Below are 46,756 nucleotides of genomic sequence, written 5' to 3'. Positions count from 1 at the left end.
GTAACAAAGGACATACAGGTCAGGCTTGGCTTTAACCGAGAAACCGACACCCTGAGGTTGCCGGACCCGGAGCCGCCGCCCACATGTCCCTTCATCTAAACCAACAATGTCAAAGAGCGACAAAAACCGACGCCTCGACCTACCCCATCTTACCGGGGCGACCATGGCGCCTTGTTTTCGCTAACCACTCCAGCAGCCCGTCCAGGCCACCGCTGCGGTGAAACCCATCTAGGGAACACTCACCCAACCGTCAAACACTTTTTGCAACTTTCTTACACACACCCCAAAAAACTACGCTTTCCCGCCAATCCCGCCTTGCCCACTCGTCACACACATGTAGCGAATCAGACCGCCCGGCCGAGTACTTCACCAGCAGAAGCACTCTTTTAGAAGCCTACTTGATCAGTTGGTCGCGAGGGTGGGCATGGTCGACTAGAACGGCTCAGCGCCCTTGCGGACCAACGTGGCTGTAAGGCCGGCGAAGCTGTCACAGTTGACGTTTGGTGCCCGGCCGCCTTCCCGTTGCATTTCGCACATCGGTCAGACAACGTGCCGGACCACTATTGGTCCTCGCGCCCCAAGAAAGGAGTCAGTCCCCGTAGGATCCCGTGCCGCTAGATCCAGCTCATCAGAGAGAGCAATTGCAGCGCAACACTGATCCAGAACAGGGCGACGAGAGCGAGCGCTCCAGCGAAACCGGGATGAAGGCCGGTACCCGTCGTGACGCGGGTTGCGCGCGCGCTTGCTGAATAGTGGTCCTGCACCAAGCCATCCTCTCAATCGCGCGAAGCGCAGAGAAGGTATGTACCGATGTGCCATTATGATCAAAACGTAGGGATTATACTACATGGTACATTCGAGGGGCGCGGGGGACTGCGATACCACTCCAGCGTACCGGAGATGCCGCGCAAACCATTCATGCGGACGCCCCGGTCCATCAGGTCGCATGCCGTCGCGCTATCATGCCGTTCACGGCCGAGTTGCCGACGCCAATCAGCACTCTGTGCGTCCTGAGTTGCACCAGACGAGATCGTACTGATCGTGCCACCCTTGCCGTCGCTCGCCGGCTTAGGCTCGATCCGCCACACGCCGACAAGGACGCGAGGGGATGGCTAGTGATCAGAATGCCGTCGGTAACCAAGGCAACATTGCACGCTGGAGAAGCGGGCTAGCTCGCTCGGCGGCTTGTTGCGGCCGACTCCATTCGAACACGCGCATCGCGGAACGACACCAAACGACCGGCCGCTTCATCCCACAAGACGAGCCTGATCGACCGCAAGCTTTGGCGGAACGTCAAGCGGTTGATCTCTGCAAGCTCGGGTCGGGCATCAAGCGCTGCAGGAAGGCGGTAGAAGGGGATGTTGCTGCACAGGTGGTGGATGTGATGCATGCCAATATTTGCGGTGAACCAGCGTAGCACGCCGGGCAGTACGTAGTGCGAGCTTCCGAGTAGCGCGGCTTCGTGAAAGGCCCAATCCTTACCTTTGCTCCAGTGCGTCTGCTCGAACTGATGCTGCACGTAGAACAGCCATACGCCCGCGGAGCTTGCTATCAAGATAATCGGTAGTTGGATCAGCAAGAAAGCTCGCCAGCCAACCAGCGCGATCAGACCTGCGGAGATCACCGCGATCGCGCAGTTCGTTCCCATGGCACTAAGCCATGGCCCCCGCCCCTCACGCATGTGACCGAGCGGGAGTCGGTACCGCAGGAAGAATAGCCACGCGGGGCCAAGCCCGAACATTACGGCGGGATTGCGATACAGGCGGTAGCGGAGACGGCCCCAAAAGCTAAGTTCTCTAAACTCACGCACAGTGAGTGTATCGACATCGCCCGTGCCGCGCCGGTCGAGGTTGCCCGTGCCAGCATGGTGCGCCGCGTGCCCTCGGCGCCAAAGGTCATAAGGGCTTAGCGTCAGCACACCGATGCAGCGCCCTACCCAGTCGTTTGCGCGGCGGCCTTTGAAAAAGGCGCCGTGCCCGCAATCGTGCTGAATCAAGAACAAGCGCAGGAGAAAGCCGGCCGCGGGAAGCGCCAGGAGCAGCGTGATCGCGTAATGCACGTCCAGCGAGAGCCACATCAGAAACCAGAGCAGTGCCAGCGGGGCGGCACTTACCGCGAGCTCAATGAAACCGCGCACATTGCTCGGCTGACGAAAAGTGGCGAGATGACGTGCGATCTCCCGGAGGTCGCGCGGCTCGCTCCCGGGGATGCGACTTGTTCCTGATGACTTCGCGGCATTCGATGACATGATTCGAACTGGACCTGACTTCGTCAAAGCGCGTGCGCGTAGGGTGGAACCCGCCGTGCCATTGTCGCCATGACGCTGATGGAGAAGAAGGTAACGATCAGTGTGCCCATTAAGATGCTTCGGCTCGGCTCATGTTACCGGTCGGTTCAACAACTTAGCCGCTGGTGGACGCCTAGCAGCCCTCAGCGACGATCGTGTTACGAGACGAAGATCCAGTCGCGGAGGTTCACAGGTCCGTCAAGGGTCTGCGATCGGGCCAAGCAGACGTGACGGCGTGGTGGCTCACGAGGTAAGAGCGGCATCCCCGAGGCAAAGCAGGAAGCAGCATGTCCGACGACGATTATGTCTATGACGAAGATACCGGTGAGTGGGTTTCGGCAGCCGAGTTGTTCGCCAAGCGTGAGCTCGCCGGGCAAGTCGAGGTACGCGATGCGGTCGGCAATCTGCTCGCCGACGGCGATCAGGTCACGCTCATCAAGGATCTCGACGTAAAAGGCGCCGGGCAGACGCTGAAGCGCGGCACGCTTATCAAGTCGATCCGGTTGACGGGCGACCCGCAGGAGATCGACTGCCGCTACGAAGGGATCAAAGGCCTCGTGCTCCGCGCCGAGTTCGTCCGCAAACGCTGACAAACGCCGAAATCGGCCACGTCGCTCGGAGCAGCGATCATCGCGCCGAACGATGCGCCTCACGGATCACGCGCCAGAGTCGTCCAGCACGTTGCCTGCTGCGATCTGCTACCGCTGTTGCAAGGCACACTTGCCGTAGAGGCCATTGCGCCGCGCGACTCGCCCCTCCGGCCATGCCGCGAGGCGGCGCATCGCTTTATCCGAACCCCAAATCGGAGCGATCTTGCGCTCGCGACGGGCCCGGATGGCGTCAACGCACGTTCCTGCAGCGACCATCACCAGCTGGCACGCGCCGGCGAAGCGGCTGGTCTCAGCATTGGAAGGATTGCGCATGTCGACTCCCGAGGATCTCCAGGAAATCTACACGGACGAGTTGAAGGACCTGTGGTCGGCCAACGACCAGATGCAGAAGGTGCTCAAGAAAATCGCCGGCAAGGCAAGCGATCCGGCGCTGAAGGAAATGCTGGGCAAGTCTCTCGAGGGCATCGCCAAGCACACCGATGTCGTGAAAGAGCTGATCGCCGGGCAGGACGAGAAGGTCTCCAAGGAGCATTGCAAGGGCATGGAGGGTCTGGTGGCCGAAGCCACCAAGCACGTGCTTGAGGAAGGACCCAAGAAGGGCCCGCTCCTCGACGTTCTGATCATCGCGCAATACCAGCGGATGACCCATTACGGCATCGCCGGCTTCGGCACGGCCGCGGCCTACGCCGAGGCTCTTTCCTTGAAGGACGACAGCAAGAAGCTGAACCAGGCCACCAAGGAGATCTACGGCGGCGACGAGTATATGACCAAGCTCGCCGAAACGTCGGTCAATCTGCAGGCAGAAGACGCCTGAGGGACGTTGCTCGCTCGGCTGAACCCGAGCGAGCACCAACCCCGTACGACCATGGATTTTTGTTCCGTCGTTCAATGGGACGGACAATTAGTGGTTGCGAAAAGGTGTGAAACAGCGGCTTACCGCCAGACAGGCGCGGGCGCCTGCTTGATTCCTCACGGAGGTGAGCGCCTCCTGCCGCATTGAAAGCGTGGAAAGCCGAGAGAAGATGCAAATCATTGTTCGTGACAACAACGTCGACCAGGCACTCCGCGCGCTGAAGAAGAAGCTGCAGCGTGAGGGCGTTTACCGCGAAATGAAGCTTCGCCGGCATTATGAGAAGCCCTCGGAAAAGCGTGCGCGCGAGCATGCGGCCGCTGTCAGCCGCGCCCGCAAAGCCGATCGCAAGCGCGCCGAACGGGATAGCTGACACTTCCCCCGGGGACCGGGTTGCCGGTTTCAGGGCGGCGCCAAGGTCTCTTCGGCACCGGACAATTGCTCATCCAAGCACGGCGCCGTGCCGTGATGTCGGCCGTTCGCTCTGGAGCATGCAGCGGCGACTGAGTGGACGAGAATCTGTCCACTTCGAAGCGCGGCTGACGGGAAAGCAGCCGTTACGAGAACCGTTTGCGCAGGAAGAATCGCTTCTGCCCGACGGGATGGTCGTCGAGCGTGCCGAAGACCTCATAGCCCAGCTTTTCATAGAAGCCGCGCGCTTGGAACTCGAAGGTGTCGAGCCAGACGCCGATACAACCGTTGGCACGGGCGATGCTCTCGGCTTGCTCCAAGAGCGCCCTTCCGTGGTTTGCACCGCGGTGTTCCTCGGTCACCGCAAGCAGCTCCACGAAGAGCCAGTCAAAAGCGCATCTGCCCCACAGGCCGCCGACGTGCGCGCCGCCTTTGTCGGTCAACAACACGACCACGGGCTGGATGCGCGGATCGCTCGCTTGGCTTTGATTATAGGCGCGCAGCGGAGCGAGAACCGCCTCTCGGTGCGCCGCGGATGGCTCGTCGGGTATCGAGATGCGCAGCGTCATTGCGCGAGCCTATCTGAAACCGATCGGCGTTCAACGGCCGCTATCGGGTGTGGCGTGGCACTGGGTTACCGAAGCGGTCGCTCGTTCATCATCGGCAGGCCCAGTTGCTATGGCTGAGCCGCCCATTCTGCGGGGTTCTCCTGCCCGCCGATGAGGGCGAGCCCATGCGCGATGGAGGTCAGCTCGCCGCCAGTAGCGATCCGGTCGAGCCCGAACCGCCGCTCGAACATGGCACGGACAGAGGGGATCAACGAGGATCCGCCGGTCAGGAACACGCGGTCGATGTCATGTTCTGCAACACTCCCGCGGGCGAGCGCGACATCCAGGGCGGCCTCGATCCGCTGAAGATCTTCTGCAATCCATTCCTCGAAGTCGGCCCGGCGCACCTCGGCGGCGATGTGGACGCCCTCGCCCATGAACCGGAACTCCGCATGCTCGGCACTCGACAATTCGCGCTTGAGCCGTCCCACCGCGTCGTAGAGCGGAAAGCCCTGCTCATGCTCGATCAGCGCAATCATGCGGCCGATAGGCTCGGGCTCGATCGCATAGCGCTGAAGCCGGCGCAGTTCTTCCAGCGTCCGCCGGTTGCGCATCATGGCAAGACGTGACCAGTCCGCGAACTCGGCGAAGTAGCCGCCGGGTATGTCCAGCACCTTACCCATCGAGCGATATTGCCCGCCCCGGCCGAGCAGCGGCAGGACGAGCCGCTCCACGATGCGCCGGTCGAACCGATCGCCGGCGATGCCGACGCCCGACGATGCCAGCGGCACGCAGCGCCGGGAGACTCCGGGCTCCCCGACGTGCACGAGCGAGAAGTCGGTCGTGCCGCCGCCGAAATCAGCCACCAGGATCGTGGCGGGCTCGGTAAGCCGGGCGGCATAGCTGAACGCCGCGCCCAGCGGCTCGTGAACATAGACGATCTCTGCGCCGAACGCGCGAAACATCAGATCGTAGCGCTGGCGGGCGAGCGCCGGGTCAGCGCGGGCACCCGCATACTCGACCGGGCGCCCCACGACCACGCGGGCAGGCCGGCGGTCCAGCTGTCCCCCCGCATGGGCGACCAGTTTCTGGAGGAACAGCCTTCCCAGGTCCTCGAACCGGAGCGGCCGGTTGAAAATCATCGCCCTGTCGAAGAGCGGGCTCGCCGCCACCGTTTTGAACGATTGAACAAAGCGGCTGTCGAGCGGCGATTGGAGGTATTCGGCGGTCGCCCAAGGCCCCGCCTCATGCGCCACGCCGTTCCAGCCGGTTTCTTCCTCCCAGAAGCATAAGGCCGAGCGAAACACCGCGCCGGTTGCGTCCGCACCCGCAAACTCGAGGAGCCGTGAGTTCTCCACCCCGTCTGCGAGCGCCACGACCGTGTTGGTGGTGCCAAAGTCCAGCCCAAGGGCAGCGGCACCCCCGGAGTTGTCCACGATGTGCCTCCCCTAACCGAATAATCGCCAAAGGCGGGTTACGGCTCTTACGCCCGCCGGATCAAACCGCAACTGCTGCCGAGCCAAGGCCTCGCAACTCTAGCCCTAGGCGGGCGAAAAGCGGTTTGATGTTTCGTGTTCGCGTAGGCCATTCGGACAAAGCCGTTGATCATGGTAGCTCAACAAACTCAAAGTTCGTCGTCCTCCCGCGGCCATCATTCAGCAACTTCAGTTCGCACGCCCCGCCTGCACTGACTCAAACCACACCATATCCGTCCGCCAGCCGCGTTCTCCCGCGAGCGTTGCGATGCGATTTCGCCACTCGCTGCCGCGGGCGCCCAAGTCTGGTGCGAGCGCGGCGGTGTCGAACGGACCCTTGCCGGTTACCAGCAGCAACCCGGACCAGCCGGCATGATCAAGATCGATCTGGAGGCGGTAACGGTCGCGGCCGAGGTCAGTGATCGGCACGCCGTTGCGTGAGGCGCGCACCTGATCGAGGAAGGCGGCACGGCTGGGAATCACCATGTCGATGCGGCCGGATGGCTCGAGGCCCAGCAGCGCGAAGTCGAGCGACGGATCGGCAATGGCGATGCCGACGATAGCGTTGGCGGCAACCCGCCCGGCATAAGCCGAATCGGCCGGCTGCGGACGCATTGCGAAGCGACGCTGCGGCACTGACAGACGGCTCGCGCCCGTCGCCCGGATCTGGCGAAACGCGTCGAGCGCGGCGCAGCCAGCCGGGGTGATCAGCGATACGTCGGCGAAATCGATGGCACGTGCATCGCTGCCCGCGCCGCGCAGCGCCGCGGCGATCTCGCCCTGCGCCTGCGCTGGATTACCTGCCACGCCAGCCAGCGCCACGTCGATCCCGCCCGCGCGCTCGGCGATATTGGTGATGCTCAGCCACGTGCACCCGACTGAGGGCAGCGCCGCGTCGATCGCCGAACGCGCGCGCTGCATCGTATCGGACGCCGGCGCAGCGTTGGTGGCGGGCTGCTCGCCCGGGCGCAACGCGAACAAGGCCACAACAACGAGCAGCACCGCCACAACTGCGCCGACCGCGATCCAGCGCACTGGCAGCGGCTGCGGCGAAAGCGCATCTACGTCGCGCAACGCCGCAAGCACCGCTTCCATGTCGCGGAAGCGATCGGCCGGATCGACCTTCACCATCCGCGCCACGATGGGACGCAGCGCGGCGGGTAGTGCGGAGAGGTCGAACCCCGCCCGTCTCTTGTCCACCGCATCGACCAGCGTACCGCCCAGCCCGAGATCGGCGCCGCGCGCCACCGCCAGTATCACCAGCCCGAGGCTGTACACGTCGGTCCATGGACCCAGCGAGCGGTCGTAATCGCCCAACTGCTCGGGCGCGACATAGCCCAGCTTGCCCGCAAACCCGTCGCCGACAATCGTCTTGCTGCCGGGGTCGAGATCCTTGGCGATACCGAAGTCGATCAGCTTCGCGCGCGTCAGATCGTCGCCGGCAAGCAGCACATTATCCGGAGACACGTCGCGGTGGATCGCGCCGAGCCGGTGCGCCGCTGCTAGCCCTGAGGCGAGCCGGCGGAGCAGGCCCGTAAGCGCCGCGGGATCGGGCCGCAGTGTACCAAGTCGGTCCGACAGCGCCGTTCCGTCGATATATTCGGTAACGATGTAGAAGACGCCCAGCTCAGGATCAGTCGCCGCGCCGCGATAGTGCACCACCGCCTCATGGTGCAGCCGTGTCAGCGTCTGCGCCTCGCGACGGAACAACGCGATCACATTGGGGTCCGCCGCCAGCGCGGGGAGCATCACCTTGATCGCGACGCGCTCGTCGGTGGCGAGGCTGGTGCCTTCGAACACCTCGCCCATCCCACCGCGCGCAATGAAGCGGCGTACCGAGAACATGTGGTTGAGCGTGTCGCCGGCCTTGATCCCGCCGCTGCCTGGTGGCGGCGCGCCGGGAGCACGCGGGGAGTTGAAGACGGTACGCTCGCCCTCCGACTCGTCCGGCAGGCGCGGGTGATAGACGGTGCGATCGTCTTCCTCCCCATTTGCGTCCCGATTATCGGCCCCTGTATTCATCGCACTACACTATCGAGCGCTGCGCGGGTCGTCTCCTGCACAGTCACCAGAATGGCCGTGACATTATCGGGCGCGCCGGCCGCAAGCGCGGCGGCGATCAGCGCGTCCAACCCCGCCTGCCGATCAGGCAGCGCCATCAGCCGCCCGATCTCGGCTTCGTCCACGGTTCCCGTCAGCCCGTCGCTGCACAGCAAGAACACGTCGCCCTCCTGCGCCTCGTCCGATACCACGTCCACGGCCAGCCGGGCGCCGACCCCAACGGCGCGCGCCAGCACATGCCCGCGGGGATGGTGGCGCGCCGCCTCCTCCGAGATCAACCCGCGATCGACCATCTCCTGCACCTGGGTATGATCGCGCGTCAGCGGGTGAAGCAGCCCCTCGCGCAGCACATAGACGCGGCTGTCTCCTACCCAGAGCGCTGCGAAACTATAATCGCGCACCAACAGCGCGACCACGGTCGATCCCATCTGTTGCGTACGTCGTTGCGCTTCGGCCCAGATGCGGCGGTTGGCGCTGTGCACCGCATCCGCCACCGCCTGCGTCGCAGCGGGGAAGCCCTCTGGCAAGGTGAGGCTTTCCAGCGCCTGCACCACTGCATTCGAGGCCCAATCGCCATGCGCGTGTCCGCCCATACCGTCCGCCACCGCCCATAGCCCGATATCGCCACGATCGCAGAAGCGATCCTCGTTGACGGCACGCTTCAGCCCCGGATGCGTCGCAGCAACCGCGCGGGCGCGCAGACCGCCGGTCATGCCAGCATCGCCGTCAGGAGATCGGCAGGCCGCTCCCCTGCGCGCTCGGCCGCGTGACCGAACCATCGCGCGACCGGCCTCGCCGGCGCGGTCCCCGCCTCCTTGGCCAGACGATCGGCGCTCCAGCCCTCCGTGATCGCGGCGTAGAGCAGATCCTCCGCATCTTCAGCGTCGGACGACAGCAGCAGCACGGGATAGCGCCGACCGGCAGAATCCTGCGACGGCGCCAGCGCGCCCGTCACGCCATTGCCCTCCGCTCGCCACGGCTGCGCAACGTCGAACCGCTCCTCGAAATCCGCGCCATAAACATCGCGTGCGGCGAGCAGGGCGGCGGAGAGCCAGTCATCAAGCGCCACCCGCTCCACCGCCGCCATCCCGCGCGCGACGAAGTCGCCGTGCGCGGGCAGCTTGCCGAACACCCAGGCGCTCATAGGCTTCCCGGACAGCGGAACGACCATAGCCCCGCGCGGCTGAACGGGTTGCGCTTGCTAGGCAACGCGATGGCAAGCGTCACCGCGGCATTGCCCTCACCGAAGGTCGCGCGCACCATCTGCTCGCCAGCGTTGCGCTTCTCCGCCTTGTCCATCAACCGGAACAATGCCCATGGCCCCTCAGCCTCGATCCGCTCCATCTCCGGCCCAAGCGGCACATCATTGGTGTTCCCCGCCACGCCCGCCGGGCCGTAGATAACCAGCGACGCCTCGGGCAGGCCGCCAGTGGCTGACCACAGCAGCGGTTTCGGCTGGTTGCTCCCCGGCGTGAAGCGATAGCGCGTACCGCCGCTCGACAGCTCAACCGTGCCTACGCCGGCACCGAAGCTCGCCACCTGCACCTTGATCGGCAGGCCGCCGGCAAGCAGATCACGCAACTCCACCGTGCGCGCGAATGCCTCGGGCGAGGACGGGTTAAGTGCGCCGGCCACCGGATCATCCTCGCGCCAACGCCACACCGGGCCTTCCGTGTCGATCATCGACGCCAGCCGCGTTCGCACGAATTGATCGACCACGCCGCCCATGCCGAACACGCGCAGCGTCTCAGCCATCGGCGCGTCCGGCGCATCGCCCGCGAAGAAAGGGTAGTGCTCCTGGGCAACCTCCTTGCACGCCGGAAGGACAGTCTTGGCGTAAGCGTCAGTCACTGCGCCGCTCGCCGCGCCGATCTGCGCCGCCGCGCCGCCGCCCGCCGCCTCGTTTACGAACGACTGAAGCTGCGGCGGCGCGCCCGCGGCAGACGCCTTCACGGTGGCCAGCGCCGCCGCCATTGACGCCTGCGTCGCCTCCGACCCGCCGCCGCCGCCCACCGACTGCGCCGCGATTACCGCCTGCCCCGCCGCCTTGATCCCTGCGACGAACTCATCGATCGGCGCCGACCCGCGCCCGTCGCCAACATATTCGTGGACGCTCTCGAAATAGGCGGTGATCTCGTCCCCTGCATCGAGTCCGCGCGCCCGATCGCGCCCGATCTCGTCGGCGACACGGCCTAGGCGCGATCGGTTCATGCCATAGCGCCCCGCCTTCTTGAGCCCCGCCTGCACCCCGCCAGCGAACACGGTATTCTTGCGCAGCTCCAGCAACACGCGCTTCATCGGCGATGGGCTCTTGGTGAAGGCGCCGAACGCCGCCGGGTTCTGGAAATAAGCCCCCGGCTTCATCACCGCGATCACCCCATCCCACGCCGCGATATAATCCTTGGCGTAGAGCCCGGCGACACCCGGCCGCACGTTGGAGAGTTCCTCGCCCACGCCAGCCTCCTCGGCCCCGCCGAGCACCCACAGGTCGCGCTTGAGATCCTGCTGCACCGTGGCAAGGCCGGGCAGATACGCCTTCTCGTATCCAGCCCGCGTAAAGAAATAGGGGATGCGATAGTCCGCAACCGCATCGGGCGCGGCAAAGGCGAGCACATCGCCCTGCGACAGGATGTTTGCCGCCTCCCAAGCCGGCCCGGCGGCCGCCGCCTTCTGCCGCATCACGGCATAGGCACGGTCCGCGAGGCTTAGCGTCTGCACCGCGGCGCGTGCCGAGGCGACAAGATTAGCGTCGAGCGGCGGCTTGCGGTTCGGCCATACCGAGGCGAGGTCGCGGTCCTCCAGCAGGGCATCGAGGTGCCGTGTCAGCGCGGTGCGCTCGGCTTGGCTGTCTGCACCCGGATACAGCTCGTCCGCCCAGTCGCCCGTCACCCAGGCTTTCACGGCCTTGGCATCCATCGGGCCCCGCTGGCCCAACATCAGATAGACCTTGAGCGGTTCGTACAGCCGCATCGGATCGTTGCCGTATGCCGTCATCACCGCTTCCAGCCGCAGCAACAGGCGCGGCAGCATGATCCGCCGCAAGGCAGCGCGATACGTCTCCTCCGCCTGGTTGCTGAGGCTGCGCTGGTAGAGGCCAAAGGTCATCATGAGCGGCGGACCACCCGCGCGCCGTTCGGCATAACCGCGCGGCAGATTGCGCAACGTGTCCAGCGCTGGCAGTGCCGCCCGCAGATCGGCGTCGTCCTCGCGCACTTGCACCAGATCGACCCCCGCCTCGCGCAGCTGCCGCTCGGCCACTGCCGCTCGCTCGGCGACATCGTTCTGGAACGCCCGGTTGCGCCCGTAGCTGATCCCCCAAGCCGCCAGCACCAAAGCGGTTGCGACGCCAATCGCCGCCAGCGCGCCGATCAACTGTGCGCGCCGCCGCGTCTTCGCCTTGAGATCGGTCGAAACGAGCCCCGCCTCGGGGAACATCACCTCGGTCAGCAGCCGATTGAGGAAATAAGCGCGGCTGCGCGTCTCCACCGCGCCGCCGCCGACCGGCGCTTCATAAACCTCGCCCATCGCGGCGAGGATCCGGTCCAGCGGCGCACCTTCCTGCACCCCGCTGGTCAGATAGAAGCCGCGCAGCTGCGCCGGCGCCTCATCACCCGCGACGAACGCGCCCTCCGCGAAGCGCATCAGCCGCGCACGTAGGGATCGCAGCTGCGCCGGGAAGCCGAGCATCATGCCGCGGCGACGCTGGTCGACTTCCTCGAACAGCCGGCGCGCCTGGCGATCGTGGATCGCCTGAGCGGACGTATCAAAGGCCTGCGCCAGCGCCTCGGCACTCGGCCGACCTTCGCCGTAGGGCAATGTCGCGCCGAGTACCGCGCGGCGGCCCTCGACGTCGAGATCGTCGAAATAGGCGTCGAAGCCGGCGAGCAGATCGGCCTTGGTGACGATGAGGTACACCGGCACCGCCGTCTCCAGCGTGCGGCGGAGCTCCACCAGCCGCCGGCGCACCGCGCTCGCATGCGCGTCGATCGCGGCGCAATCGCTGCCGACCAGCAGGTCGACGCCCACCGCCACGATGATTCCGTTGATCGGCTGCGCCGGGCGGCTCTTCTTCAGCAGCGACAGGAAGGAGGCCCAGCCCGCGGCATCAACCGTCGCATCGGAGTCCTGCGTCGTATATCGGCCCGCGGTATCGACAAGCACCGCCTCGTCGGCGAACCAGAAATCGAGATTGCGCGTGCCGCCGACGCCCTTCACCGCCTGCTCAACGAACGGGAAGCGAAGGCCGGAATGCAGCAGCGCGGTCGTCTTGCCAGCACCCGGCGGCCCAATGATCACATACCACGGCCGGCTGTAGAGATAATCGCGCTTGTTGCCCGAGGCGGCGCGCAGCTTGGTCAGCGCCTCGCCCATCCGGGTGCCGAGCGCGCGCCCTTCCTCCTCTGCCGCGTTCGGCCCGGCAAGTTCCATGGCGATCGCATCGGCGCGCTTCTTCGCCTGCCGGCGCCGCAATCCCCACCACAGCCCCCATAGCAGGACAATGATCACCACGCCGGTGATCCGCACGCTCCACGGCCGCCAGAATGCGAAAAACCACGGCAGCGCGAAGACGACGATCAGCGCCAGGATTAGCGCCGTCGTCAGCGTGACGGTGTACCAATTGGACAGGAACCGCCCGAGCGCGAAGAAGAACCGCCGCATCAGTAGCGCCTCGGCACGATGATCTCGACCCGCCGGTTCTGCGATTTGCCCGCGGGTGTGTCGTTCGATGCGATGGGCACGCTTTCCCCCAGCCCCTTGGTCGAGACGCGCGACGGATCGGTCAGGTCGCTGCGGATTAGTTTTCCGACCGTCTCGGCGCGCGCTTCGGAGAGCGCCATGTTATCCGGGAAGCGCACCGTCGCGACGCGATCGTTGTCGGCATGGCCCTCGATCAGCACAGATCCGCGCTCCGCCTCGATCGCGCGGCCGATGCGGTGAAACAGGGTTTCGCGCCCCGCTTCCAGTTCGTCCGACCCGGACTCGAACAATTGCCCCACGGTGGTGCGCACGCGCACCGTCTGCGCATCCTCCTCCACCGTCACCAGCCCCTCGCGAATCTCCGGCTCCAGGAAGCGGGCGATGCGCGAGGCCTGCTCGCTTTGCTGAGCCGCCATTTCCGCGGCCGGTCGCGACAGCGTCAGCCGCGTATCGGGGTTGAGCGCTGCGAGCCGATCGGTCGGCAGGTCACCGCTCGACGCCAGCATCAGCCGCAGGACGGCATAGACCAGAACCAGCAGCGCCAGTGCGCCCGCCGCGGCCAGCGCCAGCACGTTCAGCCCGATCCGCGCCGCCGGCGCCTTCTCGCCGCGCCAGTTGGGCACCAATTCGATCTGCGAGAGCGAGCGCACGTGCGGCAGCGCGCCGTGCAGCCGCGTCATGATCTCCTGCAAGCGCCGCCGCCCGTCCGGCATCACGCGGAAGCGGCCCTCGAACCCGGCAGCGAGACAAGCGTGAAAAAGCTCGATCAGATCAAGATTGTCGCTCGGCACGCGCAGCATGTCGTCGACCAGCTGCCAGAAGCGGTCGCCGCCGATATTTTCATGAAAGAATTGCACCACCATCGATCGGCGTGCCCATTCGGCGCCATCGGTGCCGATGCCGGGCAGGTTCTGCGCCACGTCGTCGGCCGTCGCGCAGACGGCATATTTGGCGCGCTGTCGCTTTTCCTCGGGATAATGCAGCCCGATCGCCCGCTCAAAGGTCGCGATCGCCTTCGAGCATTCGCGGTGGAACTCCGGCATTGGCATCCGCACACGCCCGGCGCGCACGGCGGCGAGCAAGGCGAGCACCGGCTCCGCCTCGGCCAGCATGACGTTGCGGATACGCGGCGGCGTCGCCGGCAGCGGCACGTCATCGTCGCTCAGCCGCGTCGGCGCAACAGGCGCATGGCCGGTCCGCGACAGCGGCGGCGGCGCGCCATAGCCACCCTCGCCTGGCGATCCCGCGCCGCGCTTCAGCCCCTGCAGCGGAGAGGGGCGGAACACCGTCTTGTCGCCGTCATCCCCCCCGTTGCTCATCTGGCGCTCCGCTTCACGCACCAATACTCCAGCTTCAGCCCCGGCCAGTCACCCGCGACATGCAGGCCAAGCGCCGTGGCCGTGGCGAAATCCTGCCAGTCGGGCGCGCCGCGATCGAGCTCGAAATAGACGAATCCCGGCAGCACGCGGAGCTGCGGCGGCGGCGTTGGCGTGTGGCGCAGCGGCACGCCGGGAAGCGCCGAATCGACGATCTGCCGCATCTTCTGCACCGACCCGATCTTGGCGACCGAGGGGAACAGGCTGCGGATCTCCTCCACCGGCGCAGCGGCGGCGACCGCCAGGTAGAAATACCCGGTTTGATACAGATTGTTGTCGGTGATGCGCGAAACGTAGGCGCCCGGCCCCGCCTGATCGAGCGGCAACTGGATCGCATTCCGCTCGAACACCGCGGACAGCATCGATTGCAGCAAATCGAACACCGGCTCGAAACAGGTCTGCGGATCGACATGGTCGTAGCGCGGCAGCGGCGGTGCGCGCCGCTCGGGGCGGATCAGCGTCGCCAGTTCGCCCGCCATTGAAATCAATGTCTCGTACAGGCGCTCGGGATGAACCATCGGGAGATGCTGCAGATGATCCAGCACTGGCATCCAGCGATTGAGCGCCTGAAGCAGCAGGAAGCCGGTGAACGTGTCCTGCCCGCCGTCGGTGGCCTCCACCGCGCGTAGTGCCAATTCTCCCGCGCGCTGCGCCGCGCGCCCGATGATGTCCGAAAGCCCCGCACGCAGCCGCGTCGCCGCAGCGAAGTCCAGCGTCGACGGGATGTAGCGATCGTCGAGCATAAGTTTCTTGTTGTCGACCTCGCGCACCCGTGCGAGGCCCAGCGTCACGCGGCCATAGGTCTGGTCACGCGTCACGCCAAAGCGCAGGTTCGGGCGGGCTAGCCCGATCGGCTCGCTTGTCCGGTCGCTTGAATAGGCGTCGATCACCTCGGCATCGTCGACCAGAAAGCGCGCATCCAGACTGTCGGTCTCGGCATCGCGAAACTGCACCGCGCCCGCCTGCCGCGCGGGCAGCGTCAGCGAGACGAGCGCATCGCGCGCATCATCGGGCACATCGAGCGGCGGCGGCGGCGGCATGTCCTCGGGGATGGCGAAGGGCGTGCCATCGGGCATGACGCCGACCGCACGTGCGATCGCGAACTTGCCCAAGGCGGCGAGATCGTCGTCGAGCACCAGCTCGGTCAGCCCCCAGGGCCACGGCCGCACGCCGCCCACGCGCGCGTTGAGCTGCGCCTCGATGTGCCGGTCCTGCGCCTGGAAATGCTGCGGCCGCAGGAACATTCCCTCGGACCACGCGACCCTGTTCTTGTCCACGTCTCGTCAGCCCCCCAAACCCGACACCGCACCGCGGCCAGTTGTCAAAACGCGCCGCCCCGGCAATAGCTTTCCTGCCGGCACCGCGCTGGTGCAAGACCAGAACGGAACCGGCGTGTACGACCGCAACGATCCGGAGCCATCCTTCGATCCCCGCTCGTGGGGCACCGCACCGCCGGCTGCACCGGCGACGGCCGCACCGATGTCGTCGCCTACCAAGGTCTCGAAGCCGCGAACCTTACCCACAGGCGTGGCCCTCGCGATCGCCGCCGCGGGCGCAATCGCCGCGTACACCGCGCGCGCGCCGCAGCAGCCTCAACCCACGCCGACGGCCACCGCCAGCCCGGCTCAAGCGATCGATCAGCGCACGCTCAACGTGCCCGGGCCGGCCAGCATCGCCGCGAGCCTCACCGCCCTGGGCGTGACGCAGACTGATGCTGACACGGCCGGCACGCTCGCCATCGAAGAGCTCGCCGACACAACCGGCCCGTTGCGCCTGGAAGTATCGATCGCGCATACCCGCCTGCACGCGCTCACGGCGACGCATGCTGATGGCGGTGGCGTCGTCATCGAGCGCGACGCGAACGGCACGCTCGCCGCCAAGTCGCTGTCGGCGAAGCTCACCCGCCGCCTCACCTTCATACGCGGCGAGCTCGATGGCGAAAGCTTCTACAGCTCCGCTGTTGCCGCCGGCGTGCAGGACGTGCTGGTCGGCGCCTTTGCCAACGCCTTCCGTTACGATTTCGACATGCAGCGCGAAGTTTCCGCCGGTGACGTCTTCGAGGCGGGCTTCGAGGAGCGCGTCAATGCCGATGGCGAGCCGGTCGGTCCGGCGACGCTCGTCTATGCCTACCTTGCCACGCCCGCCAAGACGCGCGCCCTGTACCGCTACCAGCTCCCCGGTGCGCCGGAGGCAGAATGGTTCGACAGCAGCGGGCGCAGCAGCCGCCGCTCGCTGATGCGCACGCCGGTCGAGGCGGCGCGGGTCAGCTCGGGCTTCGGCATGCGGGGTCACCCGATCCTCGGCTTCCGAAAGATGCATCGCGGCACCGACTTCGCCGCGCCGACCGGCACGCCGATCTTCGCCGCTGGCGACGCCACCGTCACCTTTGCCGGCATGAAGGGCGCCAACGGCAATTTCGTGCGCCTGCACCACGCCAATGGCTGGGACACGCTGTATCTGCACATGAACGCGATCATGCCGGGCATCAGCCCTGGCACCCAGATCGCGCAGGGCACGCAAATCGGTGAGGTGGGCACCACCGGGCGCTCGACCGGGCCGCATCTCCATTACGAGATCCATGTTGACGGCGAGCCGGTCGATCCGCTTTCGATCGAGACGGCGGGCGGGCAGGCGATACCCGGAGGCCAGATGGCGGCGTTCCGCACGGCGCGCGATGCTATCGATGCGCGGCGCGCGGAGCCGCGCTGAATGACGGTTTCTGTTGGACGCTCCGCGGGAGTACGAAGCCAAGCGTCGCAGTAAGCGCAAAGGTCATCGCCCAACTCGCGTTCAGCCCCGTGTCCGATCCGCCCCAGCGCGCCGCGCCGACGAGGTCGAGATCGACGAGCGCGCCGAACGCGCCCGTGCCCGGATTCGGATCAAGCCCCAGCCCGAGCTGCTCCACCGCATTCCACGCCAGATGCGCCCCTGCGGCGGCACCAACCCCGCCGCGCAGTGCAAGGAGCCCGAAGAGCAACCCGCCCAGCAGCATGTTGGTGAGTTCAACGCCGTCCGTCGCGCCGAGCACCGCGTGCAGCAGCGCGAACGCTCCCGCTGTTGCCATCACGCCCGTCGCTGCGGCCGTTCCTCGTACCAGCAGCGGCTGAACATAGCCGCGGAACATCGCCTCCTCAGCCATCACCTGCACGCCAATCGATAACAGGCCGAGCGGCCACGCGCTGGTCACGGCAATGCCCCCGATGCTGAGCGTTCCGGCAACCGCGCAATAGGATACCGCCAGCGCGAGTGCCGCCAGTCCCAGCATCGCCCCCTGCCCGAAGGACCGAACGGACCAGCCCTCCAGCGTTCTCATCAGCCACGCCAGCCCGATCGCCACCGCCAGCATCGGTCCGAACACGAATAGCGAGAACAGGAACTCGCCCGCCGCGCCACCCGACGTGTCGGCTACACCTGCCGCAAGCGGCACGCTCAGCGCGAGCCAAGCCCAAACCAGCGCCACGCCGATCAGCGCCAATCCGATCGGCCGCGCGCGCATGCTCAGCGAGCCGCTACCTGCGCCATACGGCCGGCCGACAGCATCGGCTTGGCACTGTCACCGACGAGGAAGTACGGCGCCCAGTAGAATGGATGCGAATATTGCGGGCTGGCGATCAGCGTGCGTTGCGCCGATTGCAATGCCTCCCCGATCGATCCGGTGCGGCCCTGTGTGTAGAAAGCGCGCATGAATTCGTCGCTCTCCTGTTCTGCCGACACCTGCCAATAGGTCGCCAACACTGACCGTGCATTGGCGGTCAGGAAGGCGCGCACCAGTCCCTCCAGTGTGGACCCCGACTGCTCCTGACCCGAGGCACGCCGCAGCGCCTCGCCGCGCACGCCCGCGGCGGTATCGCAAGCCGATAGGACGACGAGGTTCGCGTCAAGCCGCAGCTTCGCGATCTCCGAGTAATCGAGCAGCCCGTCCGATCCCGGTGCGCCGAACGACGTCACCAATGCGGGCGGCGACTTGGCGCAGCCCCACATCCCTTCTTCCAGGCCGTGCGTGGCGAAGTGAACGACCTCGAATTGATCGAGATCGCCGCGCGTCTCAACCCCGCTGTCGCTGAACGCCGCCCCGGTGACGAACTGGGCGTCGCTCGTGCCCAGCGCCCCGGCCGCAATGGCCAGTTCACGCCCGTCGATCGGCTTGAGGATCCGTGCGATGCCGCCGAGCCGGTCCGCCGCCACGGTGCATCCGACGCCGACCCGGATCATCCCGCCCGCTCCTGGCGCGACCACCGGATCGGCGGCCAGATGCTGCCCGAAACCGAGAAACGCCCGGCTCGCGCGCGACGAGGGCAGCGCGCGCGCCACCAGGAACGAGCGCGGCGACAACGCCGTTGAGATTGCAGCATTCGCGGCAAGGAACGAAGTGGTCGAAAAGTCGAACGCATCGCTGCGCGCACGATCCTGCGCATAACGCGTGACCAGCACGCCGACGGGCAATTGCTGTAACGGTCCGGACGGATCGACGACGATCGCCTTTGATGCCGCCAGCACGTCGGAGGCCGGGCCCGCGATCAGGCGGAACAGCGTATAGGCCCGCGCCTCGTCGAACGGGACAAGCTTGCCCGCGCCCAGATTGCCGTCGATCGACCCGCGCAGCTGGTCGGCCAGCTCCATCACCGCCTTCTTCGCCGCGTCGCTCTCCGCCACCTTGTAGATAAACGTGCGGTCGGCGGTGACGACCATGCCGTACACGCGCCGGTTGAGCGTCGTCAGCTTCAGGAACGTCTCATTCGGCCGCAGCGCGGCGCGAACTTCGGCGAGGGTTGCGGGGCTTTCGTCCAGCGTGCGATAGCGCGGATCGGCGGCAAGCCGCGCGTCCACCTCGACCAGCCTTTGCTCCGCCGCCGCTCGCGCCGCCGCCAGTTCCGCTGCCGATGCCTCGGCCGTGCCGCTTTCATTGTTGGCAATGGCATAGCGCAGCCGCGTGAGTTCGCGCTCCAGATCAGCGCGTTCGCGTACCAGCACAGCGAGCGCCGGATCGGCAGTGACGACGTTGCGCAGCTCGCTGATTTGCCGCGCGACCGCTGGCTCACCATTGGCCTGCACCGCCTGAAAGAACAGGTGGTACGTGTCCGCTTGCGGCGTAGCGCTCTCGCTCACTAGCAAGTCGAGGTAATCCTCCATCGCAATCGCGCCGCCCGCCGACGTCGAATTGGATGCGATCAGCGATTCCACCGCGCTCTTGAAGGCTGCCCGCGCCTCGACGCGCGGCACGCCGCTGCGCGCGAACACCGCCGCCCGGTCAAGCTCCGCCTCGGCGATCGCCGGCTCCGCGCCGGTCCCGGCATTGGCGATCGAGCCCCGCCGCAACGCTTCCACGGTTACGTCAAGCTGCTCGACAGCCGCGCGATAATCACCGCGCCGTGCCGCTAGCCGCCCCTGCTGCCGCGCGATCCGCGCGCCCAACCAGTAGAGCTGCGTCTGGTCGAGCCGGGCATTGGTGAGCGGGCGATAGATGGCCGCCGCCGCCTCGATCTGCGTCGTCGCGCCGTCCGCATCGCCACTCCCCAGCAGCGCGACGCTGCGGGCGTAGCGCGCCTGCGCGTCGAGTACGAGCCGCGAAAGCTGCGCCACATCCGCAAGTGCCGGCATGCCGCGTCCGCCAGTCACCGGCTGGTTGAGCGCCACCAGTGTCGCCGGATCGCGCAACGGCTGCGCTTCTGCGGCCGCGCTGCTGTCAAGCCGGTTGAGCAGTGCCAGCGCCTCTGAGAACGCGCCACGATTGATCGCGTCGAGCGCGTAATAGGTATCCTGCTTGCGCGCTAGGAACGACGTGCGTGCCGTGGGCGTCGCATCGAGCGTCTCGCGGGCGGCTTTGAAATGCGCCTGCGCCGCTTCGGGGAAGCGGATATTCGAATCCGCAAGACCCGCTTCCAGCTCCAGCTCCGCACGCAGCCCTGCAGCCGTAGCCGACGTCAGGCGCGAAATCGCATCGTTGAGAACGCGCGAGGCATCGATGTGTAGCCCCTTATGATTAAGCGCGATACCTTGAGCGAGCGCTTCCGCCGCACCCGCTGGTGCCGCCGCAAGCTCGACCGGCACGGTCTCGCCCGGGCGCGGCGCCAGCTCTGCCAGATCCACGCTCGACGCGGGCGTCCGCGTCTCGCCGATCCGCGGCGTGCGCAGCCCAGCGGCGATCGTCAGCGCCTCTTCCGCCTGCGGCAGCAGCGCGGGGGTCGCCGAGGCGACGTACAACCGATCGCCGCGGACGAGGTCCAGCCGCACGGAGTCCAGCCCCGTCTGCCGATCGAAGCAGCGCGCCGCACTGGCCCGCTGTCCCTCGATCGTCACATCGCGTTTCGCGCCGCAGTCGAATTGCGCATCCACCGCCGCTATAGCGGCCGGCTTCACCGCCCGCACGCTGCCCAGCGGCCGGCTCGCGGTCGCGCTGGAGCAGGTGATCGCATAAGCGCGCGAGAACGCATCCGGCGCCGCCGGATCGTTCCAGGCCCGCGCCGCCGAGCAACGCTCGCCCGCCGCATTGCTGCCTAGGCTGAAGCTGTCGAGCCGCGCCGGCGGCGGAGTCGCGACGCAGCCGGCAAGGGCGGTGGCGGCGCCGGCAAGCAGCGCCGCGACACGGGTACGGATCAAGGCCTTGGCTCCTGCGGCTGGTCGGCTGGCGGTTGTGTATTCTGGAGCTCTTCAGGCGCGAGCGCGGGAAGGCCGCTGAGCAATTCTTCGTTGTTCGCGCCAATAATCGGGCTGAACGGCAGAGAGACGTCCTGCCGGATCCCGAAGACCGCCTCGCTGTTCCAGTTGAATACCTGCAACGTCGGCTGGATCACGATGGTGGTGAGGCACCCTGCGCCCGACCGCGCGAGGCACCCGTTGATGCGGCTGTTCGCCAGCAGTGTCGGATCGATCTCGATCACGGGGTCACCAAGCAGCGCCGTGCTCGCTCCCGAGATGCCGTTAATCGTACCGAACAGCGCAAAGCTTGCCGAAGCCGGCGGTGCCGAACTCGACACGCTCAGCGCCGACTGCGTCGGCGCCGCCACACTGCCGAGCGTCACGCCCGAATTCTGCCCAGGGATCGCGCTGTTCTGGAACAGTGCATAGTCACCGAAGCGCACGGTCAACGATCGCGCGGCCAGCGTGGTCGTCGCGTCAGGCGCGTAGGCCGCGCCGCCGAGCAGCGGATTGTAAAGTGCGGAATTGGCGTTGCCGATCAACGCGGCAGCCTGCGCAATCCCGGCTTCGCCGGGTTGCAGCGTATCGATGAAGCCCGGCGCTAGCCCAACCGCGATGCGATTTGCGCGTAGTTCGAGGTCCGCGCCGTCGACATACAACCGCCCTCCGGCATCGCTTGTCGCGACAACGTGGAGTGTCTGAGCTTGGCTATCGCCGGCATTGCCGCCGATGCGGATCGCCTGTGCGCCCCCACCCGACGACAGTTGCCCGGACACGAGGACGTCGCCGCTTGAGAGCATGGAGATCGACTTTGCATTCGTTGAGGTCAGCGCGACTGTACCGATCTCCATCGCGCCGCTGCCGCTGTCGAACTGCAGCGCATCAGCGGTGACAAAGCCAACCTCGCTTGTGGATAGGCGGAAGCCGTCACCGGCCGTACCGTCACCAATGCGTAGCGCCGTGCTCGCCGGGTCGCGCGTAGCGAACTGCACGCTGGTGCCCCGCACCACGCCGGAAAGCTCGGCGTCCGCCCCGCGGATTGTCACCGATGGTCCGCCCGTCAATGCACCCGAGCGCACCAGGCCCGCAGCGTCAAGCGCGATACCTGCGGTTGCCGTGGCGCTGCCGAGCGTAATGGCACTACCCTCCACCGCCAGCTTGCCCGCCGCGGTGAGCGCGCCGGTGCGAACCGCATCGGTAGCCTTGAGCGTCAAGTCGCCCCCGGCGCTCGCCTCGCCCAGCGTCAGCGCCAATCGCGCCTCGATCAACAGCTGCCGGGCCGCGGCCAGTCGTCCCGCGGCGTTGATGGTTCCGACCCGCAGTGTTGCTGCCCCGGCCGAGTTAACCTCGCCCAACCGTGCGGTGTTCGCATCAAGCACGATGTCACCAGCCGTGGTGCGCAGCGCTGCCCGTCCGCCATCCGCGCCGTCGCCAACGCCACTGATCGCACCGGCGGTTGTGATCGTCAGCGCGCCCGCGGTCACTTGCGGCGTTACGATCGACGTGCCGGCCAGGGTCGCCATGTCGCCGACCTTGGTGGTCCCAAGCGTCAGCCCGGCGCCCGCCCTAGCGTCGAGGCGGGCGGCATCGATATCACCCGTCCGCACCGATCCGGTCGCGACTAGCGACACGGCGCCGCGTCCGTTCACCCGCCCGAGCGCCAGGTCGCCGGCATTCAGCGTGACGCCAATCGAGCCGGCAGTGACGTCACCGGCCGCAAAAGACCCCTCATGCGTGAGCCGGTCGGTGATCATAGTACCGTTGAAGCCGCCGACGGACGTGGCTTCGACACTGCCGAGCCGGATGGCGTTCCCACTGCCGGCGCGAAGTCCCAGCGCACCGCCAGCTCGTACCGCCGTACCGCCGAGGTTCACCCCGCCTGCGCCTTCCAGCACCATCGCCGCGCCGCTTGTGAGGCTCAGCTCCGCGCCCTGAACAGCGCCGCCCGTTGTAACGATGCGCACCTCGCCGGTCGCCTGCTGCACCCCGCCGAGCGTCACGGCGCCGCCCGTCACGCGATAGGCCCGCGCCGCGGAAACGTTCCCGATTGTGGCGGCGCCACCGCTACTGACCACCGCATCACCGCCGGTGGTGATCGCGCCTACCGCAACTGCGCCGCTGCCAGTACCGGTGAAATCCGCGCCCGCATTTACCGCCCCGAGATCGATGGTCGCGCCGCGCACCGTCACCCCCGCATCCGCGGCGATAGCGTTACCGCGAACGGCGCTACCGGCGACGGTCACCGCATTGGCGGCTAGGCGATCGAACGTCACACCGGCTGTTGCACCAATCGCCAGCGTGCGGGCAGCTGATACGGTATCAACCGACATCGTCCCACCGGCCGCGAGCGTCGAATCGCCGCGCGTGATGATCGAGCCGATCGACAGCGCGTCAGCAGCCTCGGCGGTGAGCATGCCCGCATCCACGCGGGACAGTGCGATCGTGGCGCCACGCAGCGCCGCCGAAGCGCCGGCATCCATCGCGTTACCACGGATTGTGCCGCCGCTAGCAATGATCGAGCCGCCAGCCGATACCATGTTGAAAGTCATTGCCCCGCCAGCGGACAATGTTGCGTCACCGCGCGTCATGACCGTACCCAGCGAGAGCGCATCGGCAACATCGCCCACGAAGCTGTCCGCATTCACTGCACCCAGATCGACGGTCGTTCCCGCGATCGTCACCGACGAATTCGCATCGATTGCGTTGCCGCGGATCGTCCTGCCGCCAACGGTTACCGCATTGCCCGCCAGCCGATCGAATGTCAGCCCCGCCGCGGCATCGATCGCCAGCGTGCCCCCAGCCGACACGGTGTTGAGCGCCATATCCCGGCCAGCCGTCAGCGTCGCATCGCCAATTGTGGCAGTGGTGCCAATCGCAAGTCCATCGGCGACATTAGCGGTCAGCGTGCCGGCTTTCACCGCACTCAGTTCGGCTGACACACTGCGAAGCGTGATCGCTGCATCCGCATCGATCGTATTGCCACGGATCGCACCACCGCCCACCGCCACCGAATCACCGCGAAGCCGATCAAACGTCAGCCCCGCCGCGGCATCGATCGCCAGTGCGCCACCAGCCGATACGGTGTTGAGCGCCAACTCCCCGCCGCTCGTCAGCGTCGCGCTGCCGGCCGTCGTGATCGCCTGAACCGAGGACGCCTCAGTGACATCAGCCGTCAGCGTGCCAGCGTCCACTGCGCCTAGTTCGGCCGACACGCCGCGCAGGGTCACTGCCGCACCCGCGTTGATAGCATTGCCGCGGATCGCGCCGCCGCCAATCGCAACTGAACGGCCGCTAAGCCGATCAAACGTCAGCCCCGCCGCCGCATCGATCGCCAGCGAGCCACCAGCCGATAAGGTATTGACCAGCATCGCTCCTCCCGCCGTGAGCGTCGCGTCACCGGTCGTTGTGGTTGCATTGATTGCCAGCGTCTCCGTGACATTGGCGGTCAACCTGCCGGCCTCGACGGCATTCAACGTCGCTGCGGTGGCGCCGATGCCGATCGCACCCACCGATCGAAGCGCAGTGCCACTGACCGTGCCACCCGTCACGCCGATCGAAGCGCCCGAAACGGTATCGAACGCTAGGCTGCGCCCGCCGCCGATCGTCACCACGCCCGACGCGTCGATCGTGCCGAGACGTGTGTCGCGAACCGACGTCAGCGAGATATCGCCACCTACCACCGGCCCGAAAACGCTGAGGTCGCCGGCCGTCGCCCGTAGCGTCACGGCCTGACTGCCGCCCGCTATGCTGTCAGCCGTGATTGACGTGGCAGTGATCGAGATGTTGCCACCCGTGACGGTGCCGAGTTCGGCATCCGCGCCGACCGTTAACGAAAAGGCGCCGCCCGGCCCGGCGGCAAGGTCTGCACCGGTACCGGGCTCCAGGCCGGCGACCCGGCCATTAGGCGCGGCAACAGTAAGGTCACCGGCGCTGCTGATCACGAACGGCGTTAGGATGTCGCCGCCCGATCGCACAGTTGCGGCGTTCACGGAGCGGACACCGTTCGTCACCACCACGTCGACGTCGCTCGCGCTGCCGATGACCGTTGCGGCGCCGCCAGCTTCGACACCGCCGATGGTGATCGGGCCGGCGCCGGCAATCGCGATATCGCCCGTGGCGGATGTCACCACGCCCGATCTGACGCTCGTGACAGCATTCAGGGTGACGTTTCCGGCAGTTCTGATCGCGCCACCCACGATGCCGCCGCTCGTTGCCGTTGCAGTCAGCCCTGTCGTCTCGACATCGCCGAACTCGAGGCTGTTGCCGGAAAGCGTCGCGGTTCCGTTCGCCCCAATGGCGCCGGTCGTAACGTCGCTCGCGCGGCTGGTGAGAATAACAGCGCCGTCCGCAACACTGATAGCGCCCGTTCGCACGGCGCCATTCGCGGAAAGGGTCAACCCCGTGCCAAGGCTAAGGTCGGCGGTCCGGATCGCCGCACCCGCATTGGCGACGCCGGTTGCCGTGAGGCTGCCCGCCTCGACCGCCCCGACGGCGATCCCGCTGCCATCAGTGCCCAGCACGACATCGCCTGCGCCTGCCGCCAGCCGCGTCTCACCCAGCGCGATCGCGCCGCTGGTGGCGGACAAGGTAATGCCGCCGTCGCCCGCCCCGCCGCTGTTGGCTCGGATGGATCCGCCTTGGCCTTCCCGGTTGATACCGCCGGCGCTCGCGGCCGCGAGATAGCTACCCCGCGCCTGGTTTACGCCGCCCAGCGTAATCGAGGTGCCCGACAGCGTCACGTCGCCGTCAGATTGTACACCGCCGATCGCCGATATCGCACCGCCGCCCGAGGCCAGACGAACGCCGCCGCCGTCCGAAGTGACACCGCCGTTGGCGGTGATCGCACCCGCGGCTTGCGCGTCGATCGCCCCATTGCGCGCCGACAATGCTCCTCCCACGTCGATTGCGCCGCCGGGCGTGCTCAGGGTCACACTGCCGCCCTGTATGGCGCCCGCGGTCAGATCCCCGGACGTCGCGACCAGCGACACCGCGTCCGCTGCGCCATCAACGTTACCGAGCGACAAGGCCGCGCCGCTCCCCGTCACGCCGAGTGCGCCGTTCACTGTCTCCGCCGAGATCGTGCCAGCGCGAGCCGTCAACGCGACCGCACCGGAAGCAGCATCGACGTTGCCGAGAGACAAGGCCGCCGCGCTCGCCGTTACACCTCGCGCACCGATGAGGTTCCCGGACGAGATGTCGCCAGTGCGCGCGTTCAGCGTCACCGCACCGCCTCCGGCTTCCACGTTGCCCAGCAGCAAAGCGGCGCCGTTCGCGGTTACGCCCTGCGCACCCGTGAGGTTCCGCGCCGAAATGTCGCCGGTGCGCGCGTCCAGCGTCACCGCACCAGCAGTGGCTTGCACGTCGCCCAGCAGCAACGCGGCCCCGCTCGCCGCCACGCCCTGCGCCCCGGCAAGGTTCCCCGACGATACGTCACCGGTGAGCGCGTTCAGCATCACGGCGCCGCCCGCCGCAGTGACGGTACCGAGCGACAAAGCCGTCCCGCTCACCGTGACACCTTGCGCCCCGGTCACGTCGCGCGCCGTCCCGGCGTCGCTCGTCGCGGTGAGCCTAACGACGCCCGTGCCGCCATCCACGTCGCCCAAACTTAGGCTCGTGCCGCTCGCGACGACGCCCGTGCGGCCACGCAAGGTGCCGGCGGTCAGCACGCCGCCGCTCGATACGGTCAGCGCGGCATCGCGGCTCTCCACCGTGCCTATCGTCAGGTTGCTCCCGCTCATCAGCGTGATCGCGCCGCTGGCGTTCATATCCGTCTGCACGAAAAGCGTGCCGGCGCCTGCCCGCAAGTCGATGCCCTGGCCGTCGCCCGTGACGGAAATCGCGGCCACCGTCAGGTCGCCGGCGACACTTTCTGCCGTAAAGCCTTGCACAAGGTTCAGGCGCCCGAACGATAACGACCCTTGCGATCGGAATGCGCCCGCCGCACCGAGCGGACTCGCGTCGATCGCGGCGAGCGTTCCCAGTGACCGCGCCGTCACATCGCCGAGCGCCAGCGGCGCATCGCCCGCCGTGAAGATCCGCACCCCGATCGCGCGGTTCGCACCGCCGGTGATCGCGCTGCCCGCCGCAAGTGCGATACCCCCTGGCCCTGCCGCGCCCAGTCGGATGAAATCACTGGCGTCGCTGCTCGTGGACGTGATCGCCAACGGCACCGCGCCGGTGATCGAGCCGCTGCGGGCGAGCACGTCGATGCTGCCGCCGCTTTGCAACGCAGTGCCCGCGAAGTTTATCGTGCCGCCGGTCAGCGTGACATCCTGATTGCCGATCACGTCGCCGTTGACCGCGAGCGTGCCCAGCGCATTGCCACTTACAGTTGTGCCTGCCGCCAGACTACCCGTCGTCATGGCACCCGCCGAGGACAGGACGATCGCGCTGTTGGTGGAAAGATCACCCGTCGTAATGTTGCTCGCCGACAGTCGCAAGTCGCGGCGCAGCACGATCTTCCCTGTCTCTAATGCGCCGGTTCGTGTCAGCCCGGTAGAGAAATCGGCCGTGCCGCTCGCGCCCAGCAAGCCGCGCGCGCTAACGTCCCCGAGCCGAACGATGCTCGCGCCGTCGGCCGAACGGATGCGGATGTCCGAAGTGCGGTCGGGTCCACCAAACAGGCGCGAGTCGGCGTCGAAGTTGATCGTGCCGCCATTGGTGATCCGCGTCGGATCGATCGCCAGCGTCATGCCAGTGGCGCTCCCGCTCACGTCCGCGGCTAACGTCAATCCGCTCAGGCCGATGATGCCGCCGCTTCCAGAGGTGATTCGCACGCCGTTGCGGGCCATTTGGATTACCGGATCTGCGCCGCCGAGCGTCACCTGGTTCGCGTCGATCTGATAGGTCCGCCCGGCCGCTACGTTCCCGGTGACCGTCACGTCATCCGCCACGGACGATCCACCGACGATGACATCGCGCCCGGCCGAGATGCTGGCGAGCGAGATCGACGCCGTCGTGTCGATTACGGCATCGGATTGTCCTCCCGTGGCTCGCACGGTTCCGGTCGCGGCAATCACACCCGCCGCGCGCGCCGTGGCCGAGCCGTCCCTGGCGTCGAGCCCGGTGACTGAGATCGCACCGGATGAGCGCAGATTGATGTTGCGGTCTGACGCGAGTGCCCCGCCGCTGAGTCCCCCCGCTTCGATCACCAGCGCCTCGCGCAGGTTCACATCGCCCAGTGAAACAGCAGCGCTGCTTCGCAGGCCGTTGCCGGTGCCGCCCGTGCCGACCGCACTCCGCAATGCACGGGCGGACACATTGCCTAGCTTCACGGAATTGGCTGCGTCGCGCAGGCGAACAGTGACGCCGCCGTTCCTGTCGCCGCCCGCGTCCAGCCTGCTTTCGCTGCCAAGGAGGATGTCGCCGCCGACCGTACCGCGGGTTTCGATCACCAGACCGTCGTTGCCCGTGGCACCGGACTGCAATGTCAGCGGGCCGACTGCGCCGATGTTTCCATCGGTGGAGGTCAGGCGGAGCTGGTCACCCGCGCGCACTGTTGTCGGATCGGTGCTCGTCGACGTAGCACTGCCAAACGAGATGCCATTAGCCGAGAGCCGCACATCATCAACAGCACCGATCTGGCCCGTAATGCCAAGCGCGCCCGCGGCAGCGATCATCACGTCAGTGTTCGTCGCGACCGCGCCGTTCACCGTCACTGCACCAGTGGCGCCTATCGCAACCCGGCCGTTCGTGCCTTCGGTACGCAGCAGGCCATCGATGGCGATGCCCACCGGGGCGCCAGTAGTGGCCGTATCGTTGCCCAACGTCACACCGGGCATGTCGCTCGTGCGCCCGGCGGAAAGGACAATGCCGCGCGACCCCGCACTGGCGGTCGTCACCTCGGCCGATACCTTGAGCAGCGAGTTGGTGATCGCCTCCGCCGTGGCGAGCGCGAACAGGGCGTTGTTGCCCTCTACCTTGCCCTGGATCAGCTGGCCCGTCCCCGACACCGGGGTTCCCCGGTTGATCGTCACCGTCAGCGGGCTGCCGCTGCGGTAGCCGAGCGTCACGTCTGTCGCACTGACGAAGGCGACATCCTGCCCCCTGGCGATGAACTCGCCATGGGCATCGATTTTCGGCGCGACCATCACCAGCCCGCGCGTCTGCCCGTCCACGGTGAACGTAGCGCCGTTCGCCACGGTGATAGCCGAGGCTTCCTTGCCCGCAGGCGATCGCAGACGGAAGTCGCCGCCCGCGTTGATGAAATCACTCGGCGTGATGTCGAGCGTCGAGAGTACCAGCGACCCCGTGCTGAAGTTCGCGCCCGATCCGACAAGGATCCCGTTGGCGTTCATCACCCAGACCGACACGTCGCGCCCGCTGGTCAGGTTGCCGAGCAGTTGCGACGGGTTGGACGACACGTCACGGTTCAGCACCGCCGCCGCGCCGCTCACGATCCGTCCGTTGCTGAAATTGATCGTGTGGTCCTCGGGAATGTTGAACCCCCGCCAATCGATCACCGTGGTCGCCGCGCGCAGATTGACGTTGAGCCGCGTGTCATTGTTGCTCAGCGACAGCTCCGGGCCGCTTCCCAAGAGGCTGACGTTCACGTCCTGGATACTGTTCTGGTTCGGCAGCGTGACGGTCTGGGCCGCAACGGGCAGCGCCAGAAAGCCGCCCAAAGCGGTGGATAGCGCCAGCGTGCGGCGGAACGAGCGATGGTTTAGGGGAGCAGACACCACGGGCTTCCTTTAACGCGCACGATCGCGCAGCTGGACGGTGAGCGACACCAGCACACGTGCCGGCGGCTTGCGCTCGTCGAGCAGCAGCGCCTTGTCGAGCGGCTTGGCGTAGGCGACGTCGAGCACCATGGCATTGGGCAGCGAGAAGCGCAGCCCGCCGCCGACGCTCTCGAAGGTGCGCGGTCCTTCCAGCCGGACGCGATCGAGGTTGCGCAGGTGCAGCCGGTCGTAAAACGCATAGAATAGCGTACCGAACTTGGGCGTGACCGCCGGATCGGCGCGTAGCTCAAACCGCCCACCCGCCGCGCGATCGCCCGAGTTCGAGCCCGGATCATAGCCGCGCCCGATCGTCAGGCTGCCGAGCGCGAATTCCTCATAATTGAGGAGCGCATCATTGGCCCATTGCATCTGCCCCGTCGCGGCAAAGCTGAAGACCGGTCCCAACCGGACCGTCGCATCCACGATGCCGCGGATCACCCATGCCTTCGGGTTGCCGTACAATCGCGAGGTCAGCACACCATTGGCGAAGCCACCTTCGCTCGCGCCCAGGATCCCCAGCCCCTTGCGCACCTCGCCGCTCGCCGCGATCGAGAAGAACGGATTGCCGTTGCGGTCGAGGATCGTGTGGTCTGCGTCGATACCGGCAAAGACAACGCGCAGCTTATCCTCGGTTAACGTCACCGCATTATCGCCGCTGCCGACACGCGCGATCTGATCGATATAGTCGAAGCCGCCGCGCACCCGCGCGTTCGACCGGATCGATCGGATGAGCGGATGCATCACGTCGAAGCCGGTCGCGAGCGTGTTGGTCCTGAGGTCCAGCTCGCCAAGGTCGGGCCGCGACCAGGCATACGTCGCGCGCGCACCGAACGTCGTGCCACCGCTGCCCAGTTGGAAGATATGACCGCCCTGCAGGATGATCTGTTCCTGAAAGTCGGTCGTCGTCGAGGCGCCGAAATAGGTAATGTCGCCCATGCCTGTTAGGCCATAGACCTCGCCACGCGCATAGACCGTCTCGCGCCCCAGCACGCGCGCATTGTAGTTCTGCGCATTGGCGAACACCGCGAACCGCCGCGAGCTGACGGTTAGATCGCCAATCACCTCGCCCTGCGCGCCTCCCGACGCTTGCAGCGACAGCGCAACGTCCAGCCCCGGTACGTCACCGGCGAGCAGCAGCAGCCGTTCCGCCTCGCGCTCGTTCAGCGGGTCCATCGCTTCGATTTCGGCCAGCCGCTCGCGCAGCAGCGCTTCGTAGCGGCCGGCGTCCCCGCGAATGCGCATCTGGACGATCCTGGCGGTAACCACCTGCAGCTTCAGTACGCCATCGGCGATCTCCTGAGCGGGGATTTGCACCGAGGCGATCCAGCCTTTGCGGCGCAGCGCAGCGTTGGCCGCATCACGGATATCGCACACCACTGCGATCGGTTGCTCGCCAGCGGGCAGTTCCAGCCCGGCCAGTGCCTCGGCGATCACCGGCTGGAGCGACGAGCCGTCGGGTCGGGTAAATTCCAGCCGCGACACGGTCACCTTCAGCGGCGAAGTGACAAACGGACAGTTCCCTTGCCGAAATGCGCCGCGTGCATCGACCTGAGCGCGCGAATCGTTGCTTGTGGGATCAGGTGTCGGCGGCGTCACCTCCTGCCGGGTCGGCAGGTTGGGCGGCAGACTGGGGGGGGCCGTCGGCGGCACCATCTGCGCCATTGCCGGCATCGCGGCCAACGCCGCCGCCAGGCCGATCACTCCCACGCTCGTACTCACGGCCTGTCGCAAGCCCTGACCCCCTTTTGTTATTATTATCGTCGTGCGCGCCTCGTCCCAGAAGGCGCGACGCGATGCCGGCTGCGTTGCGGCAGCCGGCGCGTTATTCGTTATTCTGCGTAGATTTCGGTGAGAAACCAGCGGCCCTTTACTTGTTCGAACACAAACGCGCCGACCCGGCGATAGCCGAGCGGGTCATTCGCCTCGCGCTTTGGTGCCGTCGCGCTTTCCATCACCTGCCGCAGCGTGCGGCCACCCGCCTCGATCGCCGCATCGTCGGCGAGCGCCTGCTTGACGAGCGGCGGCACCGCCGCGGCGGCGACCTCCTCGCTTGGATCGCTGTCGAGGGCTCCGTGCGTCTTCACGCGCGGGGCACTGGCGGCGGCGATGGCCGCGATGTCCCCCGCGAGCGCCGCCTTACGGAACCGCTGCCAGTAGGTGACGAACTGCTCATTCGCCGGCTTGGCGGCGGTAGGCGCCGTAGAGCCCTGCGCGGGCTCTGCCTCGGCTGCCGTCGCTGCGTTCGCCACCCCTGGCTCCGCGCTGCATGCGGCAAGCGCCAGCAACAGCGCCATGTTCCCCATTTTTATGACGGCCATCGAATTCCTTTCACATCGTAGCTTGCCAGCGAGAAGTTCGATTCCTTCACCGAATCGCTCTGGTTGCCGCCCAGCAGCTTGATGTGCGTGGCGGTCTGGCTGACAAAAAAGGCTACGTGATTACCGCTGGATGAGCCGGTCGAGCGATCATTGCTCCGCCGCTTCTGACGCAGGTGGATGATCGCGCCATAACGCGGCGTCTCCAGGGCGCGACCCCAGTTCATGTCAGTGAAGCTCGCGGCTGCCGCGCTGCGCGTGCCGCGAATGTTCACCTGCGCCAGTACCCAGTTCACGAAGGACGCGCACCACGGCACGGAATCGGCCTGGCTGCCGAGCGTCGTTGCGGCGTGATACTCCATAATTCGCTTGTTGTTTGCTGCGCCGCGCGCTTCCTGCACGCCCATCTCGGCAAGCGCGACACGCATCCACGGTGCGCCAATCGCCGTGCCGGGCGCCTCCAGCTGCGGGCTGCGCCGCGGGGCCGGGCGGGCGGCCGTCGGTGCCGGCGCGGGCGGGCGCGCGGCCGAACCGCCGCCGATCGGTAGCTGCCGTACCGACGGCGGGGTCACCGCTCGCGTCGGAGTTGAGGGAGAGGGTGCCAGCGAGGCGCCCGTCACGCCCAGGCTCGACCAGGTGCGCTGGCCGACGATCCCATCTACCTCCAGTTGATTGCGGGACTGGTAGTTACGCACCACCCGCTCGGTCGCAGGCCCGAACACACCGTCGAGATCCAGCGGTGGCCGGGGCTTCTGCTTGTCGTTGAGCAGGTGCTGAAGAAGCTGGACCTGCTGGCCTCTAGCCCCCCGATCGATTTCGTTCAGTCGCACGATCTACGCCTCCGTCCCCTAGGCGGAACCCAAAACGTTCCGCGGTTGTTATGGATGCACGCTCAATTGGCTTTGTTTTGCTTGGCCCCCGACTTGGACAGGATTGGTCGTAGAGCAATTGCCGCTACCACCAACGCGCTGACGACGGCCACCGCAACCACCGGCCATGGACTCGTCCACTTGTCCATGTTTGTCGTCCGCCCATAATAAGGCGGCCCCGCGCCATAAGCTTCGATCAGCACACCGGCGCTGATCCACACTGCGGCGACTGCCGCAACGATCGACACCGTCGATCGCCCGCATTGGGGCACCTGCGGTGTGGCGCGCTCATGCGCATAAGGATCCTGCTGGCTCATGCAGCCTCGGCCGTGGCTGGATCGGACGTGGTCTCGACGATGGCGGCTACCGGCGCGGCTGCATCGTCGAAGCTATAGGCGAGCGCATCGCCCTCAACCCGCACATCAATCCGCTTCACGTCCTCGCCGCGCATCCGCCGCTCCAGCAGCGCGACCGACATGTCGGGCAGCATCGTGTTGGTCAGGATCGCGTCGATCATCCGCCCTCCCGACGCCGCCTCGGTGCAACGCGCCACGATATGGTCGACCACCGCCGGATCGATCGCCAGCATGATGCCATGATTGTCGCGGATGCGCCGCTCGACCCGCCCGAGGTGAAGGCGCACGATTCCCGCCAGCATGTCCCGGCTGAGCGGATAGTAAGGCAGCACGGAAAGCCGCCCGAGCAGCGCCGGTGGAAACACCTTCAGCAGCTCGGGCCGCAGCGCAGTTGCGAGGCCCTCCGCGGTCGGCGCCATCTCCTCGTCCTCGGTCAGCGTCGCGATCAGGTCGGTGCCGACGTTGGACGTGAGCAGGATCACCGTGTTGCGGAAGTCGATGTGCCGACCTTCCGCATCGTTCATGAAGCCCTTATCGAACACCTGGAAGAACATCTCGTGGACGTCGGGGTGCGCCTTCTCCACCTCGTCCAGAAGCACCACGCTGTACGGCCGCCGCCGCACCGCCTCGGTCAGTACGCCGCCCTGTCCATAGCCGACGTAACCGGCCGGCGCGCCCTTCAGCGTGGAAACGGTGTGCGCCTCCTGGAACTCGCTCATGTTGATGACGATCATCGAATCGTCACCCGAGAACAGCAGTTCGGACAGGGCATGCGCCGTTTCGGTCTTGCCGACGCCCGAAGGGCCGCAGAGCATGAACACGCCAACGGGTTTGGCGGGATTGTCGAGCTTCGCGCGGCTCGTCTGGATGCGCTTGGCGATGGCGTCCATCGCATGATCCTGGCCGATCACGCGCTTCTTCAGCGCGTCACCGATCGAGAGCACGCTGGCGATCTCGTCCTTCACCATGCGGCCGACCGGAATCCCGGTCCAGTCGCCGACCACGGCGGCGATCGCATCTGCATCGACCACGCCGAACACCATCGGATCGTCGCCAGCTGCTTCGCGAGCCTTGGCTATAGCCTCGTCCAGCTCGGCCAAGTCGCCGTCGCGCGCCGTTCGCACCGCCTCGAGCGCTTCTTTCTCCGCCGCCCACTTCGCTTCAACCGCTTCTAGCGCGTGGCGGGCATCCGCTATTTCACCGTCGAGATCGGCAAGCCGATCATCCTTTCGATACCGCCCTTGCGTCTCGCGCTCCACGACGCAGCGCTCGGCCTCCAGCAGCTCCAGCCGCCGACGGCGATCCTCAACTGCGGCGGGCGTAGCATGCTGCGACACCGCGACGCGCGCAGCGGCGGTATCGAGCAGACTCACCGCCTTGTCGGGCAATTGCCGCGCGGGAACATAGCGATGCGACAGCGTCACCGCTGCGGTCACCGCTTCGTCGAGCATCACGACGGCATGGTGCGCCTCCATGGCCGGCACCACCGATCGCAGCATGTCTACAGCGACCGTCGTCTCCGGCTCGGCAACATCCACAGTCTGGAAGCGCCGGGTAAGCGCCGGATCCTTTTCGAAATACTGGCGATATTCGGCATAGGTGGTCGCCGCGATCGTCCGCAGCCGCCCCCGCGCGAGCGCCGGCTTGAGCAAATTGGCCGCGTCGCCCGTCCCGGCCTGCCCGCCCGCGCCCACCAACGTATGCGCCTCGTCGATGAACAGGATTACCGGGCTGGCGGCGCCCTCCACCTCGTCGATCACTTGGCGCAGGCGCTTTTCGAATTCGCCCTTCACGCCCGCACCGGCCTGCATCAGCGTTACATCAAGGGCGCGCAGCGTCACATCGCGCAAGGCGGGAGGCACGTCGCCGTCGGCAATGCGCCGCGCGAACCCCTCCACAACCGCGGTCTTCCCCACGCCGGCCTCGCCAACGAGGATCGGATTGTTCTGCCGCCGTCGAAGTAGCACGTCAATCAGTTGCCGGATCTCCGCATCGCGGCCCACCACGGCGTCGATCTCCCCGGCGCGCGCCTTGGCGGTCAGATCGGTCGAATATTTCGCCAGCGCCTCGCCGGTCTGCGCGTAAGCGCCACCGCTGCTGGGGGACGGCGCAGCCTCTTCGACCACCGTCGCCTCAGTTGAAGACTTCACGATCGCGTCGAACTCGTCCCCGAGCCGCTCGGCATCCACCTTGCGCCATTCGCCACTGATCGCGACCAGCGCGTTGCGCAGGTTCGGCGTGCGCAACATGCCATAGATCAGGTGCCCGGTCCGCACCTTCGCCGCCCCGAACTTCAGCGAGGTGTACAGCCACCCCTGCTGCATCACCTCGAACGTCTGTTCGGAGAAGTTCGCCACCGCCGAAGCGCCGCGCGGTACGATATCGAGCGATCCCACGATGTCGCGCGAAAGCGCCGCCTCATCCAGCCCGAACGCCGCGCGGATCGCGGCGACGTCACCACTGGAATCCTGCACCAGCAGATGAATCCAATGGACCAGCTCGACATAGGCGTTGCCGCGCATTTTGGCGAAGCCGTGCGCTCCTTCAAGCGATTGCCGCGCCGCCGGACCCAGGCGTCCCACCAGTTCGGAAAGCGTAAATCCGGTCATCTGCGTTCCCTGTAAGTCGTGTCGTCGCGGCGATCCTCGGGTGGTTAGCGCACCAGCGGACGCATCCCGGCGACGGTCTTGATCCCGCTGTTTGCCGCTTTCGTCGACAGTTCGGTATCAATGAGCAGCGAACCGTCGCCGCGACTCCAGGTGACCACCATCGGCACGGTCTCCTCCGCGTCCTGCGAATAGCTGTGGAACGTCATCCCGAACCGCACCGGATCGCCCGACGAAAGGATCGCCACTGCAGTCGGCCCGCCGCAGGTCTGCGCCTCGTAATCGCCATAGCCGAGCGTCGGGATGAGCTCGACATTGTCGCCCGTCCGCAGCGCCACGAAGCATCCCGCAAAGGTCGCGTCGGGCATCTTGCCTTCGCCGGTCAGCACGGTCGCGATCTCGCGCCCACCCTCGGTGATCCGGAAGCTTTGCGCCGCAGTCACCTTGGCGTCGCTCATCCCCTGCCGCTTGGCCTCCGCGAGCGTGGCAGCGATGGACGCCGCGTCTGCCGCACCGGACAGCTTCAACGCCGCCGCTTCGCCGGCCGCAGGAGCCGGCGCGGGCGCTGTTGCTGCACCATTGGCAGCGACCGGCGCGGCGATCGTGTTGGCCGACGTATCCGTCGCGGGCTGTCCACAGGCAGCGACCGCGCAGGCGAGCAGAAGAGACATGGTCGCGGACCCCTTACTTGGCATGTTTCTGATAATTGGCACGCATCTTCCCATCATAATCATTCTTCTTGTAGCCGGGCCCGTTGTAGATCCGGGCAAAGGTCGCCCAGTTGCGCTGACGCAATGCGGAGCGAAGCCGGCTGTCCGCCAGCACAAAGGCGACGAACGCCTCGGCCTGCGGCAGGATGCCACGGCGCATCGCGGCAACGAACGAGTCCACCGTCGCATGGCCCGCCTGAACATGATTCTCGCCCAGGATCTGGAACGCTCCCCAGCTGCACGATTTCAGTCCGGCGGCGTGGTTCAGCGCCATGGCGCGCTCGAGCTTGGGATACTGCTCGCTGAACTTGCCGTAACCTCCCCAATTGGGGTTGCTGATGTCCGGATGCGATCGGTCATATCGGCCGTTGGTGTGGTGATGAAACTTGTGCCGCTCGAACAGGATCGTCGGGCGGCCCTGCGCATCGAACGGGCCGCGGATTGCAACCTCGCACTCGACCACCGCCTTAATCGCGGCGACTTCGCAGCCGAGCCGCGCAGCCATATCTACATAGGTTTCCTCACTCAGCCCGCCCGGTCCCATCGCGCCTCCGGTGCGCACCGGGCTGGTGCCCGCGCCGGTTGCCGGCGTGTTAGCGGTGGTGGGCGGGGCCGCCCGCGTTGGGGCAGCCGGTGCACGGCGCGGGATTGGCCGGCTGGGAGTGGTGTTGCCATTATGCTGGCGGCTCAGCCGGGTGAGCGTCGGCCCACCGGGATCGACCACACCGTCTGGGCGACTGAAGCGCAGCACCTTGCTCTGATAATTGGTGATTGCGGCGGCAGTGCGCGGGCCGAACAGCCCGTCCACCTTCAGTGCCGCGCCCGAACCGCTACGGTTGAGCAATTGCTGCACGGTGGTCACGTCGGATTTCCGGTTCGGCCGCCTTGGGCCGACGGCGGAAGCGATCGCCATGTCAATTCTCCCTCATGTAACACGATCCACGGTTCGTGCTCGCGCTCCGCGGCGCAGATGCGCATCGTTGCGCACCCCTGGACCGCCCCCACCGACCCAGCCCGACCAGCCGAGCCGCGTGCCGCCATCCAGCCGCGCGACGGCGGCCGTATGGCCTTCGACCTCCAGTGCGACATCCCATTCAAGATGGCTCGGCGCAAAGCCATCGAGCGCCTCGGACAGCACGCGGAAGCGCGCGCCGCCCGGCAGCAGCGCAGCATAATCCGCCGCAGACTTGGCGCGAATGATCACGCGAAACGCATCGGAAACGACGCGCACCCGCCCGCCAAGCATCGCCTCTTCGCCCAGCCCGACGAACTGCCGCCCCAACCGCGAGCGATCCTCGCGTTCCACGTCGCGCCAGCGCGGGCGGAACTCCTCGATCCGCACATTCTGGCCAAGCAGATGCGTCAGCGCATCCTCCAGCGCGCCGACGCTGCGCCGGCCGGCGAACAGCGCGGCGTAATGCGCCCGCCCGGCGGCGGGAAATGCCGCATCCTTTGCCACGCCCTCACTCGCCCCGGTAAGGCGGGAGAGGTGTTCTGCAAAGCGATCATCCTCCGGGCGATCGGCTTGCGCGGCGGGTTGCGAATCCAACCAGGCGCGCACGAAGAACTGCAGCATCCGCCCCGCGAGCAGATCGAGCCAGCGACCGAACGGCCGCGATCGCGCATAGCGCCGCTCGAAATGCGCAAACTCGGTCATGTGCGAGGGCAGCGGACCCATCGGCCCGGTCAATCCGAACCAATATCCGCCGACGCGCGCGCGCCCGTCCTTCACCTCCACCTCTTCCAGCGTGGAGTCGGGAAATGCGGGTGTGGGCAACTGCACGAAGTCGGCCACGCTCTGCGCCGGACGCCGCGCCCGCCCGATCCGCGGCAGATGCGGCGCCCGCGCCTCCGCGCCTCGCGCGATCGGAAACAGGCCGTATCGCTTCGCCTGCGCCGCCGCCTGAGCAAGGAAGGTCAGATGGTCGGACGGCGACCGATTCTCAGCGGCCATCGCTGAAACTCCCCCTCATTGCCGCTGCCGACCACCGTTTCGGTAAAACTGTTTACGCTAGCGAATTCCGCCAGGAAGCGTTCGAGCACTGCCGAGAAAAGGAACATACGCCCCTTGTCGAACGCGGCATCGTCAAGCGTCACGCGAATGCGATGCCCACGCGCGATCGACATGCGGTCCATTCCCGGTACGCGGCGCGCAATCCGTTCGGAGCGGATCGCCGTCACCCCATCGACCTGCCGGCGCGAAGCCGCATCATCGGGACGCCCGTACAGCGCGAGATGGTCGCGGAGCACCTGCGGATCGCTGCCGGTCTCCGGCGCGAGCGACATGTAATTCGGGGTCAGGTGCCCGATCACCCGCCACGCCGCATCGCCCATCCCCATGGGCGTTTGCGGCCGCGTCGGCGCCCGCAGCACCGTGACCGCACGGGCCGGCACGCCCGAAACGGTGAAATGGTGCGAGCCCTTGAAGGTCAGCAATTCGGGGAGTTCACGATTGGTGACGAGCGCGCGCACCGCCAGCTCATCGACATCGTCAAGCCGATCAGGCGCGCCTGGCGCCGTCAGTGACAGCCACGTCTCGGTGCCGGTATATTCACTGCGTCGCCGCAGCCGCTGCTCGCGGCTCGACAGCCGGCGCGGGCGCAGCTGCGTCGTGTAGAACAGCGCCTCGTTCCAGTCGTACAGCAGGGCGCCCGGCGCATAAAGCGGCGCCACCGTCCGCGCGTCGATGCTGTTCGCCGCGTAGGCTTTGACATCGAGGATGCGGAATACCTCAAAATCCAGCGGCCGCGCGCGATCGGGCACCACGTGATGCTCATGTTCAAAGCGCGAGACTCGCACCCGCCCCAATTGCTTCTCGAACAGGTTGATCGCCGGCGTCGCGAACAGCCGGAAGTTTGATGGGTCGATCGCATTGTGCAGCGCCGGCGACGATCGCGTGAACAATAGCACGACGTCGCACGCCTTGGGGCTGGTGCGGAACCCGTGGTCGAGGCCCTTCAGATCGACGAACAGAAAGCGTTCGGGGCATGCAAAATACTCGCTGAGCAGGCGATAGCCGCGAAATGAACGCAGTTCGGCCGGGAGCAGCGCCTCGTCGTCGGCGAACCCGACTTGCCTCGGCTGCGGCAGCCGCGCCCATCCGTCCGACCCCGCAGCGGCGTCGGCAGAGCGCGCGATTACCATCGCCGTTTCTCCAACGATCTGCCGATAAAGCTCGGCCGGAACCGCTTCCGATCCGGCGAGATAAATCGGCAGCGCCTGCGGCAGCACATTGGGCAGATCCGCGCCACCCGTCGCCTCGAAGCGCAACCGCAGCCCCGCCTCGGCGCGCACGTCCGCCGCCGCTGCGAACGGCGCAACCGCGGCACGGCTTGGCAGATACTCCGCCTGCGTGATCTTGAGCGGCCAGAGCGTCACGTCATGGCCTGTGCGAAACTCAACCGTTGCACCGCCCTGGTCGGTCGCAGTGGCTGACAGCGCCGTCCCACGCGGGACGTGATGGCCCTTCACCAGGATCGGGTCGCCATCCTTCGGCTCGAACCCCGCGATGCACATCGAGGGGGTTGGTGCGAGGTAATGCGGCTGAATCGCGTGCAGCAGATGCTGCGTGAACTCGGGATACTGATCCGCGATCTTTAGCTGCACGCGCGCGCCGAGATAGGCGACGCCCTCCAGCAGCCGCTCGACATAGGGATCGGGATCGGTCGGCGTCTTCAGCCCTAGCCGCCCCGCAACCGCTTCGTGCTCCTCGCCGAACGCCCGCGCATCCTCACGCAAATAGGCCAGTTCGTCGTTGTAGAAGCGCAGCAGGCGCGGATCGATGCCAGTGCTCGCCATCGCTTATTCCCGCACGTTGACCGATGTCGTCTCGGCCTCAATCTCGGTGCGGAACTTGACCGGCATCGCCTGCGCCGCGGCGCTGATGTCGCCCTGGATCATGTAGGTCAGCGCATGCGGATCGGTCGGATCCTCAACCGGATCGACCGTCAGCCCCTCGCGCGATAGACGCGGCTCGAACAGCCGGATCGCGCGGCGAATTTCCTTCGCGCGCTCCAGCACCGCGCGGCGATCAAGCGTGCGCCCGGCCAGGTCGCTCAGCCCGTAGTTGAGCACCGACTCCCGAACATGCGGGAATTGCTCCAGATCAACGAGCGATTCGAGGTTCGTGGTGTTGAACAGCCAGGCGAGATCGCGGCGCACCGTCGCGCGCAATGCGGCCTCGTTGAACCGCTCCAGCTTGGGCACGGAATAATAGCGAAACTTCTCGCGGCTGACCGCAGGCGCCACGTCGTCGTCCTGCCGCATTCCCGAAATGTCGAGATCGGCGACGAGCTTGTCATAGATCGTCGGCGTCAGGCGTTGCTGGACGGCCATCGTGTCAGCGCAGCTCGACCGAGCGCACGGACAGCAGCCCGCGATCCTCGCCGTCCGACGCGGTCCACAGCCGCTGCCCTCGGCCGCGCCCGTCATCGTCCCAACCGGTAGCCCGGGCAAAACGCTCCGCCGCATCGTCGGCTGCGCCCGGGTAACGCGTCGGCAGCAGCGCGGCAATCCGCGCCCCGGTTTTCAGCGTCAGCTCGACGGGATACCAGACGAGATCGCGTAGATCCTTCGGCCCCTCGCTGGTAAGTTTCTCGACCGCCGAGAAGGGCAGCAGGCCATATTCCCCGCCCACGATCGCTTCAATCGTGGGGCCGAAGCGCGGGTCGGCATCGGCGATCCAGTTGACCGCGGCGCCGTCCACCGCGCCCGGCGTGTCGGGCGCCGCATCGAATGCCGCCGCGCGCAGACCCTCCGCCTGCGCCGCATCGCCATTCGCTTCAAATTGAAGGGCCTCGGCGACCCCGCCGGCCCATTCCGCGCCGCCATGAATGACGGCTCGCTGCGTTCCCGCGAGCACCGCGGCCCGCACCGACTCGGCCTCGATTGCCTGGCCATAGACGACCGCCAGCATCTGCGCTTCGGGCGACAGCTGCGCCAGCGTGGTCAACTGGCTCTTCGCCTTGGTCCATTCGCCGGCAACCGCGAGGAGCTGCCACAGGAACAGCCGCGTCGGCACATCGCCAGGGTCGCGCCGCGCGATCTCGACGAGCACGCGTCGCGCCCCGTCGAGATCGCCCGCGCGCAGCAGGTCGTCCGCCTCGGCCATATCTGCCCTATCGCGAACGACTGCCGCCACGGCTCAGCCCGCCTCGTTCTGGCGGATGTCGTAGTAAGCGGTGACAACGCCGCCGTCCTTGCCGCCGTCGGCGCTCTGTGCCTGGTAATCGAACGTCACCTTGGCGCAGTTGAACGTCACCGATTCCATGATAGCATCGCCGCCCGAGGCGCCGTTGTTGTGGATGTCGGAGACGATGATGTCTTCCAGCTTGATCTTGTAATAGGTCAGGGCCGAACCGCCGTCGCCGGCCTTCTGCGAATAGATGATCGCTTCCTTGATGTGCTTGCCCGAGGCGCAGGCCTTGAACAGCAGCGGCGAGGACTTGTCGACTTCCTTCTGAATACGAATGTCCGAGATCTCGGCCTTGCCAGCACCACCGCCGGCGCCACCCGAGTGGAACGATCCGTGCTGCACAGCACCGAAATCGAACGAGATGATATCGATTTCGTTCTGATGGTTCTTCTTCGACGACTCGCCGTTGATCCCATCAATCTTCAAGAACAGATCGACTGCCATTGACTCACTCCTGTATCAGTTTGCGTTTCTCGGTCGCTTCAAAAGATAAGGCTTAACCCGAAGTCTTGGGCAGCCGCGAAACCATGCTCAACGCCACATCCATACCTTCTAGCTGGTAGTGGGGTACAAACATGAACTTCCCCTTGTAGTAACCCGGGTTCTCCTCATCAGGGATCACCTCGATCTTGGCCTGCTTCAAAGGCAGGCGGGCCTTGGTGTCCTCGTTCGACGATTCCGGAGAGCCGTCGACATATTGGAGGACCCAATTGTTAAGATCACGCTGCAACTGCTCTGTTTCACGTGATCCACCCACCCAGTCGCGCACCATGCACTTCAAGTAATGCGCAAATCGGCAGCTTGCAAATATATACGGAAGTCTTGCCGAAAGATTAGCGTTTGCCGTCGCCTCTTTCTTGTCATACGTCGCCGGCCGGTGAACTGTTTGTGCACCGATAAACGTCGCTTGGTCTGTATTTTTCCGATGCACAAGCGCCATCAACCCAGCCGTCGACAATTCTGCCTCACGACGGTCCGAAATGGCGATCTCGGTCGGGCATTTCTGGTCAACGCCGCCCTCGTCGGTCGGGAACATGGCCGTCGGCAGTTCCTCAACCGTGCCGCCCGATTCCACGCCGCGGATGCGAGTCGTCCAGCCATAGGTCTTGAACGCCTCGGTGATCCGCGTGCCCATCGCATACGCCGCGTTCAGCCAGAGATGATGGTCGTGCGTGCCGCCGGCATCTTCCTCGAAGTCGAATTCCTCGACTGGCTCGGTCTTCGCGCCATAGAGCGGCCGACCCAGGAAGCGCGGCAGGGTGAGCGCCAGATAACGGCTGTCCTCCGATGCGCGGAAGGATCGCCAAGCGCCATAATCGGTCGCATCGAACAGCTTGCCGAGATCGCGCGGGTTGGACAACTCGGTCCAGCTGTCCATGCCGAGCAGCGACGGCGCTGCGGCGGCGATAAACGGCGCGTGGCTTGCCGCGCCGATCCGCGACAGCCCGCGCATTACCTCCAGGTCGGGCGCCGAATGGTCGAAACTATAATCGCACACGAACGCGCCATATGGCTGCCCGCCGAGCTGGCCGAATTCATTCTCGTAGATCTTCTTGAACAACGGGCTCTGATCCCAAGCCGCGTCGCGATACTGGCGAAACATCCGCCGGCATTCTTCCTTCGACATGTTCATGACGCGGATCTTGAGATCCTTGCCGGTCGACGTGTTCATCACGAGATAGTTCAGCCCGCGCCATGCCGATTCCAGCCTCTGGAACTCTTCATGGTGAATGATCTGGTTGATCTGCTCGGTCAGCTTGCGGTCGATCGCCGCGCGCATTGCGTCAACCGTCGCAAACACGTCGCCGCCGACGATCTGCGCATTGGACAGCGCCTGCTCCGCCAGCGTCTGCACCGCCTGCTCGATACGCGTGCGGCGCTCTTCGTTCGCTGGCTTGAATTCCTTTTGAAGCAGCGCCTGGAAATCGCTGATCTCCGTGTTGGTGGTTTGGGCCAGCTCACCGGTCTGCTGAAGCGCGTCTTGCGCCATGGTCGATGTTCCGATCGCTTAAGGGTTAGGCGGAGATGGACGGCGCGGAATCGTTGTCGGCTGCACTTTGGCGGGCCGCAGCGCGTTCGGCGAGGATCGCCTTCAGCAGCGCGGGATCGTTCAGCACCTTGTCAAGCAGGTCCTGCGCGCCATGCTTGCCGTCCATGTAGGAGAGTAGGTCCTCCAGCTGGGTGCGCGCTTCGAGCAGCTTGGCCAGCGGCTCGATCTTCTTCGCGATCTGGCCGGGCAGGAAGTCGTTCATCGAATTGAATGTGAGGTCCACCGACAGCTTGCCCTCGCCGGTCAGCGTATTGTCCACCGCAAAGGCGGCGCGCGGCGCGATCGCCTCCATCCGCTGGTCGAAATTGTCCATGTCGAAATCGACGAACTCGCGCGCTTCTGCTGCCTTCTTGTCCTTCAGGCTCTTGCCGGAAAGATCGGACATCACGCCCATCACGAATGGCAGCTCGATCTTCTGCCGCGCGCCATAGGTCTCGACTTCATATTCGATATGCACGCGCGGCTTTCGGTTTTCCCGAATGAACCGCTGACCACTCTTGATCGCCATCTAAAAGCATCCCCTGTTTGGGGCTCCTTTGCTCTGGCGTCGGCCGCCGTTCGCGAGGAAGCCCGGACAATTACATTAGATCCGAACCGCTCCCGCTTTCGGCTCTGGACCGCAATACGCTCGACGCTTCACTTCGGCTCCCTGGCGCTATGTCTTCCAGGATCGACATGAAATCCATGGTGATCCAGCCCTTGATCCGCCCGAGTGCGACCGGCACCGGACTGGAGGGCTCGGCCCGACCATAATATTCGATCACCGCGTCGAGCGCCCGTGCGACATCACCGCGCGATTCGATTCGCCCCGAAATGCCGGCCGACTTCGCTACCACAGCGCCACTGCCGATCTCCGCCACAGCAGCCACTGGCTCCTCCACCGCAGCGAAACTGCGCACCGCGGCAAGCAAGGCGTCAATCGCCTCATAGGTACTGGTGAAGTTGGTGCCGGTCTGCCCCGCCAGCGCCGCCTGTTCGGACAGCACCGCATCGGTCCGCGCGACTAGCGTGCGCAAGCGATCGAGCCGCGCCACCTGCGCTTCGATCTGGTCGACGGGTGTGTCGGCTAGCGCGGCGCGAAACTGGCCATATCCCTCCGCCGAGGCGCCCTCGGCCGAATACAATTCGAAATCCGCGCCCGAGTAGCGCCCGAGCCGCGGATGTTCCACCAGCGGTACACGACGGAGGTGAGCCAGGAATTCACCGATCCGCACCAGCGACTCGCACGCGCCCTTGCGCCCTTCGACGCCATATTCCTCTAACGTCGGATGAACGCTGCCCCAGAACTGCTCAAGGTAGCCGGCGAGCAGCGCCAGCCCGTCCTCGACCACCTCGAGCCGCCCGCCCCGCGCACCGGCGCGAGCGAGGTATACGGCCAGCCAAAGATCGCGCGTGCGCGCCGCCTGATTGATGATCAGACCCGCAGTCGCGTCCCAGTCAGCTTCCTCCCCGCTGGCGGCGAACGCCTGCTCGATCGCCTCGCGACCGGGATCGTACGTGAGGTCAGGACCGGCCGGCTCATCCTCGGAAACCGGCGCCAGCAACGCCTCATGATCAATCCGAAGCATGGGGGCGATCCGTTACGAGATCAACTCGGCTTCGACCCGCCGGTTGGCCGGATTACTGGCTGAAAGGCCAGGCAGCGGCGCGGTAGATCCCAGACCTCGCGTTTCAAGCCTGTCCGCCTCGACGCCTTGCGCACGCAGGAACTCCGCGACGCGCGCGGCTCGCCGAATCGACAGCGGCATGTTGACCCCGCGTCCGCCACGCTCGTCGGTATGGCCGGCAATCAGAAACCGCTTTGCACGCAGCTCCGGTGTAAGAAGCGATTGCGCGAAGATGCGGGCCGACGCACGCCCTTCGGGGGTGAGGCGATCGGAATTCAATTCAAACCCGATCATCAAATCTGCGCGACGCCCCATTCCCGGCGCGCTTGTCGCCGCTCGTGCGGGCAGCGCAGCTGCATTCGCGAGGTTGGCGCGGCGTGTTTCGCCGACGCTTTGGGTGCCGTGGGATGATGCCCCGCCATGACGGACGTTGGCTGCAACCCGCGGCGTACGGCTCATCACCCGGTTAGGAACGGAAGCAGCCGTTTCGGACGCAGGCGAGGCCGATCGCGCAAGCCGAAAGCCTTTAGTCTCCGGCGCGTCACGGGTTTCAACAGCGCCTTCCACGCCGTCGCATTTGCCGGCGAAGGTGCAAATATAGCCCGCCACACTCGGCCCTTTCGAAACCGAGGCTTGCTGCGCTGAAGCCGGCAGTGCGGCAATTGCCGCCACCGTATATAGAACGATTCGCATCGTCTTGGGCATCTCCGGTTTAACCCGTCGGATCGTCCCCCCCATAGTTACTGCATATGACAGCTTGATTTCTTGTTCAACCGCAATTCAGCCACAATTCGCCTTTGGAACCATTGTGATCGCCCGAGGTTTTTGGCACCTAAGTGCCAGCAGGCAGCCCGACGCACGGCGTCGTCGAAGCGTTATTTTGGTCGCGGGGAGCAGTGGGTGGCGGATGCAGGACAACGTCTTACCGAGATGTCGATCGACGTCGGGGACGAGCAGGTCGTATTGCAGCGCATCGAGAGCGATGAACGGTTGGGGAAGCCCTTCACCGTGTCCGCGACGATCATTTCGCCACTCGAGCTGGATCTCTATCCTCACTTAGGGAAACCGGCCGGACTGGCGGTATTGGAGGATGGCGAGTTGCTCCGCCGTTTCCACGGGCTCGTAACAGCCGGAGAGTATGTGAAGGAGACCCCGGCGGGGCATCACTACAAGCTCAAGATCGAGCCCTGGACCTATTACCTGGCGCAGAACCGCCAGATGGCGATCTTCCAGGACAAGAATGCGGTGGACATCATCAAGGAGGTGATCGAGGGCGCGGGCATCCAGGACGTCGACTATACCAGGCTCTCGAAGCCGCGCGTGACGCGCGGCTATACTGTCCAGTATCGCGAAAGCGACTTCGCCTTCGTCTC

General features: G+C 66.2%; 33 protein-coding genes (1 of these 33 cut by a window edge). 5 read left to right on the top strand and 28 right to left on the bottom strand.

Annotation, left to right across the window (positions count from 1 at the left end; all coding sequences use genetic code 11):
• Nucleotides 1-1,168: 1,168 nt before the first annotated feature.
• A complete protein-coding gene (locus SPMU_RS09740) occupies nucleotides 1,169-2,137 on the bottom strand; it encodes a fatty acid desaturase (RefSeq protein ID WP_245832995.1) in 969 nt (322 codons plus the stop codon).
• A gap of 437 nt (nucleotides 2,138-2,574) precedes the next feature.
• On the opposite strand from SPMU_RS09740, the gene SPMU_RS09735 reads away from it, so the two are divergent.
• From SPMU_RS09735 to rpsU, 3 genes are all read left to right on the top strand, one after another.
• Nucleotides 2,575-2,877, top strand: coding sequence for an alkylphosphonate utilization protein (locus tag SPMU_RS09735; RefSeq protein ID WP_088333640.1), 303 nt, complete (start codon nucleotides 2,575-2,577; stop codon nucleotides 2,875-2,877).
• Between the two features lie 331 nt (nucleotides 2,878-3,208).
• Nucleotides 3,209-3,712, top strand: a complete 504-nt coding sequence (locus SPMU_RS09725; protein WP_088333638.1) for a ferritin-like domain-containing protein — start codon at nucleotides 3,209-3,211, stop codon at nucleotides 3,710-3,712.
• 208 nt (nucleotides 3,713-3,920) lie between these two features.
• The gene (gene rpsU / locus SPMU_RS09720) at nucleotides 3,921-4,121 is read left to right on the top strand and encodes a 30S ribosomal protein S21 (RefSeq protein WP_088333637.1); all 201 of its coding nucleotides are present in this window, start codon (nucleotides 3,921-3,923) and stop codon (nucleotides 4,119-4,121) included.
• Between the two features lie 184 nt (nucleotides 4,122-4,305).
• Here rpsU and SPMU_RS09715 read toward each other — a convergent pair whose 3' ends face one another.
• The 8 genes from SPMU_RS09715 to tssK all read right to left on the bottom strand — a co-directional run bounded on the left by SPMU_RS09715 (nucleotide 4,306) and on the right by tssK (nucleotide 15,594).
• Nucleotides 4,306-4,728 (bottom strand): GNAT family N-acetyltransferase, encoded by a 423-nt coding sequence (locus SPMU_RS09715; RefSeq protein ID WP_088333636.1) that lies wholly within the window; start codon nucleotides 4,726-4,728, stop codon nucleotides 4,306-4,308.
• 107 nt (nucleotides 4,729-4,835) lie between these two features.
• On the bottom strand, nucleotides 4,836-6,143 hold the full coding sequence (locus SPMU_RS09710; RefSeq protein ID WP_088333635.1) for an Hsp70 family protein: 1,308 nt from the start codon (nucleotides 6,141-6,143) through the stop codon (nucleotides 4,836-4,838).
• A gap of 228 nt (nucleotides 6,144-6,371) precedes the next feature.
• A complete protein-coding gene (locus tag SPMU_RS09705; protein ID WP_088333634.1) occupies nucleotides 6,372-8,204 on the bottom strand; it encodes a serine/threonine-protein kinase in 1,833 nt (610 codons plus the stop codon).
• On the bottom strand, nucleotides 8,201-8,956 hold the full coding sequence (locus SPMU_RS09700; RefSeq protein WP_088333633.1) for a PP2C family protein-serine/threonine phosphatase: 756 nt from the start codon (nucleotides 8,954-8,956) through the stop codon (nucleotides 8,201-8,203). Before SPMU_RS09700 ends, SPMU_RS09705 begins: the two co-directional genes overlap by 4 nt.
• Complete coding sequence (gene tagF, locus SPMU_RS09695; protein ID WP_169715672.1) at nucleotides 8,953-9,387, bottom strand: type VI secretion system-associated protein TagF; 435 nt, start codon at nucleotides 9,385-9,387, stop codon at nucleotides 8,953-8,955. The genes SPMU_RS09700 and tagF overlap by 4 nt, the downstream gene beginning before the upstream one ends.
• Nucleotides 9,384-12,902 (bottom strand): type VI secretion system membrane subunit TssM, encoded by a 3,519-nt coding sequence (gene tssM, locus SPMU_RS09690; protein ID WP_088333631.1) that lies wholly within the window; start codon nucleotides 12,900-12,902, stop codon nucleotides 9,384-9,386. The genes tagF and tssM overlap by 4 nt, the downstream gene beginning before the upstream one ends.
• Nucleotides 12,902-14,260 (bottom strand): type VI secretion system protein TssL, long form, encoded by a 1,359-nt coding sequence (gene tssL / locus SPMU_RS09685; RefSeq protein ID WP_245832992.1) that lies wholly within the window; start codon nucleotides 14,258-14,260, stop codon nucleotides 12,902-12,904. The genes tssM and tssL overlap by 1 nt, the downstream gene beginning before the upstream one ends.
• Nucleotides 14,257-15,594, bottom strand: coding sequence for a type VI secretion system baseplate subunit TssK (gene tssK, locus SPMU_RS09680; RefSeq protein WP_245832989.1), 1,338 nt, complete (start codon nucleotides 15,592-15,594; stop codon nucleotides 14,257-14,259). Before tssK ends, tssL begins: the two co-directional genes overlap by 4 nt.
• Before the next feature lie 115 nt (nucleotides 15,595-15,709).
• Between tssK and SPMU_RS09675 the strand changes: the two genes are divergently transcribed.
• Nucleotides 15,710-17,026, top strand: coding sequence for a M23 family metallopeptidase (locus SPMU_RS09675; RefSeq protein WP_169715671.1), 1,317 nt, complete (start codon nucleotides 15,710-15,712; stop codon nucleotides 17,024-17,026).
• Here SPMU_RS09675 and SPMU_RS09670 read toward each other — a convergent pair.
• The 19 genes from SPMU_RS09670 to SPMU_RS16900 form a co-directional block, all read right to left on the bottom strand.
• A complete protein-coding gene (locus tag SPMU_RS09670; protein ID WP_088333630.1) occupies nucleotides 16,995-17,813 on the bottom strand; it encodes a CPBP family glutamic-type intramembrane protease in 819 nt (272 codons plus the stop codon). The genes SPMU_RS09675 and SPMU_RS09670 overlap by 32 nt on opposite strands.
• A gap of 2 nt (nucleotides 17,814-17,815) precedes the next feature.
• Nucleotides 17,816-20,914, bottom strand: coding sequence for a CHAT domain-containing protein (locus SPMU_RS09665; protein WP_088333629.1), 3,099 nt, complete (start codon nucleotides 20,912-20,914; stop codon nucleotides 17,816-17,818).
• Nucleotides 20,911-29,634 carry a beta strand repeat-containing protein gene (locus SPMU_RS09660; protein ID WP_169715670.1) on the bottom strand — a complete coding sequence of 2,908 codons (8,724 nt, stop codon included), beginning with the start codon at nucleotides 29,632-29,634 and terminating at the stop codon, nucleotides 20,911-20,913. The genes SPMU_RS09665 and SPMU_RS09660 overlap by 4 nt, the downstream gene beginning before the upstream one ends.
• Before the next feature lie 12 nt (nucleotides 29,635-29,646).
• Complete coding sequence (locus tag SPMU_RS09655) at nucleotides 29,647-31,395, bottom strand: ShlB/FhaC/HecB family hemolysin secretion/activation protein (protein ID WP_140418443.1); 1,749 nt, start codon at nucleotides 31,393-31,395, stop codon at nucleotides 29,647-29,649.
• 110 nt (nucleotides 31,396-31,505) lie between these two features.
• Nucleotides 31,506-31,994, bottom strand: coding sequence for a hypothetical protein (locus SPMU_RS09650; protein ID WP_140418442.1), 489 nt, complete (start codon nucleotides 31,992-31,994; stop codon nucleotides 31,506-31,508).
• Entirely contained in the window at nucleotides 31,982-32,821 is an 840-nt protein-coding gene (locus tag SPMU_RS09645) for an NlpC/P60 family protein (protein ID WP_088333625.1), read from the bottom strand. The genes SPMU_RS09650 and SPMU_RS09645 overlap by 13 nt, the downstream gene beginning before the upstream one ends.
• Before the next feature lie 62 nt (nucleotides 32,822-32,883).
• A complete protein-coding gene (locus SPMU_RS09640) occupies nucleotides 32,884-33,177 on the bottom strand; it encodes a hypothetical protein (protein ID WP_211275758.1) in 294 nt (97 codons plus the stop codon).
• The gene (tssH, locus tag SPMU_RS09635) at nucleotides 33,174-35,825 is read right to left on the bottom strand and encodes a type VI secretion system ATPase TssH (RefSeq protein ID WP_088333624.1); all 2,652 of its coding nucleotides are present in this window, start codon (nucleotides 35,823-35,825) and stop codon (nucleotides 33,174-33,176) included. The genes SPMU_RS09640 and tssH overlap by 4 nt, the downstream gene beginning before the upstream one ends.
• 44 nt (nucleotides 35,826-35,869) lie before the next feature.
• Nucleotides 35,870-36,493 carry a hypothetical protein gene (locus SPMU_RS09630; protein WP_088333623.1) on the bottom strand — a complete coding sequence of 208 codons (624 nt, stop codon included), beginning with the start codon at nucleotides 36,491-36,493 and terminating at the stop codon, nucleotides 35,870-35,872.
• Between the two features lie 13 nt (nucleotides 36,494-36,506).
• Nucleotides 36,507-37,445, bottom strand: coding sequence for an N-acetylmuramidase domain-containing protein (locus SPMU_RS09625; protein ID WP_088333622.1), 939 nt, complete (start codon nucleotides 37,443-37,445; stop codon nucleotides 36,507-36,509).
• Nucleotides 37,446-37,457: 12 nt separating this feature from the next.
• On the bottom strand, nucleotides 37,458-38,486 hold the full coding sequence (gene tssG, locus SPMU_RS09620) for a type VI secretion system baseplate subunit TssG (protein ID WP_088333621.1): 1,029 nt from the start codon (nucleotides 38,484-38,486) through the stop codon (nucleotides 37,458-37,460).
• Nucleotides 38,450-40,330: a type VI secretion system baseplate subunit TssF gene (gene tssF, locus SPMU_RS09615; RefSeq protein ID WP_088333620.1), complete on the bottom strand. Its 1,881-nt coding sequence runs from the start codon at nucleotides 40,328-40,330 to the stop codon at nucleotides 38,450-38,452. The genes tssG and tssF overlap by 37 nt, the downstream gene beginning before the upstream one ends.
• 3 nt (nucleotides 40,331-40,333) lie before the next feature.
• The gene (tssE, locus tag SPMU_RS09610; RefSeq protein ID WP_088333619.1) at nucleotides 40,334-40,867 is read right to left on the bottom strand and encodes a type VI secretion system baseplate subunit TssE; all 534 of its coding nucleotides are present in this window, start codon (nucleotides 40,865-40,867) and stop codon (nucleotides 40,334-40,336) included.
• Nucleotides 40,868-40,871: 4 nt separating this feature from the next.
• Complete coding sequence (locus SPMU_RS09605) at nucleotides 40,872-41,642, bottom strand: type VI secretion system accessory protein TagJ (RefSeq protein ID WP_088333618.1); 771 nt, start codon at nucleotides 41,640-41,642, stop codon at nucleotides 40,872-40,874.
• A 33-nt stretch (nucleotides 41,643-41,675) separates the two neighbouring features.
• Entirely contained in the window at nucleotides 41,676-42,170 is a 495-nt protein-coding gene (locus SPMU_RS09600; RefSeq protein ID WP_088333617.1) for an Hcp family type VI secretion system effector, read from the bottom strand.
• Nucleotides 42,171-42,222: 52 nt separating this feature from the next.
• Nucleotides 42,223-43,716, bottom strand: coding sequence for a type VI secretion system contractile sheath large subunit (gene tssC / locus SPMU_RS09595; protein ID WP_088333616.1), 1,494 nt, complete (start codon nucleotides 43,714-43,716; stop codon nucleotides 42,223-42,225).
• 25 nt (nucleotides 43,717-43,741) lie between these two features.
• The gene (tssB, locus tag SPMU_RS09590; protein WP_088333615.1) at nucleotides 43,742-44,284 is read right to left on the bottom strand and encodes a type VI secretion system contractile sheath small subunit; all 543 of its coding nucleotides are present in this window, start codon (nucleotides 44,282-44,284) and stop codon (nucleotides 43,742-43,744) included.
• Between the two features lie 70 nt (nucleotides 44,285-44,354).
• Nucleotides 44,355-45,344: a type VI secretion system protein TssA gene (locus SPMU_RS09585; protein WP_088333614.1), complete on the bottom strand. Its 990-nt coding sequence runs from the start codon at nucleotides 45,342-45,344 to the stop codon at nucleotides 44,355-44,357.
• 12 nt (nucleotides 45,345-45,356) lie between these two features.
• Nucleotides 45,357-45,677, bottom strand: coding sequence for an OmpA family protein (locus SPMU_RS16900; protein ID WP_169715669.1), 321 nt, complete (start codon nucleotides 45,675-45,677; stop codon nucleotides 45,357-45,359).
• A gap of 606 nt (nucleotides 45,678-46,283) precedes the next feature.
• On the opposite strand from SPMU_RS16900, the gene SPMU_RS09575 reads away from it, so the two are divergent.
• Nucleotides 46,284-46,756: the start of a type VI secretion system Vgr family protein gene (locus tag SPMU_RS09575; RefSeq protein WP_140418441.1), read on the top strand. The gene runs 1,558 nt beyond the window's last position; only the first 473 of its 2,031 coding nucleotides appear in the window; its start codon is at nucleotides 46,284-46,286; the stop codon falls past the right edge of the window.

Source organism: Sphingomonas mucosissima (genome assembly GCF_002197665.1).
GTDB lineage: Bacteria > Pseudomonadota > Alphaproteobacteria > Sphingomonadales > Sphingomonadaceae > Sphingomonas > Sphingomonas mucosissima.
This window is presented reverse-complemented; position numbering and strand designations above follow the sequence as displayed.

Excerpts from the sequence above, each read along its gene's own strand:
- SPMU_RS09625 (WP_088333622.1), bottom strand. The coding sequence starts at position 37,445 with ATGGCGATCGCTTCCGCCGTCGGCCCAAGGCGGCCGAACCGGAAATCC.
- SPMU_RS09605 (WP_088333618.1), bottom strand. The coding sequence starts at position 41,642 with ATGGCCGAGGCGGACGACCTGCTGCGCGCGGGCGATCTCGACGGGGCG.
- SPMU_RS09650 (WP_140418442.1), bottom strand. The coding sequence starts at position 31,994 with ATGGCCGTCATAAAAATGGGGAACATGGCGCTGTTGCTGGCGCTTGCC.
- SPMU_RS09585 (WP_088333614.1), bottom strand. The coding sequence starts at position 45,344 with ATGCTTCGGATTGATCATGAGGCGTTGCTGGCGCCGGTTTCCGAGGAT.
- SPMU_RS09705 (WP_088333634.1), bottom strand. The coding sequence starts at position 8,204 with ATGAATACAGGGGCCGATAATCGGGACGCAAATGGGGAGGAAGACGAT.
- tssF (WP_088333620.1), bottom strand. The coding sequence starts at position 40,330 with ATGGCGAGCACTGGCATCGATCCGCGCCTGCTGCGCTTCTACAACGAC.
- tssE (WP_088333619.1), bottom strand. The coding sequence starts at position 40,867 with ATGGCCGTCCAGCAACGCCTGACGCCGACGATCTATGACAAGCTCGTC.
- tssC (WP_088333616.1), bottom strand. The coding sequence starts at position 43,716 with ATGGCGCAAGACGCGCTTCAGCAGACCGGTGAGCTGGCCCAAACCACC.
- SPMU_RS09670 (WP_088333630.1), bottom strand. The coding sequence starts at position 17,813 with ATGCGCGCGCGGCCGATCGGATTGGCGCTGATCGGCGTGGCGCTGGTT.
- tagF (WP_169715672.1), bottom strand. The coding sequence starts at position 9,387 with ATGAGCGCCTGGGTGTTCGGCAAGCTGCCCGCGCACGGCGACTTCGTC.
- rpsU (WP_088333637.1), top strand. The coding sequence starts at position 3,921 with ATGCAAATCATTGTTCGTGACAACAACGTCGACCAGGCACTCCGCGCG.
- SPMU_RS09725 (WP_088333638.1), top strand. The coding sequence starts at position 3,209 with ATGTCGACTCCCGAGGATCTCCAGGAAATCTACACGGACGAGTTGAAG.
- SPMU_RS16900 (WP_169715669.1), bottom strand. The coding sequence starts at position 45,677 with ATGATCGGGTTTGAATTGAATTCCGATCGCCTCACCCCCGAAGGGCGT.
- SPMU_RS09735 (WP_088333640.1), top strand. The coding sequence starts at position 2,575 with ATGTCCGACGACGATTATGTCTATGACGAAGATACCGGTGAGTGGGTT.
- tssB (WP_088333615.1), bottom strand. The coding sequence starts at position 44,284 with ATGGCGATCAAGAGTGGTCAGCGGTTCATTCGGGAAAACCGAAAGCCG.
- SPMU_RS09640 (WP_211275758.1), bottom strand. The coding sequence starts at position 33,177 with ATGAGCCAGCAGGATCCTTATGCGCATGAGCGCGCCACACCGCAGGTG.
- tssM (WP_088333631.1), bottom strand. The coding sequence starts at position 12,902 with ATGCGGCGGTTCTTCTTCGCGCTCGGGCGGTTCCTGTCCAATTGGTAC.
- SPMU_RS09600 (WP_088333617.1), bottom strand. The coding sequence starts at position 42,170 with ATGGCAGTCGATCTGTTCTTGAAGATTGATGGGATCAACGGCGAGTCG.
- tssG (WP_088333621.1), bottom strand. The coding sequence starts at position 38,486 with ATGGCCGCTGAGAATCGGTCGCCGTCCGACCATCTGACCTTCCTTGCT.
- SPMU_RS09630 (WP_088333623.1), bottom strand. The coding sequence starts at position 36,493 with ATGTCTCTTCTGCTCGCCTGCGCGGTCGCTGCCTGTGGACAGCCCGCG.
- SPMU_RS09700 (WP_088333633.1), bottom strand. The coding sequence starts at position 8,956 with ATGACCGGCGGTCTGCGCGCCCGCGCGGTTGCTGCGACGCATCCGGGG.
- SPMU_RS09715 (WP_088333636.1), bottom strand. The coding sequence starts at position 4,728 with ATGACGCTGCGCATCTCGATACCCGACGAGCCATCCGCGGCGCACCGA.
- tssL (WP_245832992.1), bottom strand. The coding sequence starts at position 14,260 with ATGAGCAACGGGGGGGATGACGGCGACAAGACGGTGTTCCGCCCCTCT.
- tssH (WP_088333624.1), bottom strand. The coding sequence starts at position 35,825 with ATGACCGGATTTACGCTTTCCGAACTGGTGGGACGCCTGGGTCCGGCG.